The following is a 55,241-nucleotide window of genomic DNA, read 5'->3' as shown; positions in this document are numbered from 1 at the left end:
TGTTTGTCCTTGTCCCGCAGGGTAACGGTTACTTTTATCTGTTTACGTTTCATCGGTATACACCAAAACAAACCGGCCATTCAGGCCGGTGTAAGTCGGGTTATCGTCGCCATTTGTATCTATGAATACAAGATTTCTGGTTATCGGTGTTCCGTTGAGACAGACGCGGTTTTGTACCTGTACGCCGTCTTTGTCGTTTTCTACGCTGGCAAAAAGCTGCCCGAGCCGCGTAAACAACCGGATATGCCAGCGACTGCCGTTAATCACAAAAGATATATTCTGATTAGGATTAGCATCCAGCGGTATGGTTACTGTTGTCATTTAAACCACCCTTTAATAGCGTTTACAGCCTGAGATAACAAAGATTCCCCGGGTTTTTCGGGCTGTTTTTCTCCACCATCGCTTTCTTTTGCATCATCAGGATTTTTTACCTCTTCGGTATCGTATTTCACTACCACTTCGCGCACTTCTTCTAGATGGAGATTTACTTTAATCAGTTGCGCACCATCTGACGCTTCACGCGCGGTGTCGTAACCGACAATACAGGCGTTGGTATAAACATATTCAGGCGTGATGATGTAAAACAGCAGTGTACTGGCCGCCAGTGTTTCAACCTGTCCGAGAAACATACCGCGCATTAAAGTGCCTCCTGAGCCTTTAGTAAGCTGTACAGTGGCTTTATACGGATTGGCGACTTTGTTGTAACAGGCGAATGAGCCTTTTTCAACCGGTGCCTGTGCTATTTTGGCGGAATTACTGTATTTGAGAGAGGTAACGTTATCAGCCAGCAGAATGGGTATTCCATACTCGTTAAATACGCCCCAGTAATTTCCAAATACGGCATTTATCAATGCTGCCCCGCCCAGACTGATCAGGGCATTAGTACCGGCAACATTCAAGCCTTTAAAGTTTGGTATGTTAGGAATACCGCCAATTGGCAGCATAGTTTACTCCAATAAAAAAAGCAGCCCGAAGGCTGCAATAGAAAAGCCAGCTCATGGCTGGCTTGAATCTGTTACACAATCAAATCACTATAAACATTAGATACTAAAACAGGGTGGTGCCCAAATCACTCATATTTACCCCTAACTATTTGATAATTATAACTTTATGGTGGTGCCCAAACCTATGCGTCATAGCAGTTGATTGCGTAACAGAATCAAGATTAAAGTTTATATCCCTCAAGCTCTTTGGTTTTGGTTTTTATCAGCTTTATTCTACAGTTGAACCGGTTAATTTCTGTCTGTATCTCCGTATCAGCCGGCTTTTCTGAATTGCATTCATTATCCGCACTCTTGGTCCAACTTTTAAGGTTTGAGCTTAACTGATCTCTAATTGGTTCTGGTATAGCATCCCATGTTGTTTCTAGTGTTTTTATTGAATCATCTGCTTCTTGCTTTAATTTCTGTAGCTTTGCTTCTTTTACGTTGACATAAACTTGATCCTGCTGTGCTTGAAGTTCAGAAATACGGCTACGCGTCAATTCAGTCTCACAGTTTAAATACTCAATTTGATTCTGCTCTGGCGTAGGGTATTGGTTTGACTGGCACTGCTTTTTCTTTTGTTGATTCCATGCAAGCTGTTGAGGCTTTAAATGGTTGCGCACATCAACGTCCATATTTGTCCATAAGGTATTTATCTCGTCATTTGCTGCTGCATTCTCCTGTTTTGCACTTTGTAATGATGCTTGTATATTTTCCTGAGTATCCTCTTGGCTATCTGTATTGGTAACAGTTTGAGCTGCCGGCTCTATTGCGGGCGTACTTGCTACTGTCTTTTCTTCGCCATAGCATGCTTTCAGAATTACGCTAATTACAACCAAGAAACCAATCGTTGCCAAGATACTTTTTAAACAGCCACCATTTTTAGCTACAGCAGTCGCGCTAGATGATGCAGCCGCAGATGCACTTTGATTAATGATAATCTGCGGCTTTGCCTCAGTTGGCTTTGTTTGAACTGGATCACCATACCCATTATGGGAAGATGTATTACGGGCTTGGTTTAGTAATAAAGCTTTGTGTTCTTCATACTCTTCCTGAGTTATTGCCCCTTTTTCCAGTAATTCATACAAGCGTGTAAGTTCATTTGTTAATGATGGTTTAGACATAAAAAATCCTTATGCAGTATCAAAGTTTTTACCTAAGTTACTACAAAAAAATCAAGATGAACAAAACCAATTAGCAACTAGTGAAAACATTGTATCTGCCTTAATTTTCTTATACGCGTTTTCTTTTGTCTCATTATCTGTTTCGATAACTTTGTTATTTTTTAAATAAGCAGTATCAGCCATCTTCATTAAATTTTTTTCACAATTTATGTGAATTTTCAGCATTGTAGAATCAGCAGAATTTCCTTCTGGTGTTTTAAAAGGTTTAGGCTCCTTTACTATAATCCATGCAAAATCTTGCCCGTCATAAAAATTATTATCTGCATACAAAATCAAGCCATCAGGAGTATGGGCAATTTGTTCCCAATCAAACTCCTTTGCTGCTAAAGGCGTTGCAGTAATTAAACATGCTATACCAGATAAAACAAATTTCTTCATGTCATCGATACCCCTAGCTGGTTAAATAAATAGTTATGTGTTTCTTTCATCGCTGCCACGGTATTTCCACTAACAGTATTTGATGAAGTTTTAACATTCATATTTGGTATATTAACATTAACATATTTCCTATTGTCTGTATGTGTTGTTGTATTACCTCCAGCTAACTGATTGCTTTGGCTTACTCCTTTTGATATTCGATTTGCGTTATACGCCATTTCCATATTAGCGGTCTGTTTAAAAAAAGCATCCCGTCTGTCATGCCCGCTCTTGTATTTTGGGTCATCCTGCCGCCAGATAATATAATTATCACCTAATATTTTGTGTCCTTTATCGTATGCGACATTCGGATTATCCAAAAATTCTTTTTTGGTCTTGGAGTACGCGGGATTGTTGGATATTTCAGACAGCATATATTTAACCATTTCATCAAGCGAAGCTTTTGATCTGGTTATTTTTCCGTTTTTATATAAACCCTTTGCTGTTAATTCCGCAATTAGCTTTTTAGCCCGAATTCCCTGCCAAGAAATCAGTCCAACATTTGTTGCGCCATTTTTCGGGTCTGTATGCGAACCAAAAAGAAAATCCGGATTAAATGAATTTTCCCGACCAATCTCAGCAGTCATTATTCTCGCTTGCTGTGCGGATAAACCATGTTCACGAAGAGATGCATAAATTTGCTGAGCATAATTCATATTTCCTTTTACAGATACACTGGTTGCCGTTTTCTTCTGGTTTGGCGTTTCTGATGATTTCATACGTGCAATAACCGGCGTAATCTTTCCCGACCTGATATCGTTAAAATAAGCATCTGAAGGAGCGGCAGTATTCCCTCTTTTATTAGTCTGAATAAAATCTGAAACCCAATATTTACCGTTAAAGATAGCAGCATGACCATAGTTATGTTTCGATTTACTTGAGGACGGCATAGACATAACATCCCCTTTCTGAGGAGTGTAATTTTCATTGTAGGCAATACTTTGAAATTTCCCTGTTTTAAGTAAATTGTCTGCTACATCTCGTCCATGTCCCCAGATTTTAATACCTTGCGCTCTTAATGCATTATTAACATATTCAGCACACTTTTCCGCGCTAGCCTTTAAAGCATGGCTGGTGGCGTAATCCGCTGCTGCCTGCGCTGTTTCTGCTGTCTTTTTTGCTTTGGCAGGCGCATTAGCCTCTACAGGTTTCTGAATCCCGTTCTGCTCAAAGTAATCCTTACCGCCATGAAACAGCCGGTACATACTTTCACCGATGAAGCCCGCTACATCTTCTTTCTTTTCACCCATTGCATCAGCAATTATGCCTGTTGCAATATCAGAATAATTGTCAATCATCTGTTTGGCTTGCTTAGCCGCACCGGTAAAATCGCCGCGCACCAGTTTACCCAGAATTTCAGCATAACCTTTCAGGGTAGGAATGGTGTTATTTTTTACGGCATCAACCAGATTGCCAAATGCAGTACACAGAGTATCAACGGACATTTTGCTGTCTTTAATACCGGCACTGAATGAACTCCAGTCAAACAGAGATTTACCGCCCTTAGCCCAAGTGTCGTAATCGTCGTACAGGAGTACAAAAGCACCCGCCAGAGCGGTTACCGCAGCAATTACCGGATTAATCGCGATTCCAAGGGCGCCCATAAGGCGGATTAACGGCGTAAACGGAGCAATAAACGCCAGTAGTGCACGTCCGGCACTTAGTAAGGTAGGAATCAGCAGCATACCGATTACGATGGCCGCGGCCTGGAATACTGCCTTAATAACTTTTTCATGCCGTTGTAGAAACTCAAAGAAGCTGTTTACTACCTTAATCAGAGTAAGCAGTATTGGCGTTAATGCATCACCCACCAACTGCTTCATGCTTTGCCAGTGTGCGCTCAATATCGCTTGCTGTTTGGTTAATTCGCGACTGCGGGCAATGGCTTCCCCGTCTGAGTGATACATTCTTTTCTGAATATCCAGAATTTCCTGTAACTCTTTGCGACCAGAAATTAAGGCGTTGATTGTGCCGTCATCAAAGCCCATTTTTTTACCGATTGTATAAGCCTGTTCCTTTGGCATTTTCTGGAATGAATCAGCCAGATCAAGCATTACATCATCCAGTTTGCGAACCTTACCGGCATCATCAACAACACTGACGCCCAAAGCATTGAAATAAGGCAGCATGCTAGCGTCACCAAACATTACCAGCCCGTTCATAGCCTGTTTAATGCCGGTTAAAGAGGCTGTCATACCCTGCGCACTGCCACCGAAAGCACCTGCCGCATTCTGCCAGTCTGTAATACTCGCAGTAGCCATGCCTAACTGACCGAAAAGCTTTGACACTTCCATATTGGCATGCGCAGCATCATTAGCCAGTTTAAACAGCCCTGTAGAGCCAATGATTACAGCAAAAAATCCGGTTAGCTCCTTAGTTACTTTTGCAATGGCCTGACCGAATTTTGCTGTCTGTTCGATAGAGGAATGATATTTCTTCGCTAGTTCCTCGTTAGCCTTTCCTGCCTGCTTTGAGGCTTTTTCGGTCTTATCCAGAGACTTTTCGAGTGCCTGATTTTTCTTTTCCGCCTTATCTGCCTGCGCAGTGTATTTAGATGTATCGAGCATTAGCTCGACAAGCATTTGTTCAACTATATTCGTTGTCATACTTATTCACCAGCATTTTGTTATGTTCAGAAACCTGATAAACCTCAAGAATATTCAGCACATCCTCAAGCCCCAGCACACTATCAAGCTCAACGTAAGAAGCCAGTCCGGCTGTAATAACCTGACTGGCTAAAGAAGAGACATTCACTGTTTGTGCAAGTACGCCTTCACGGAAAGGCAATCCCGCCGTTAGTTCGTATCTGGGGAATTGCCGTCCGTTAAAAAATCGATGTGCACCAGTAAAGCCTCTTTGCGTAACTCAAACAGTGTTTTTAAATCCTCAATGTCACTTTCTATGTCCAGAATACGCGCCCGTCCGCCAGAGGGTATTATCTGCACGCAGGTAAGCAGTTCATCCAGCAATTCACCGCCTATCTGCGGGTCTATCTTGCTGATAACACTAATGGCGAGTTTTGCCATTTCCAGCATGCCGCCGTTCGGATTGATACCCGCTGTATCAATGCCGCTTCCGGCAAGGGCAAACAGGGCACGTTGTGCCCATTTATCTGCCTGTATAATCGGCATTTCGGTGATCAGAAAAGTTTTACCTTTATCGCGACCGGTATCTATTTGAATTGTTTTTGTTTTACGTGCCATCAGTTAGTCTCCTCTGCGCCATTCAGAACTAATCTGAATGTGTACTGGCTGCCTGCCAGTAATTTCTGACCGGAAGCCCCGCCGGTTAATTTAACTAATGCACCCTTGGCACTATAGCGTTTTTGTATAGACGGAATTTCAACCACAATATCAATCGGGCGTGTTTCCATATTGGCATTAAAGTCTTTGCGGATATTCTCCATGTGCTCGATTGACTCGCTGTTTGCTTCTAAATGCAGCATCCATTCCACTTCGTGCGGCGTATAGCCCATTGACTGTTTACCATCTACACCCATGCGGGTTTCTGAGATATTGGCATCACCAAAGCCCCAGGCGTTATCCGCCTGAAAGCCTTTTATCCTAATATAATTGTCGTATACACCTGTGCAGCGCAACATAAGTACGGAATTGGCTGATGTAATCGTTAGCGGGTTATGTCCCATTGGCATGATTTAATCCTTTTATAAAATTAAATCCGCGCAAACAGCGCGGAATCTCGATATAGATCAGGTTAAGTTATTGCACAGCGATAGAAGCCAGATTCACAGTATGAACACTGCCGCCGTCTGCATACCAGAGCTTTAACGGCAATGATTCGCGCTGACCGCGTACCTGTGCTGAAGCTTTATTTATCAGCAGGCAGTAACCGGCTGTTTCAATCTGTCGCGCCGCGTCAAAACCGGCCTCATAATTAATCTGGGTTTTCTGCGCTTCAGACAGGTTTACCCCGCGCTGAATGCCACCAAAATTCAGCATTTCATTAATCGGGTCTTGTGCGGCTGCGCGGTGAATAGCAATGCCTTCCTCGTTATACGGGATAGCTTTATAGCTGATAAGCATATTCATAAACGCCAGTTGCAGTTGAGCGTTGAAATACACCTGATTCAGGTAAGTATCCACCCAGACAAAATCACCGCTTACTCTGGTATTTCTGAAAAAGATAAACCGCTCATTAGCTGTTGCCCACGCGCCATAATAGGCGTAGCCGTTGCTTTCCAGTGCCGTGGCATCTTTAAGGGCGGTGACAGAGGCAGCAATACCGCTTTGCCGCTTGAATTCCATAGTCGAGCGACCATTTCTTTCACTAAAGTTGATGGAGGCAGCATAACCGCAAGCCAGTCCAGCCTGTTCGAGTGTGCCGTAAATCGCTGTTGTTCCGGATATGGCATTTTCTTTCAGCCATGAGGCAAAGCAGTTGGTATTGTTGGCAATCAGGGCGGTTGGCTCCTGCGCATAATAAACAAACCAGTAACGGCTGTTCTGTTTACTGTTCCACTTAGCCAGTGCTTTCAGAACATCCTGAGTAAATGCATCGCCGATAGTAGTAATAACAGCATAATTCAGGGTATAGCCTGATACACGCTCCATTACAGAATCCGGACTGTCTGCCTTAGTGGCATTATCGGCAATCGCTCCGGTATTTTCAGTTAAGCAGAGGGCTTCTGCTGCTGTTCCGCCAGCAAAGGAAATAGCCGAACCTGCACCGGCAGATGGCGAGCTGATAATAAATGCCTGTAACTGCGTATCAAAGACAACATCGTTAGTTAAAGCCTCTTTGATTTTTATCGCAGCATCACTAAAGCTTTTGGCTTTGCTTAAATCGATTGTTGCAGTGGTTACCGTGCCGTCTATGGTTAGGGTTATTTCCCCTTTGATGGCTTGCAGTTCATTCAACTGCAATGATTTAACACTGGCACCAATCAGCCGTGCATTAATATCTGTCTGATTGTATCGGGCGATAAACAGGGTTGCGGGCTTGATGGTTGAACCGACATAACCATCAAAATAACACTGAGCAAACTGATACTCTTTACTGTTATAACCGTATACAGCACCCACATCGGCGGCACTGGCATACTGATTTATCGGATACACACTGCTGTCTGACAGTACGACGGTATTTAAGTCCAGCGCATCACCGCCTGTACCGATTACCGCCGGATTGACGGTAACAATATTACTTGCAGGAATTGAAGGTAACATAATATTTCCTATGGGTTTTTCAAAGTTATAACCGGCATGTCCAGATAAGTCTGTTCATGCGAAAATTCAGGGTTGTATTGCAAAAGCAGTTCAACCATCCAGCGTTGCTCATAGCGTGACTGCTCATTGATAAACGCCATCTGTACAGGGTCTTTGCAGTAAAGCGGCTGGCAGGATATAAGCCGCGCCGTGGTGTAGTGGCTTTTCCAGAGATTGCACAGCTTGCGCGCTTTATCGCCTGAATCAGCCCCGTAAAAATCAATCTGCATGGTTATCTCAACTGACTGCTGTACAAAGGTCTGATTGTCTGCCGGCTCGTAATAATGCGCGGAAACATCCAGTGCCTGCTCAAACAGAATTGACATAACAATCGCCTGATCAGGTAAAGGTGCATCATTCTGGTAACCCTGTATGACTGATTCAGGCGGGCATAAAAAAAGCCCGAGCAGATATGCGCGGACTTCTGTGTAAATCTGTTTATGCGTTACTGTCGCCATAGCAGCACCTTGCACCAAGCCGGAAAGGATTCCAGCACCTGTTTAACCATCCATTCTGATGTTTCATTTTCGCCGTATGCGGTAAAAATTACCCGTTCCGCACCTTTGCCCTGTGAGCGACGGATTGCAGCTATCTGACCGGTTAGATAGGCGTAGATAAACTGCCCTTGCTGGTTAATCAGGTTAAGGTGCTCAAGGTCGGCAGAGGAGATGCTTTGTAACTGAATAGTTATAGGCTTTTCCTCAAAGCATGGCACAACGGCACCGGATTCATCTACTGCTGAGCCGGAATTGATTTTTAATACTGCCTCCTGATTGGGATTAACCCCAGCAATAATGCTGTTAGCCATTCCTCTAAGATTCATCATTATCTGATACCTCTACACCGATCGATCTGGACATCTGCATAGTGTCACGCAATGGAGCGTCTTTGCCTTTTCTGGCGATAGTCGCTTTTGAGTTAGGCGGGTCTGTCCATGTCATGATTGATTCAACCAGATCGCCTTTCATTGCCTTGCCAACCAGTTCCAGTCCTTTAACCGCGCCATGCTGGTTAACCAGACCCGGTAAAGCCCTAATCCATTTGCCCTTATTCACCCGTACTGTTTTACGAAAGAATGAGCGCGCCGGAATGTTGATTGTGTGCGCCGGTACGGTATGAGTAGTGGCTAAATTGGCTTTAGACTGTTTGACAAAACGGCCGTTAAGCCGGAAATCTCCGGTTTTTTCACTAACCAGCCGGTAAACGGTTATCTGATGTTCCGGAACCTGAATCTGTGCGCCGTATTCATTCCAGAACGCCACCTGTGCAACAGGCAACGGCTCGCCATCGGCTTGTGCATAGGTAGCTTTTTCAAAAATACCTGCCCGCACCTTTTTGTTTTTGCCGGCTGCATATTTTTTCAATGCATCCGATAAATCACCGATTTTTTTCATACTAACGCCTAACCGGCATAGGAAACTTGCCGAGCACATAAAAGAATGAGCGGTATTGTTTGATCAATGCCCAGTAACGCGCTCCGTATGGTGTCTGCTGGTACCATTTTTCTGAATGGGTAGTCTGTCCGTTATCCAGTGATACAGACACACTACCCTCAGAAGCACTGGCAACACGACCGACTGCCTCGTTACCGCTGTCTATACGCTGCTGTAAGGTAGCAATATGCGCCACCAGCAGAAACAGCATCAATTCACGCTCATCAAGATTTTTAATAATGCTTTTATCGGTGTTATTGCACTGCATGCAGGCCTCAACAAAAAACATGCTAAGCTGATCATCAGTTACAATGATTTTCGGGTACAGTTTCCTGAATCTGGAAGCATCAAACCTGACTACGCCGCTCATGGCTGCTCCTTATTTTTCTGCCGGTTGAACGCTGGTTTCTTTTGACGGATCTACCGGCTCCATGTTTGACTGGTTATCTTTTTTTTCAGCGGCTTCGTCTTTCGCGGACGACACATTGGCATTAGCAAAAATCAGCCCGTTTTTAACCAGATCACGATCCTTGTTTTCTTCCAGCCATTTTGCCCAGAAAGCGGCGGGAACATTATAGGTAAGTCCGTAACCACAAATAATTTTCGAGGAATTACATCCGTTTATTCTTTGTACCTGTTCACCCACCTGTAATAACAGCCCGTTAGGTAGTTTGCACCCTACTACTACAGTATCTTTTGCCATATAAACTCCGGAAATAAAAAACCGCCCATCAGGGCGGTTGTCTTAAATAAACACATCAGGAAGCCAGCATGCTGGCAATAAACATCGGGCGGTAAATCAGGGCACCCACAGTTCCCTGTGTCCGTTTCTGCTCATAACCAGACTGTTTCTGGATTAGTGCATGTACACGCATTTTTTCGGTAAATCCCAGCTCCACTGTTGGTATTGCCTCATATTCATCAACAACCAACTGTACCATTTCGCCGGCTTTTGTCTTGTATTCAGGAATAGTGACGATTTTCAGATTCGGGAAATTTTTCTTAATCATGTCACTAACATTTAAGCCATACATATTAGTAGCTGTTATTGCTGCATTCATGGTTGGAGATAACAGCATGGTCATACTGGCATCCACATCAATTAAGCCGCCTGTCTGACTTACCAGTTGCGTATACAGACGCTGAATTGAATCATAAATACCCTGAACATCCATTTTTGCCCAAGGTTTACCGGCTATAGACGGCAAAAGGGACGGATCATTGAGCATGCCGAAAATCTCTAACCCTTCAATACCGAATAAATAACTTTTGTTCTGGAACTTATTCAGTGCCAATGCTGCAGATGTCTGCTTCTGTGTCGCCCAGTCCAGCCGTGCACGGCCTGCTTTTTCCATCTCTCGCTCACCTATACGGATAATGGTCTGATAATGGTAGGTCTGCCGGTATGGGTAGTTTACGTTGGCATCACTTAATGCATTATCGTTAAAGTCTCCGTATGTAGTTACACTGCCGACATTTTCAACAACCGGTACAGAAACCGTCTCATCTGTCCATGTGCCCAGCTTACGCTCATTAAACGCCTTGGCTGCGTTCATCGGCGTAACCAGAACCTCAATAACCCGTGGATCTACATATGTAGTAAAAAGTGAGGGAATCCCAGCATTAGGCATTGTTTGCAGTTCAGAATCCTGTGCAATCCGCATGCTGCTGCGTTCATCAAGTTCTACCGGTGCTTGTCCGGCAGCATATACAATACCTGCCCGTTCTCTCAGTGCAGAAAAATTTAATCTTGGCATATTTTCATCCTTAATATTTAGTAATTTTTGCCAGCGCACCAGCCTCAGCTTTCGACGCGACGATAAAGCCGGTATCTTCTGTATCAGCGGGTGCTTCTGTTGCTGCAATAACACTGCCGTCCGCAATGCTAGCAAATACTTTTTGTCCGATCTGCGCACCGGCAGCAAAGCGCGCCCAGAAATCCCCGCCATCGTAAAGCGTTACGCCGAATCCTTTCGGTATCAGCATATTTGCTTCCTGATTAAACTGGATAATCATAGCTGTGTTATCGCGCCGGATAAAACCAATCAGGCCATTTGCGCATTTAACATTACTGGCTGTCCCAGTTTCTGGATCAAACCACGCAAACCGGCCGACAGTTACGCCGTTTTCGCCAGCTTTGGCTTCGCCCTCTCCGACTAGCATAGTGTGATAGGGATTAGTCGAAGCAAAATCACCCTCGACACCCACCGGTAAATCATTATTTAAATTCTTCTGAAAACTCATGTGTTTATCCTTTATTTGAATCGGTCTGTGTACTTATCAGTACCGGTAAAAACGGCGCTATCCATCGCCACGCCAGTTTTAGGTGCCGTTGTAATCAGCATTTCAACCATTGCCTTGTATGCGCTAGGGTGCACATTGGTATTTATGCCTTTTTGCTGTAAGGCATATTTATAAACCGCCTCAGCACTATCCATAGCCACGACACCAACCAGCGGCTTAACCTGTTCGCGTGCTTCAAAAAGCTCAGTAACATCCTTTACCGCTGCCGCACGGATTGAATCGGCATCCATAGCCGGCTTGGATTTTTCTGTATCGTCCGGCTCTTCGTCTTCTGCCTTTTGTTCCTTGTTATCAGATTCCTCATCTTCGACGGTTTTTTCTGTTTTATCTTCGTCTTCCGCTTCTTTTGCCGACTCTTCTGCGTCACCGGCAGCGGGTACCAGCATATTGTCTGCAACCGTTTTAATCACTCCCTCGACAACATCCGGCGTAATATCGCCATCCATGCCCATAAGAGGCTTTAGCACTTCTGCTACAGCCTCAATTGCACCTTGTTTCAGCTTCATTGAATTCTCCATAAGTCCGATTGGTAAACCATCTGCAATAACTGCATCTCTTCCTATCCGTCCGCGTTCAACCATAGCCACATGATTGCCGTGGATATTCCTCATAATTCCGTCATATTTCTGTCCCTCAAATTCGCCCGAAGTCATATCTGCGGTGTAGGCATATCCGGCAGACAGTTCGTTCAGCTTTTCGTTTTCAATCAATGCAATGGCTTCTTTGTCAAAAATACGCAAGCTGGCATAAACATCGTTACCCTCTAGCTGCGGGTTAATTACTGTTCCTACCGTAATATCGTTATGCGGCTCTTCTGCGCTGACCGGCGTATGCCTGAGCAGCAATTGCACCCCGTTAAAAGAAAGGAGAGCTTTTTCAAGCTCTCCCTTGTCGCGTAGCAGGTAATAGATTTTGTCCGGTTGCAGTTGCAGCCTTTCGTAATCCGGTATTTCCCGCCCGAAATACGGATTAACGGCAGCCTTACTGATAATTGTTCGTTCAACCAGTAAATGTCCGTTACCATCATAAGAACGCATGGATTTATCCATGGCCAGAGTTTTTTCGGTCATTGTCCTATCCCGTCTATAATGCTTTTACTGCCGCAGCGGCAATTAATCAGCATGCCCGGCTGTACCCATTCGCCGTCCAGATACATTCCTTTGCTCACATCAAATACTTTACCGTTTGCCTGTAAATGTGATTGCCGTGGCTTTTTGCTGCGGTGTGAATGCAACCAGATTGCCTTGGTGATACCCAGCTCCTGCCGCTTGGCGCATTCAATGACCGCATGCGCCTTTGCTCCCTGATCTCTTGCGATAAGTTCAGCACGGCGTTTACTGATGTCGTAATTTTTTTCAAGTTCTGTCGCCAGTCCTGAAAGGTCATAACCGCTGGTAACACACTGCCATACCTGCTTCTGTACCCGCTCCAGATACTGTGAAGCAATGGATTTAATCTCCCCGACATTAGTTTCAATTGTCGCCTGTAATGCTTCACGCTGATATGGTGTTATCTGAAACCGGACAGTAAAACCGGCTTTACGCATGTGTGTTTTTAACAGGCTTTCGTAGTTAGTTACGGTTTTACTGACGAATGCCTCAGCAATTTCCGGCGCCAGCCTGTCCAGATTGTCTGACCATTTAGACGCCAGATAATCAACCACGTGGGCAACCCAGTCGACTATGCCGTCCATAGCCATCTGAGCTTTTTCCTGAGCGGCACGTTTACGAAATTCTGTCACCAGCACCTGATTCACTTCATCGGAAATCTGATTAAGCAGTTTAATAAGTGCTTTGCGGTAGCTGTTTTCTATACCGGCATTAGGCCATAGTGCCGGCAGTGTTGTAGGCTTCTTCCTGATTATTGCCATGATTAAAATCCCACTGCGGCTGTTCCGGTACGTCTTCCACATCAATGCCTGAGTAATCGCCGCTTTCATCTTTAGCCAGACGCGCGCGTACTTCTTCCTGAGAAAGCACACCGGCGCTAATCAGTGCATTGTCTCTTTCCGCCTTAACTTTATCGGTGTTGGCTTCCTGCTCTTTATTCAACTGCTCCAGCGGTTTAAACACAAACACAATCTGCGGGTCTATTTCCCCGAACAGATCAAGCTGAATCAGTTTGATAATGGCAGTAAGCTGTGGCAGCAAATGCGCTTCCTGCATGCCGGAGATGTACTCGTGATAAACCTGAATCTCCCCGTCACTGCTGGCATTTAATCCGCTTGGTGTAATCCCGAGTAATTTAACCAGTGGCGTACGGCTTGGTGCGGCCATTTGTTCCTGTGATTTCTGCAGCAGGTTGTCCAGTGTGGATAGCGGTGTATTGAATTGGAAAAACTCTTCATTATCGTTATCCAGCAGCATCAGATTCTGATTGCCGCGTAACTGCGAAAACAGTTTGGAGCGTCGCAGTAACTGAGTAACCCCATCATCACCGCCGGCCAGAATGTTGCTCATATCGGTTTTAATGCCGGTGAGTGAAAACGAATGAATCAGCTCAGACACGCTGTCGACTGTGCGCTGCCACCTTTCCACATACGGCTGCATAAGCTGCAGCATGGATATACCACTGAAGTTATATGCAGGCTTAAGCATATCCGTCACCGGACGCATAACCAGTGTTAGCAAACGGTCTGCATGCACCTCTTCGCCCATAACAAACCATTTTGACGGCTTAAAGAAATCCGCAGCAGTTGCATCACTGGCGTTGTAAAAACTTGGTGTAGTCCAGATCGGCTCAATCAGTTTAAGCCCTTTAAGGCAGCCTTTACCCAGTACCGCCTTATCAATCAGCAGCGGTATGTCTTTTTGGTTTTCATGCCCTTTGATATTAATGAATATTTGCGAACGCCCGAAAATCATTTCATTTTCAATATGGTGGCGCATCAGCTCACGAATATTCAGCGCATCCATACGCGCTTCAATGCTTTTGATTTTGTCGCGGCAGTCTTTATCATTGCTGTCATTGGCAACTTTGACTTCGCCCCATGTGCGGGTCATTTCCTGCGCTGTGGCTTCATAAACGCAGCGGTAATCCGTAGACTGTGACATGCTGGCCAGTGCCTGATACCCGATAAAGCATGGGTAAAAGTGAGGCGCGTTAATATCAAAAGCATATGAAGATGTGAGGCTGTCCTGAGCAATAGCCGGCTTTCTGCCCTTCGGTACCACACCGGCAGGAATATCAGGCATTTGGTAGCCTTGTGGTGGAGTATTCGCTGATTGCATTTCTTGCATAAAGGCAATTGCCCGCTCATTGGCCATACTTTGCTTATGCCTGGCTTCCAGCTCAAGCTTTTTAAGCCGGTTAGCCTCTTCCTGCGCAGCCAGCTCACGCTCTCTCAGTTTGTTGCGTTTCCAGAATTTCATCATAAACCACTCAGAACATTAGGATTGATATTTAAACCAGCAGATACCGGAACAAAAGCCATGATTAAGGCATCAGCACGGTTAGGTGACGGAATGCCGCGTTTTTTCATATCCTTTTTACTTTCCACCCGTACCCGCCCGTTATCGTCATACGCTACCTGCGGCCGGCTTAATTCAGCCTTGAGATATTCAATATCCCTGATACTTCCATCCAGACTGATCAGCTCATCCGCAGGGTAGTTATCGCCTTTCTCAACTGCACGCCACGTCTTGTAAAACCGGTCGCGCACATGCCACCATGCCTGTGCTTTGATATTGGCAAACATATCTTTGTTCTTTTTAGCCGGCATATACGGCGATTCAGGCTTATAAACCTTGCCGCCGGCATTAAATCCTACGGTCTGAATGCGGCCTTTTTTACGCGCAAACTGAGCCTTGACGCCGGCACCTACACCAATACTGTCATATATAACCTTATCAATATCAGCCTCCAGTGCGTCCTGATAGACTTTATCAGCGGAATAGATGACATCCTGCCCGCGCCATTCATCCATACAGAACACAATCGAGCCATGCCGCCCGACTGTTGCGTTAGCATCTTCGCCCTCGTCTGCCACATCAAATCCTAAAATGCGTTTACCTGCTGCGGTTAAATCCAGACGGGTATGCGCATTTGTTGCCGCCTCAATCCATGCCGGTTTAATAATAGCCAGCTCACTGTCTGCCACCGGCTCACCCAACCAGATATGCCGGTACAGCTCATAATCCCGCTCCTTACATGCTTCCATTTCTATTCGCAGCACTTCGGGGAAGTTCGGGTTATCGTAATAGTTGGCTTTAATAACAATTGCGTTATCCGGGGGACGGATTACAAATCGCTGGTGTGTATCGTCCAGCATGTTCTTAGGATTGTAAGAAACCCATATCTCACTGCCCGGTGTGCGGATTGTAGGAATCAGGGTATCCCACATCTCCTGAGTGATACTCTCCGCCTCTTCTATCCAGCATACGCCGGCACCCTCAAGTGATTTAATCTTCCCCGGATCATTCTTAATCCCGAAAAAGATAAAGTTTGTGCCTGTCCCTCTATGGATAATGGTTGATTTCTGTACTTCAAATTCATCATCATAGCCAAGGCGGGAAATCGTGTTTGAGAGTAGCTTGTGTACTGAATCAGCAATTGATAGCTGCAATTCACGTACACACGGGATAGTTGTCTTTGTACGTCTGGCTATTTCAATTGCCAGTTCAGCAAACATCCACGACTTACCCGATCCGCGACCACCATAAGCAACCTTGTAACGTGCTGGTCTGGCAAATTTGGCAAAGTGTTTACTAATCATCTGCCTGCTCAAATATCGCACTAATCGGGCGCGTTTCTATTTTTAACTCACCTGATACAGAAGTCTTTTCATTAAACGCCTGTACAGTTACATGCTTGCCCAGTAATTCAAGATTCTTCACCTTGTCCGGCCATTTAATCTTTTTGAGAATACTCTGACCATCTTCTTTATCCATCATGGTAAGTACATCAAAGCCGCTTAATGTCTTTCTCCATACTTCCGGCCATTCTTTAACCGGTAATACTGAGCCATCAGCATTGAGAATGTCCGCTACATCCATCTGATCAATCTCAACCAGACGCTGCAGAACATAATCAGCATTAATCTGTGTACGCATACAGCGTTTTTGTTTTGCTTCGTTCAGTGCCTTTACAATGTCAGGTTTTCTGAGGTTTTCATGCCCTACCGCACTAGCCGTTCTGGCACTGTATCCTGCCCTGATTGCAGCCTGTGTGGCATTGAAATCTATTAGGTACTCTTCAACAAAACGCTGCTGTTTTTCTGTTAATCCGCTCATGGCGGAGTTGTTGGTATCCACCATGGCAATCTCCAATAAAAAAGCCCACGCGCAAAACGTGGGCTTATAGCATTCTGATATCTCATTAATTAGCATCATAAAAATCTAGCATAACAATTCCATTATTAATGCTTTATACACACAAATACACATTTTCTTTATCTTTTCTTCTTAGTGTGTAATAATACACACAGATTAGAGAGGAGATTATGCATAGCTCAAAGGTTATTAAAAGGCTGCTTGATGATGGGTGGTATGAGGTAGCCGTTAGAGGCAGCCATCATCAATTCAAACATCCGGAAAAATCAGGTCGTGTTACCGTCCCTCACCCTAAAAAGGATTTACCACTCGGGACAGTAAAAAATATATTTAAACAAGCCGGTCTTAAATAACACCGACTGCTATTAACTCAGAAAGGTGCATATGTTTCTCTACATTGCTATACACAAAGATGAAAACACCGGTTACGGTGTAACAGTGCCCTCTTTACCCGGCTGCTTTTCATATGGTGATACTTTAGAAAAGGCTATTGAAGAATCTAAACAAGCCATCTTATTTCATATCGAGGGTTTACTTGAAGATGGCATAGAACCTGAAACAAATCAGCCCGACCTTGCCACTCTCATTGATACCCCTGAGTATGCAGGAGCACAATGGTTTGGTATCGAGGTGAATATTGATCACCTAACCCTTAAACCAGAACGATTTAATGTTAGCTGGCCTAAATACCTTTTGAACAAGGTTGATACCTACGTATCACTAACCCACGATACCCGTTCTAACTTTCTTGCTAAAGCCGCACTTGAGAGAATTAATAGTGCCAATCAAAACGCCGGCATAGCTAAATGATATCCGGCATAAATCTTCAAAATACTATCCCCAGTGAGGTAGTAAGCCTTATTTTTGATAATGGCTTTACACCAGCCCGTGCATGGCGTGAATACTTACAGCTTACTCAGGAAGAATGCGCCAGAAAGTTAGGAATATCTCAGGCTGCTTACTCCCAGCTAGAAACATCAAACAACCCACGCAAAACCACAAGAAATAAGCTGGCTACTGCACTAGGGATTAATCCTGAACAACTGGATTGCTGAACATAACAAAACCAGCCTTTTCGGGCTGGTTTATCATTTAGATTAAATCTCGCAAACTTACCAATTATTACCGTAAGTGTCTTTTAAAAATATAAACATTTTTGCTTACATAAAGCTTGTAAATGTAAACAAAAATGTTTATATTTCGGATTAGTTACTTCTTGATATAAAGGTGTAACTAATTAGAAAAAAGTTCAAAACAACTGCATTGATTATCCTACATTAATAACTTCAAGGAAAAAATGATGAAAATCTTATATTTCAGGAAAATTCTTTATGAAAATACAAAAATTTTTAAACTTATTAATTTCTCAAGGAGTAAAAACTAAAGATGGCACTAAACACATAAAACTTTACTATAATGGTAAGCAATCGACTTTACCCAGACACCCCAGTAAAGAGATTCCAAAGCGGCTGGTTGAAAAAATCAAAAAGCAGTTGGGATTATAACATTAGCAGCCCTCATTTTAAGTGAGAGCTGCTTAAATTTAAATTTATCAATATATTAAAATTAATTAAAATATAAATAATATAAAATTAGCTTTAATTCAGTTAAGGAAATGGTTCAAATATCAGAAATGTATTCTCAAAATACAAGCTGTAAAACAGATATGTCTTACAGCGCATTAATACAAAAACAAGCAAATTCATATGTAGTCACTTTTCGCGACTTACCAGAAGCATTAACCTGTGGAGATACGCTTGAAGAAGCACGTATTATGGCCGCAGATGCGTTACTTACTGCTTTAGAATTTTATTTTGAAGACCGTCGGCCAGTGCCTATACCTTCGAAAATGCAGAAAGGTGAAGAATTGATTTCTTTACCTCCTAGTGTTACTGCAAAAGTACTTTTACTTAATGAAATGATTAAGCAAAATGTTTCCAATGCAGAGTTAGCCAGACGTTTACTTACACGTCCTCAGGATGTTCAAAGGCTTACTAATCTTCGTCATGCAACTAAAATTGATGCTATTAACGCTGCATTAAATCAACTAGGTAAACAACTACATATTAGTTTAATACCCATTCATCATTCAGCATAATATTAATCAGGTAATATCATGCATAAAAGCAAAGAAAGACTGGTTTTTAGCCAGTCTTTATTCTTGATATTATTAAGACTTAAAATACTCTTAAGTCTTATCCGAAATATAGCATATATTATAAATTTTCACCCTACGCTTTTCTACCCATAAATTAAATTTTTACAAAACATTTACAATTATATCTTGCATGCTAACTTCTAATTTAGCAATGCAATCATAATGCAACTTGTTAATTATTCTCTTCACATGTTTTATTTTTCGTCTAACAGTGCATTTGTGCCAGTCGAATTTATCCTGTAGCTGTATATAGGTTTTATTCCTGGTAAAAAGGTATTCCAGCAAGGTATCACACTCTAACGGCTGGATATATGAATCTCTGGCTAATACGTAGTTTGTTAAATCAATAATACCGGACAGGTTATAGCCGTATTCTGCATTAATCAGCGTCCATTCAATATCATTTAAAATACGCTCTACACGGGTTAATAGCATGGAACTGTTTGCATGATAATCATGCTGGCTTAATCCTGATTTACTTCTGTCGTCTACGCCTCTGGATTTAATCCATTCCTCAATGCGCGCTGAATTACTTTTGCCCATGATTAGCGTGTTTTTTATGAAAAACACTTCACACAGCATGTGATCTATTGATTCATACATTATTCAGCCCCTAAGCTATTTGTATCAAATGCTGGCTGTTTAGTAGCAGTTGCGTCCTCAGTACGCCCTCTGCGTGGTACAGGTGCGCGGTTTCTGCATCCAGTATCGTTGTTCTTCTGTCCGCTTCATCATGGCAGGCACTGCATGCGTATGCGCCTAATAGATCACTGGGTTTAATTCCGGTACCGCAACTACCTGCCAGCCTGTAGTGAGCGAAAACCACTGTTTCAGGATTGCCGTTACAAATACCGGGCATGCGTACCTGACATTGCTGTCCTCGTGCTGATCGGGTGATTTTGCTCATGATTAATTCCCTAAAGATAAAAGCTGATCAATAGCCTGCTGTGCCTCATCTTCACTGGAGAAGCGGTTGCATAAAATCATGTTCCAGCAAACAGTGAAGCAGGCTTTATAGAAGGCGTTAAACTCGTCCTGATCCATCCTGGCAAAACTGATTGATTTAGGCTCTTTCACTACGCCAGCCGGTGTTACGCAAATATTAAAATATCCGGCTTCAATAGTTAGCCAGCGACGAAATGAATTAATGTCTTTGTCTATAACGGGTAGTTTTTCGGCGCGCTTTTTAGCCAGTAAGTTAAGTGCTTCCTCTGCGGCTTTAACAATAATGCCTTTATTACCAGCGAACTTATCCAGCCTCTTAGCTACCCACAGCACCACATCCCGTTCTTTAGGACTGATAACTCCGCCTGCCGGTTGCCAGTAATCAAAAGCAAAAGGCAGTAAGCCGCCAAAGAATAAACGGTGATGAGGCAGGCTCCGGTCCTTTTGTCTGGTTACTTGTATCTTTACCGGTTGGCCAACCTTAACTTTTTTGAGACTATCGGCATCAATTGCTGTAACTGGTCGCAAGCTGTTATCAACTGCCTTAACTGCTACTAATTCCATGATTAAAATTCCTCAATGCTCCAGCCTCCGCCGTTCTTCTTGGCCTGGCGTTTCACCGCAATAAATTTAAGCGGGTACATATCAGCGGCTACTTTGATTTTTACCCTTGCATCATCCTGCCAGAAGCCCTTTACTTCGTGCATTTCCATAGTGCCGTCACTGCGCATAACGCAATAATACGGTGTGTAAAAGGTGTTATCTGCCAGCCTGAGTTTTACGCCTTCAAACCGGTACCAGCTTACTGATCCGTCCTGCATGGCCGGCTTTAATACTTCCAGCTCATATGCCTGTTCTGTTTTGTTTTTCTGTCCGGTTTTTAATCTTCCCAGTGCGTAAAAATTTTTTGACATCTTTTCTCCAGTATTTGTTTTTCCAGTTTCTTAAGCCACGCAGCTTTGCTTCAATGTCATCCAGGCTTATATCGATTTCTGCGAGGTCGCAGACTTTTTGAAAACCTCTACTCCTGAAATAGCCCATTTCCAGCCTGACTGCCCTGTCCAGATCTCTGGAATCGCCTATAGCTTCAGTAGCGTCCTGCAATGCCTGAATAATGACCATTCCCCATAAGGCTCTGCATGCGTGATATTGTTCATAAGGGGATTCAACATAATCATCCGGCTGCTTATTTGTCATTTCTGCCCTTTGCTATCAATTCCAGATGTCCCAGCTTATTTGCGGCTGCCTGTAATGCTGATACAGCAACCTCACCCCAGCCAATTAATACTGAACCACAACCCAGGCTTGATTTACCCGGATCACCATCAGCATTAACGAAACGAACTCTGCCTTTTAAATACAGAATTGCATCGGCTTTAACCGCATAATCATGAAACCAGCGGCTGTCTGTACGGGAAAATACAAGGGCAATTCCCTGCCGGTGTTCGTGCATGCGCTGCAACCATTTGCCGGTTTCTTTCCCATACGGCGGATTGAGCCAGACAAGTCCGTGCCATGGTTTTGATAAACCGTCATCTTCTTTGCAATAAAATTGTTGTGCCGGTATCCACGGTAATCCGCCTTTTGGCGCAGCTGGATCTAAGTCAAAATCCAGATTGAGGATTCTGAACATCCATTCTGGCGTGTACCATTCATCTGAATTGTTACTGGCGTTTTTTTCATGAGTAAAACCTTTATTCATGCTGCGCCTCCGATGTCTTTTCTCGGCTTATTATTTCGGGCTTCCCACTCTTCGCGCTTTATTCTCAGATCTTCGGCTATAGGCTCAAATTTATTGTTTGCACATTCTCTGCAACCGGGGAAATAACGCCATTTTTCATCATGAGCACAATAGCCATATCCGAGTGCCGCCATTTCGTGGGGGATATATTCGCCTTTATTATTTTTTTCTCTTAGCGTCCAGAATCGGCATGCTATACAGGTATTTTCAGACACGATGTGATCCCCTGTTAATTCAGCGCGCATTTTTGCGTTATTAAATTAAGCAGATTTCCTAACCGGGCTTTGCCCTCTTCTTTTTGTTTATCGGTTAGAAGATTTCCGGCTTCAATATTCATGCGCTCTTCGCCTGCTGGCAATAAAGCTAAGGCATAATCGTTTGTAATTTTCCCTGTTGCCGCCGCTTCTGTGATTAGTTGCGCTAACTGTTCTTTATCAAGCCCTGCGCTAACGTACCAATCTGGCTGTATACCTTTTGCCTTCTTCTCGCTAACGATGCGCTCATATGCAGTTTTAAACGCAAGCCCTGCACGGTATTTGTCTCCTGCATTGAATAGTGCTGATGCACTTTCTGCTGCATGCATAGCTGTGTGAGTTGTAAGGAATGAATTAATGACATATCCTTTCTGTCGTAAATCGTAGATACGCACACCCAGTCTCAGGCAATTAAATTTGCGCAAGGCTTCTAAGGGCGTTAAAGCGTTACCCGCCTGTAGGTATTTCAGAATTTGTTCTGATTGGGAATTTATTACTAACCCCCTTAAATTACCTAAACTCGTGCTTGGTTTTAATTGCAGTCATAACTAACCACATTCTTTTAGTGCCGAAATAAAAAATAAACACTATTAATTAAAAGGTTATTAATAAAATTTTTAATTTTTACTTATAAAAATATTTATATATTCTTTTTTTCTCAGTGTCTTTAAATAATTTAGTTGAGCTTTTGGAATACCTCATTTTTCCCATTGCGAAACAGCACCGCGTGTTATACCGCATAATTTTGCTACAGCCGTATCGCCACCTAATATCTCTATGAATCTATTATCCTTTTCATACATTTTGTTAGCTTTCTATTCTTAAACTATCAAAAGTATAGTTTACTAAACATTATAAAGTAAACTATACTTTTTATAGTTTAAGAATACTAAACAAATGAAAGGACATTTATACTATGACAAATAAGCTAAAAGAACGTCTTCATGAATTAATGCGGGAGTATGGATTAAAAACCCAAACACAGCTTGCAGATTTTGCTAAGGTTAGCAAAGGATTAGTTCATCAGTGGTTTAATGGTGATACAGGTCTTGGGAAAAAGCCGTTACTAGAATTAGAGAAGAAAACACGATTTTCAGCACAATGGCTAGCAAATGGAACAGGAAATAAATATAAAGATAATGCTATTAATTTATTTGATTCATATAAAATGTATAGTCCATTGGAAGCAGCCGATAGTAATACCACAACCCTGAAATTATATGATATGAGTGCTTCTTGCGGTCAAGGAATCATAATTCCTGAATTTCCAGAACTTCTTAGAACTATTGAAATTCCTAATGACGCTCTTTTAGAGTTACTAGGAACGACTAATTTACAAGGAGTACAACTAATGCCTCCTGATGGCGATTCAATGGAACCAACAATACCAAGGCGATCTATTACATTAATTAAAACAGATATAGATAAATTTCAAGATAGTGGTGTTTATTTAATTACATTTGATGGATATACATACATCAAAAGATTAGCAAGGGGGAAATCAGGTGTAATTAAAGTAATATCTGATAATAAATTATATTCAGATACAGATTTTGACATTAAACCTAATGAAATAGACCAGTTAGTTATCCATGGTAAATTTTGGAAAGCTTTGCCCTTGGATTTTCTAGATATATAAATTTTAAAATGAATAATGAATATTGCATAAAAGCCGCTTTTAGCGGCTTTATATATTTAATTTAAATACTTTGAACTACAGACCACCAAAAGGCTACACCGATGATCTCTATTTTATCAATTTTTACTAGCTCATCAGCATATGCTTTATCTTCTTGATTGTAACAACTAATTTTTAAGACATCGCTTGCGATTCTATATAATTTTCTGATTCTAACAAGGCTGCCCTGTTTAATCGCATAAATCCTTCCATCCTTAATAATTTTACTTGATGTATCTATAGCTACAATAGAGCCATCTTTTAAAACAGGCTCCATACTGCTGCCGGCAACTGTTATGCAAACTACGTTCTCTTTTTGGACGCCAAATTTTTTTAATAATTCTTTGGAACATGGCAATTTGAAATCAGATTGATTAAATTGATAACGGTAAATACCTGTTTTTGCGTCAAGTGCATAAGTGTCATGATACAAAGGTATCAGTACATAATGCCCAGAAAAGAGGGAATTTTCATCATACAAAAAGAAATCACCATATAATTCGATATTTGATTGATTATTAATTCCGTCGTTTGAATTATCGATAATTAATTCATTCCCAACTCCAGATACTAACCAATCTGGATTGATTTTTAATTTTTTCTGAATCAGCAGCAATCCTTGTTTTGAGATTCCTCTTTTTTCCCAGTTTACAATTGATTGCTGAACGACACCAAGAACATGAGCTAATTCACTTTGCTTGTGTATATTGTTATTTTTCGCCACGACTTTATACAATCTTGCTGCTGTTTCATGCATTTTCTTATTCATGTAGCTCTGTCAATAAATTAATTTAATATCTAATTGTTACATATTTTTACATATCACTACCATTTTTATTTTTAAATTTAGTTTTCTAAACTTTTTATTGTTTAAAATCAGAATATAACGTCAATAATAGATAATTTGTTTATTTTTCTATACTCCAACCATTAAAACGATTTAATCAACTCAGTTGATTATTTTTATTCGTAGCATTATCCGCATCGGCTCAAGGCAGCGGAATATAAAAGCCTGAGGCAAGTAGGAGCTTGCTGGCAAGCCGTTAAGCCTTCGCGGGCGGCCGAAACAAAATTGGTAAGTTCATGTAGGACTTACAAACAGAAAAGTCTAAAAATCCAAAGAACTTTATGAAAGGAGAACGACTTTAAATATTAGCTTTGTAGTTTATATCTGGATGACAAATTCCCAGATATAACAGTTATCAATCAGTTTTATTTGAGTAGTTGAATACAGTTTAAAAATCGTAGCGCATTTATCAATGATAAGTGCGCTTTAATTTTTAAACTTGTAGCAGTCAATTTAAATACTGCTGCTATCACTTAGATATATTTGAAAGGAGTTAGTTATGATGGAAGTTACTGAGCTGCCTAAGGAACAAATTAAATATCCAGTTGCTCGCAAAAATATCAAAAATGGATTTATTGTTATTTTCTTTTCTGAAAATTCTGGGGTATTTATTGATTCTACTAAAATTAGAATAGAACTCGGAGAATGATACTTTAGTTATAATTCTATTCACGATAGAAAATATTGGGAACCTGTAAATATTACAATTACAGGATAAAATAAAGCCAGCTTATTAAGGCTGGCTTATTGGGTAAAATTTCAATTACATGTTTTTTAGATATTCAAGAAACATTTCACTTGCAATTTTAACATTTGAAAATCCAAAATCTATACACTTAGTTATAAAATACTCCCCACCATTTTCTTTTAATTTCATTAAAAGTGTTTTCTTATTTTCTTCTGTAAGATTTGAAGCATTAATAATAGATTCAAGCTGTTGGAGAGTATTGGAGTGTAATTTAACTGTAATTGAGTTGATTTCATTGCCTATAGGATCATTTGTAGCATAATTAAAACCAGTAGAAGTAAGTCGAAGATTTGGTGAAATTAGAAATGGTCCACTACAATCGCTATCACGAGCATTTGATGGAATCATTCCTTCTCCAATGAAATATGTAACAGCACTGATTAAGTTATCATCACCGTACTTTTCTCTAAGCCTTTTGTATTCATCAGGTGGCAAAGGGTCCAAACGATATTTAGCTAATGTAGATAATAGATCTTTTCTTACCTCTACGAATTCTTCTGTAACTATCCCCTAAAATAGTACAAGAAAGTAGAAAATTCTCTATGATATTTTTAAGGAGAATTTCAATATGAAAAAATTTTCAGAGCATCAAATTGTATCTATTTTAAATGAAGCTGAAGTTGGCATCTCTGTCAAAGAGCTTTGCCGTAAATATGGTATGGCCGTTTCTACTTTTTATAAATGGCGGGATAAATATGGCGGTATGCAATCTTCGGATATTAAGCGCTTAAAACAGCTGGAAGCTGAAAATCGTAAACTCAAACAAATGTATGCCGAATTAAGCTTAACCTCTCAGCTTCAGCAAGAAATAATAAAAAAGCTATAGTGCCAACGGCAGTTCGTAAGTGTTGGGCACAAACACTTCAGTCACAATACTGTGTAACAATTAAAATGAGTTGCACTATTGTGAATTTAAGTCGCTGTGCTTACTACTACCAACCTAAATCGGCAGATGACTCTATGATTATTTCGTTACTTAAGTCAATAACAGACAAGCATTTACGTTGGGGATTTCCTAAGTGTTTTCATCGAATCAGGAAACTAGGATATAAGTGGAATCATAAACGGGTTTATCGGGTTCATTGTCAATTAAAACTCAACATTCGTTCGAAACGAAATAAACGATTACCCCAGCGTTATCCACAACCATTATCAGTACCAAGTCGTCTGGGAGAATGTTGGTCAATGGATTTTATGAGTGATCGTTCTGAAAATCATCGTAGATTTAGAACCTTTAATGTTATTGATGACTTTAATCGTGAGGCATTAGGCATTGATATTGCGGTCAGTTTATCGGCAGGTAGAATTACCCGGTATTTAGATAGACTGGCTCAATATTACGGTTATCCATTAAAAATACGAGTTGATAATGGCACAGAATTTACCTCAAACAGATTCACAAGCTGGGCAAAATCACATGGAATAAGCATAGATTACATTAAACCTGGTAGTCCTTATCAAAACGGCTACATAGAACGATTTAACCGCACATATCGAACGGAGGTATTAGATTTGTATATATTTAAAAATCTGGAACAAGCAAGAAAAATAACCGAAGAATGGTTAGAAATATATAACACAGAAAGACCGCATGAAGCATTAAATAATATGACACCAATTGAATATAGAAACATGAAACAAATAGCATGATTTTCTACTTGGTTTGTGTGCTAACAATGGGGTATTTACATCGGGATATGACTCTGACAAGCTTATCTATTTTTATTATAAATTTTCACCATAATCTTTTTAAGTATATTTTATAGAATAAAGGTATATCTAATAATCATTTCGAATACCTTGTCATCTATGTTAAATACAATGAATTTTAAGATTTTCCAATAATATTGTCTTTGTTTTCAGCAATAAAATTTTTTAATTCATTGTTATATTTCTCATAATAATCTTTAAATTTATTTCTATTATATATGCGTTTATACAGATATTTTCGACCATAAAGTACACTATGTATATCCTGATAGGGAAACGCCTGTTTCTCCCACTCTTTAAGTATAAATAACTGCTTTGTCTCTTCAGCTGATAATAAATTTAAATTTCTAATTAATATAACCTCCTGAAAACGGGAATTCCTATAGTAATACCATATGTATACACCTACATCGTTGACCTCTTTAAAATAAGCTAAATTATTATGAAAAATACTATCAGCAAACACTTGTCTGGCATAGCGGGCTAAACAGAATCGATGTGGTTTTTTCCAGTCTTCAGGTTTTTCTAACTGAGCAATAAATTTTTCCGCAGTCTCAAACCATTGCTTCTGCCCTAAATCAGAGAACATACTTTGAATATTAAAAGATTTATAAAATTCCCATGTATCTTTTCTATTCACCATTACATATAAATTAACATAACCTTCTACTTCTTCCAAACGGCAAATAGTGGCTGCAAAATAATTGTTTTTTGCCAGACATAATCCTATAAATTTGTTTTGTATTTTATTCATAAAATATCAGCTTATTTTAAATAATATTTATCTAAATAATTCATATTCTTTTCTGAATCGCTCGAATTCTACTTCATATCGCTTGTAATCTTTTTCAAAAATTTCTTTATCATTCAAAAATTCATACATACATCTTCGACAAAAGACTCCATAAAATACGTCCTCATAACGATACGCTTTCTTTTCCCAATCCTTTAGTATAAACAACTGTTTTTTTTCTTCATACGTTAATAAATTTAATTTTTTGATTAATGCAGTTTCCTTTAAACGTGAAATCATTGTGTAGCGATATATATATTTATCATTTATATCTTTGTTATAATTTAGATTTTCACTAAAAATATCATCCTTTAAAATCTGTTTGGCATATCGAGCCACGCAATAACGATACGGTCGTTTCCAGTCTTCAGGCTTATCTAACTGCATCACCATTTTTTCAGCTTTCTTACACCATTCTTTTTGATCAGCACCAGATGCTAATCCAAAAAATGAGAAAGACTCATAAGATTCCCATGTATCTTTTCTATAAATAACTACGTATAAATCGATATCTGTTCCAAAAACATCAGTGTAAGCAATTTTAGCAGCAAAATAATCATTTGTAGCAAGACATAAGTCTCTATAAATATCTTGTTCTTTCATAGGCTAAAATAATATTTAGTTGTGTATTTAAAGCAGAGTTATCTTTTTTCTCTAAATTTGCAAATAGAATTTCTGTACAATATGTATATGATTCCCATGTATCTAGTCTGTATATAAATCCTGTAAGAGTAACAATGAAATAATCATTTCTTGCCAAATAACCTCTTCTTAATCCGCTTTCCATATTATTTTAATGTAAAATTAATGCGTAAATTTATTTACTCATGCATTAGTATCATATTTTTTTAGAATCTTCAACGTATTTTTAGTTTATAAATTGGCATTTAATAATGCTTGAAATTATAAGTCAAAATTATTTCATTAATCTTATAAAAAATAATTTCTGCTTATTTCTATCCGACATTTTTATTTAGAAGTATAATGAAATTACCGAATATTCAAAATGAATAATTTATCTACTTTTTAACAGCTAATGCTTTTATATAATCATCAATTGTTGAAATATTCTGTAAATTAATTGGTTTATTCAACGCTTGCATTCTTGCTATTGCAATATTTGTTATATCTTCTAGCTTAGGGTGATCTACTGTATAATTTATCAATTCATTGTTTTTATTTTGTGCATTAACCTATCTTATCTAATTTCAAAAATCTATAGTTTTGACTTTAAATGTTCCAACACTTTAATTGAAGTGTTTAATTCTTTGAATGTACCAAATTTATCTTTTACTTGATAAAGAGTTGGTAATAAAGAAACATCTCCCAGATATGCTGTAACCTCAACCATTTCATCATATATTCTTTCCTGACTTAATTCATGAATTAGTATCTGAGTAACACGCTTATCTTGCCTCTTTGCTAAACCAATTATTGCTTCAAATCGAGCTTCAAAGTTTTTTTCATCTAATAATAATACAAAGCAATTACGAATCTCCGGTGTGTCATAGTTATTTACATTCACCGCGAATGCCGCCCAATTTTTTACTTCACTATGAGTATCTTTTAAAAGTTTAATCAGTAATGGTATTGATGCTCTATTTTTAAATACGGATAAAGCAAAAGCTGTACTTACTCTCACCATGACAGATTTATCCAGTACGGTACTTTGAGCAAGGGATAATAAAGTGTCTGCGTATTTCTTTTTAGCTTTTTCGCAGCGATGACCAAAACAGCGATGACCAAAAGATGATACCACATAAGAGCGTACGATAGCAGATTGATCATTTAAAGCTAAATCATACAATATTTTCAAAGATATTTTTTCTTCTTTAGTGTTTAACTTGATTTGTCCTAAAATAAAAGCAGCCAGGGCTCTGCGTTTATAACGATTACTAAAACTATCCATTTGAGCAAGCCGGATAATTTTACTTCCACCCCTTAACTGCAATGATGCTGCAGCTTCTAAGCTTAATTTAAAATTATCATGATCAAGCAAAGCTATTAATTTATCTTCAGGTAAATACCTGCATCGTTGCCAATACTCAAAGTGAATATCATCCTTTTTTTTATCATATGCTGATCTTACCATCATCATACCTCCACTTTTTTTCTGTCATTATCAGTTCTCACTTTACTACTCGCCTGCATTTTTCAGAGAATTTACTCTCCGCTATTGCTCTTCAAGCCATAAAAAACTTCTATTGGGTAAATTTTGTTTTGACTTTTAATTTCTCTAAATTTTCTATACACATATTTAATTTTTTGGATGAGCCAAATTTATCTTTTATCTGATAAAGCACAGGTAATAACGAATCATCTCTTAAGTAGCTTATTAGTTCTATCATTCTATCATCTATCTTATCTTCACTTAATTCTTGAATTATAAGCTGAGCAACACTTTTATTAAGCCTCTTTGCTAAACCAGTTATTGCCTCATATCGAACATCAAAATTATTTTCTTTCAATAATAAGACAAAACAATTTCGGATTTCCGGTGTATCATAGCCATTTACATTCACTGCAAATGCCGCCCAGTTTTTTACCTCACTGTGAGTATCTTTTAAAAGCTTAATCAGTAATGGAATTGATACTTCATAATCAAACATGGATAAAGCAATGGCAGTATTCGCTCTCACCTTGAAAGATTTATCCAGAATGGTCTTTTGAGCAAGGGCTAATAAAGAATCTAAGTTTTTATTTTTAATCCCCTTATATCGTTGGCCAAAAGATAATACCGCGTAAGAACGCACGATAGCAGACTGATCATTTAAAGCTAAATCATATAGTATTTTCAAAGAATTTTTTTCTTCTTTAGTGTTTAGCCTGATTTGTCCTAAAATAAAAGCAGCCAGCGCTCTGCGTTTATAGCTATTATTATAACTATCTGCTTGAGCAAGTTTAATAACTTTACTTCCTCCTATTAACAGTAATGCTTTTGCAGCCTCTAAACTTAAGTTGAAATTATCATGGCTAAGTAAAGCAACTAATTCTTTTTCAGACAAATGACGACATTGCTCCCAATACTGAAATTCAAAATCTTCTTGGTTTTTAACATATTTCGATATTTCATTGCTTTTTATAGCCTCAGCATTTTGTTTCTTTTTGGCTGTTGTTTCCATTTCAGGATCTGATATCACCATTACATTACTCCTGTTTTTTCATCTTTATTTTTGGACTCTTAAATTTCTAATTTTCCGTATTTTTTATAAAATCTAGCCTGTAATTCATAATTATACCTGGATTAATTAACATTACTGATACATTTTATCAATCTGAAATTCGATCACCTTACAATTCCGTCAAATGGTCTTTTATCGGTTTTCTCCATCTAAGTATCAAAAATTTGTTCTAGTACAGTTTAATAGATGTTATATAAATATCCCGATTAATTTTCTTTCTGATTAGTATAAATTTTTTCAGCAAATTAGCAGCAAAAAAAATCTCTGTTTTCACAGAGATTTTTTTTCTTAATTCCCATTAAAAAATATGCCAATCTACAGGTTTACATTCAAGATTGTCATGACCCACTTCTTTTACAAGCGAGTCAAATTTCATTATTACATTATTTAGTGTTTCCTCTAGGCTGGTTCCGTTACCTAAATTGTTTTCAAATTTACCTGTGTCTGTAAATTTAAAAGCCAGACTTGTGCACCCCCTGAATTCACCTTCTGCATTTTCATATATCCTAATCGTCATCCTATTGAAAGGATAATTAATATCCACCCAAAAACCAAATTCGCCGACCAGTTTTTCTATTTTTACATTTTTAAAATTTATTTGGCGCCACATACAATATCTCCTATCTTTATAATATAATAATTTATCTCATTTGAATATTACATATTTATACAGTAGTCATCATATTCTATATCTTCATCAGTTAAGCTTTCCAGATTGCACTCTTTCATTCTCTCAAAAAAACCTCGAATAGTATTTTCCAATGCTTCTTCAATAGTATCCCCATCTTCAACTGGACCTAAAGCCGCTCCATCCAGAATTTCCCCGTTAGAAACATATTTTTTTATAATCAGTATATTAGTACTACCCAAATATCTTTTTAATGATTTATCAAACTGTTCCTCAAAGTCAATAATTCTAATTTTCAATTTTCCATTTGGTAATATTGGCATTGAAATCATAAATTCTGCAACTACCTTTTCTACATCATATTGTTTAAAGCATTCTTTGTTGCTTATATTTTTCCACATATATTTACACCATTATGGTTGCATTGATTAATGTAATACTATTTTTTCCCAATCTCATTATTTCTGGTATTCTGCCTATAACAGAATATATTTTATAGCTATAAAATCTCTTATATATTAAACATTTTGGTATTTGGATTTCTTATCCTGAGAGATTCACACTCACTTAGCCTTAGGTATTTATACACTTTGGTAATCATATTAGATCAATCTATACCGCTCTGTTTGTCCATTTTAATTTTAGCAGTCATTTACAAAAATTAAGTTTATATCATTTTATTGTCTCTGAAACTACAGATTTCTGGTATTTCGATTATGGAATTCAGTTTACTGTTTTCAAATACAACACGTTTCATAATTTTCGAGCTTTGTATTTTGTTACTGTTTAGCTTTGATGATATAGCATTTAAATTTCGATTATCGGATGTTGATAACATCCTTCTGTCTATACTCATCACCTAGCTTATAGAGCATACCTGTTCATTACAGAATCATTGCTAATCCTATTCAGATAATTACTAATGTTGTAGCTACAGCTAAGGTGTTTTAAAAGGTATTTTTAGATAAACGAGTCTTTTGCAGGATAAATCAGATGGTTTTATTTTTACTTCCCTGATGGAAAATCTGATTTATAAAGGTTGTTATATTGCAATTTCCTAACATACGACACTTTCGATTACCTTCACCAGTGTCAATATATAATACTTTTTATAAACCGCTTTTAGTCTGAAAGGAAAATTTGAAATTCTGTATTGTATTTTTCATAATAATCTGAAAATTTTTCCTTATCATGCAGATTATTGTAAAGATACTCGCGACCAAACAGTGCATAATGTATATCCTCATAAGCCCATATATTTTTTTCCCATTCGCGCAGTATAAATAACTGTTTTTTTTCTTCTTCCGATAACAGGTTTAATTTTTTGATTAACACAGTTTCCTTTAAACGCGAAGTCATAGTATAATTGTATATATATTTACTATTTATTTCTTTGTCGAAGTATAAATTTTCTCTAAAAAAATCATCTTCTAATACCTGTTTAGCATAAAGTGCTAAACAATAACGATGTGGTCTTTTCCAGTCTTCAGGCTTATCTAACTGCATCACCATTTTTTCAGCTTTTTTAAACCATTCTTTTTGATCAGCACCAGAAGCTAAGCCTTTAAAGTAAAAAGATTTATAAGATTCCCACGTATCTTTTCTATAAATAACTATGCTTAAATCAATATTTATTCCAAATACACGAGAATAGGAAATTTTTGCAGCAAAATAATCATTTTTAGCAAGACATAAGCCTCTATATAATATATTTTCTTTTTCTATCATAGGATGAAATAATATTTAGTAGTTTATCTAAATTAGCTTATTTTATTAATTTTTTCAACTTTATGGTATCTGTATTTTAATATTTTCCAGACTATATCTACTTTATCAAATTTTTATTAACGATTTTTTACTTAGTTTTAGTATTTTACAAATTTGGAAGTCAGAACTAAATTAACAAAATCAACTAGTGCACACAATAATAACTATATCTGATATTCTGAATATGGTGATTATCCTTCCCATCTAACTCAATATTTATATGTAGTTATGTACAATTTCACTGATATATAATAACAGTCATTATCATATCGGTTTTTAAATAACTCCTAAACAACTTCAGTCAATTTTTCAGATAGGATTTTAGTGAATTTATTTTTTAGATTTTGATTTTTTCTCATTTATATATTTTTCTATATATTGTTCTATAGGATAAGCAGATACTGTATTAATGACTGCTCCAGTATCTTTATCAACTATAATAGGAGCATTACCTGCTAATATATCAGAAAAATTGCCTGTATCTAAATAGTTTCTAGATTGATAACAAAAATACCAGCCTTCAGAAAATCTTTCTATATGAACAATTTCACAATAAATATTCATTTTAGATATATGGTTTCTTGCCAATTTTAAAGCTTCGGTAAACTTAATCATTATTTAGTCCTCTTTTCAGTTTATATATAAATCTTCAATAACTACCTCAAATTATCCTTAAGATATCTCACTCAGTAATTATTACAGTTTTTATACCACTAACCTTTTTTCTTCTGAACCATTTTACCCCTTTCTTAACCTGAAGAAATCGATAAAATAAATCTTTTCTATAGGAAAATCAATTTTTAATCAATTGACTTACAAAATCAACCGCAATACATACTCTTTGCTGATAAACCTTTTCTACATAATGCAGTATTAATTCAAGTCAATATTGCCATTTAAAGTTATACCGATATAATAAGTGCTTTTATCGACACACTAACACAAAGCTTAAACAGCAAACCTTTGCAGAGTCAAACTAAGTGGATCAAATTGGATTATTATAACATCCATTTTTTGACGTGCTATTGAATAACAATAACGTATATTTTAAATTATTGATTGAGTAATTATGTTTAGATTAACTATTAAGTCATGATTTAAAACCAAAAAATTTTAGTCCATAAAAGTTAAAGCTTACACTTCAATAAGTATATTTTTATATTTATCTTTAATATCCAATATGATTTCTAAACAAATAATTCTTCCTTCAAAATCCCCAGTCTCCAAATTAATTTCATAAGCGGCTATTTTTTCTTCAGCAATATCAGTATAAATTACAGAACGTCCTGTTTTATAAGGCTCTTCTAACCAAATATTGTCTAATTTTTTAATAAACATTGATGGAATATAACGACACCCAAATCCCTCATCCTTTTCTAAATCAAAATTCGAAAAAGAAATAAACTTAACATCCTTACATATAACTTTTCCCATTTCTGCGCCTTCATGGTAGACACTTGTTAATTGTAATAATAAATCACAACCATAGTTTACAAACTCTATTGTTCCCAACCCAAAATCATCAATTTGTTGCATATCTTTTAACCCTGTATTTTCTATGAAAAATGTTTATTAAATATCACTAACTTAATATTTTATCAATTCAATTAACTTAATTTTAGAATTTTTTTAAATCATTTTCCGGCAAATTTTTTTCAATTTTTACCCACTTTACTGATGGGTTTGATACTGGTTTTGCACCATGAATTCAGAACAAATAGATAATCCGGTTTTTAATTCTGACTGTTCGCATCACTTATTTCAATTTCTAGGTTACTTACATATTCAAATTATTAATTATCTGATAATTTAAATATAGATTCAGCTATTTTTCAGGTTTAGGTTTTAATTAACTCTGTTTTATTTACCTTAAAATCCAATGACTCTTGATAACGGAGTATCTGAATATATTTTGAGGAGATTTGAAGATATTATATTAGTAATATTCAATACTAATTTTTTAGTTAATTTTTCAACTAAAAAAACTCAATTAATCGATTTTTTAATCATTAAGAAACTATTTCACGATCAATATCACCTGTTAAATAAAATTCAGTAAAAGCTCTCCTAACCAGACTAAAATCGTCGACTATCATTGCATTACTCCAATTATCACCAAGCATATCTACCATGATATTGGGGCGAGTCGAATCATCAAAAGTTCTGATTTCATCATCAGGCCCTACACTAACATATGCAAACATCACCATATATTTCTGATTTTGAGAGTAAAGAGTTAATTGATAAGGTTCGAAACTTTTCTGCTTATATTGTTCCAAATAAAGGCATCCTGTGACATATGCAAATAAATTTAAAGTATCATTAATTTCTGTTAATGAAGGATTATTAATACTAATACCAACCGTTTCATTAGCTTGAATTTTTCTTCTTGTGACTCGGTTAAATAAACCCTTAAAGATGTCTGCTAATGTAGGTTGACTCATATCTATTTCTTCACCGTACAACCTACCTTTAAATTCGAATGAGTTTTTCATTTTTACTATCTCCATCGTTTTGTATATTTCATATATACTTCCTAATATGTTCATATTATCGCATTGATTTTCAGTTTTTATTAGATTAATTTGATACTAAATTTTGAATGTCAATTTATATTAAAATATTTTACTTTTAATGTTATTATAAATGTGCCCAATCCTATTAATTTCCCTCTTTTATAAATCAGAATACTCATTTGCTTTAGTTAATCACTTAAAAAAATCCCGGCTTGAAAACCAGGATTTTTTGATTTTTAATTCACTTTTTATAATAGTTTATTGAAAAATATTAATATATCTATTTACCAAAATTCGATATCTATCGTTAATTTACTACCTAAATCAGATATGAAATCTAACGTATTTTTTTTCAAATATATGTCTGATCGCTGTTCATTCTTATATACATGACCATAAATTGTAAATATAAAATCTATATCATTCTCTTCTTTAAATTTTAATAATATATTTAATTTGTTTTCAATCCTATCAATTATCTGACGTACTTGATGATCCAGATCATTTAGTGAATTTATACAATGCTGTAAACACCAGGTGGTTTCTATAGCCGGGCTATATTTGCAATTTTTCATACTTCCCCTGATAGTATATTTTGTAGGCGAAATTTCAAGTAATTTGGTTATACTATCTGGATTAAAATCTGGTCCGCATATGATAAATTCAATAATCACTTCAGTTTGTAACATTTTATAATCCTATCATTAATACCCATTTAGAATACCATTTTCAGTTCCACCATGCCTGAATATTCATAATTTATGTATATTTATTTACTATTTCAACTATTTCTTTCTAACTACGAATTTATGTACATAATCCTTTTATTTAAATAATTATCTTTTGCATTTTTAGATTTTCCCTAACTTTTATTTTAAACTGGTTCAAGTGATTCAGATATTGCTTTTCTGCAATAAGCATTATTTATTTTAACATTTTCTATTCCGACTATTATCAATAAGCTTTGGCACATCAAAAGTAGCTATATTTCTTTTATTTAAATTTTATTTTTTTCCATATACCAGTAATATGCTTTAGCTTATTCCTACTACATAGCTTCTTATTTGCAATTCAAAATACTAAAATAGGCACAGTAATAAAATTTATATCCAAGTTTCTATAAGGAGAAAATTTCGTATGTTAGTCATATTGGTTTATATAACCATTTTTGTAATTAGCTGAATTTGTTTATCTTATTTCGTGTAAACATCATAATTTTAGAAGATAGATTTATAAAATTATGAGTAATATATATATAAAATATTGCTTTGCTTTGAAAAGAAAAGTCTAGCAGAATAATTTTTTAGCAAAACTGGGATTTAAATGAACTTTTTGTATATTACTTATGGTAAAAAAGTCTCTGTTTGAGAACAGGGACTTTATATTAGCTTTATTTAATGCTTAATTTTTTTTAAGAATTAAGGACGACTCCATTCAAGTATTCCTTTTAATTCATCGGGAACTAATTTAAATAATTTTTTAATACATTCAATATGTATATTATAGTTTGGTGATATTCTATTATTACAATTTTCAAAATAATATTTAGCCTGATAATTCAAAAAATGCACATCAGATTCATTAAAATCTGAATTCAAAAGTTTTAATGGCAAATTATGTACCAGTTGAGCTTCTAAACAGCAGGATTTATCCAAAGTTTTTTAAAGCATACCATGAGTTTGAAGATTTCTAATATGAGTAATGCCCAATAAAGTATCTCTATATAAATTTCTCTTTTATCCATTATTTTTTCCCTTTTTGGGAATCGTCCAGACATACTTAGTGGGTATTCCTGCCTTGTTAAGTTACTTTTTTAATAGTCTATAAATATTTAAAGAATCAATGTTTTTACTGACTACCTTAGCACATGTTCTTTCACGATAATATTTTCCTTCTTAAAAATTTTCAGTTCCATTAAATAATAATAATTTTCCAGATTCTTTAAATTATAAAAGCCCAGCATAAGCTGAGCTTTTAATTAAACTATATTTTAGCTAAACATTCTGGGAAAATACTCACTAATTTTATCATTATCGAATATTCTATCTTTTGTAAAATCCACCGTATCAGATACGACGATTACCGGCCACAACTCTTTCGGTAAATCTTCGATTGAAGCATAGATTGTTGGAAGATAAGATCTATAATAATCCCCGGTTTTAATTTTTCCTATATAATCAACTAAAAAATAATTTTCCTCATAATCAAGAAATCCATAATATACAAACACCCCCTTTTTTGCAGATAGTCCCTCATCTAAAAGTACCTTCTGCTTAGATAACTTTGCTACTGACTTTTCAACATCTTTCCTTTTTTTTAAATCCGTATAATTATTAGTATATAAATCCAATATTGTTTGTCCATGTTTGTTGTATGAATATTGACTATATTCATCCAGACCTTCATAGATGTGTTCAAAAAAAGGATTTAGTAATGATTTTGCATTATCATTGGATAATAGAGCTTTAGGTAAATCTCCCCAAGATTCATTCACCATTATTGCAATTTTTCCATTTTTATCCATTGCAGGCCAATCATATGTTGATAAACCATCTGCTTTCCAGTTTATATTTAAATCTTCAATAATCATCTGAATTTATCCTTAGGAAATGTCACTCAACAACTATTACGATTTTCATACTACTAGTTTCTTTTCTTCAGAACTATCTCATCCATTTCTTAATCTGAAGAAATCGATCAAATGAATCTTTTCTATAGCAATATCAATCTTTAAACAATTAATTTACTAAATCACTTGAGTAAATTCTTTTTGCGATCATTCCTTATCGTTATAATGCTGTATTAATCCAATTCTATATCGTTTCTTAACAAGACATATTAAGAAAAATGATATTGTTAACTGATTTACTTTTAATTATAAAGTCCCGGTTAACCGGGGCTTTTTAGTTATTAAGAAACTATTTCACGATCAATATCACCTGTTAAATAAAATTCAGTAAAAGCTCTCCTAACCAGACTAAAATCGTCGACAATCATTCTATTATCCCAATTATCACCAAGCATATCTACCATGATTTTGGGGCGTGTCGGATCATAAAAAGTTCTGATTTCATCATCAGTTCCTACACTAACATATGCAAACATCACCATATATTTCCGATTTTGTGAGTAAAGAATTAATTGATAAGGTTCGAAACCTATCTGCTTATATTGGCTTAAATAAAGGGAGCCGGTCGAAGATACAAATAAATTTAAAGTATCATTAATGTCTGCTAATGTAGTGTTATCAATATGAATTCCTTTATCAGATAGAATTTTTCTTCTGATGCACCCGAATAACACTCCTTTAAATTCAAATAAATTTCTCATTTTACTATCTCATCATTTTATATTTTCACAGATGCTTCCCAATATGTTCATATTATCTCATTGATTTTCTGTTTTTATTAGATTAATTTGATATTAAATTTTAATGTCAATTTCAATTAAGATATTTTATTCTTAATATTTTTATAAAGGTGTCAATCCTATTAATTTACCTCTTTTATAATTCAGAATACTCACTTGTTTAAGTTAATCACTTATAAAAAACCCGGCTTAAAAACCAGGATTTCTTGATTGCGTCATTATTTAAACCAAGTTAAAACAGTTTTATTAGCTGCTAATAAATGGGGATAGCTATCTAAAATGCCAGATATTGAAATGCTCAAGGAGCCGGAACCAAGAGCCACTTTGGAAAAAGAAAGATTGTTCAAGGAGCTGCCAGAGCATTTAAAACCAATTGTAACTTTTGCACTGGCGACAAGTTTAAAAAGGGCGAATGTTGCAGGCTTGAAATGGTCGCAAATTGATTTATCGCGAAGGATCGCATGGATTTTTGCTACTCAGGCAAAATCATCAAAGCCCATAGGAATTCAGCTAAATGATGAAGCCATGAGCGCAATTTTAAGCCAGCGAGGTAAGCATAAAACGAATGTCTTTACTTACAACGGTAAGCCAATTAAAAACCCTGCTGGCACCGCATGGAAAAAAGCTTTAAAGCGGGCTAAGATTGAAAATTATACATTTCATGATAACCGGCATACGTGGGCGACTAATCACGCAGTACAAGGGACACCCACCCGGCAACTAACTGAGTTAGGCGGCTGGTCCAGTGAAAAGATGGTAAAAAGATATGCGCACATGAATGTTGATCACTTAAAACAGTACGCGGCAAACTCGGCGCAATTTGACACCAAATTGACACCAAATTGACACCAGCCAAGCTTCAATAAAAAAAGCCACAGTGCTAATGTGGCCTAAATCATTGAATCTTTAATGTAAATTGGTGGAGGTAAGCGGGATCGAACCGCTGACCTCTTGCATGCCATGCAAGCGCTCTACCAACTGAGCTATACCCCCACTGTGTGCAGCGAGTTACTGCTGAATAGGTTGCGCATTTTACCTGAACTACCGAATTTTGCAAGCCCTGATTCAATCTTTGCTGAGAATGAGAGAAAATATGGTTTTCAACCGGTATGATTTTTGAATATAACACTTATCCCGTATAAACATGAATTGATAAAGTAGTCGCATTTGATAATTAAATTTATACTTACATGCTAACCCAGATTTTTTGTTCTCAAACAGGAAAGCGTTTATGCAGCGCAAAAAAAGACAGACTATACTTTTAATATTAACAGGCTTACTGGTATTTGCGCTGGTGTGGGTAACACTTTTATTCCTGCCTAAAAGCAATACAGGCTATCGGTTAAAAATACCGGCTGGCTACGGCATTAGCGGAGTAAGTCGTAATTTATCTGCTAATGATGTGATTTATAGCCGCTGGGTTTTTGTCGGTACTGCTTATATGCTGGGTATGGGAGATAAAATCAATCGGGGTAATTATCGCATTCCCCATTCAGCTTCCAGCTGGCAGATTTTACAAAGGCTGCGCAACGGTAAACCAGACAGTATTACGGTGCAGATTATTGAAGGCAGTACATTTGCGCAAATGCGCAGGTTAATTGATAACACACCGGATATTGAGCATATTACGAAAGACTGGCCTGACAACAAATTGCTACAGCAGCTAAATGCTGAAAGTAATTACACTCAGGCGGAGGGGCTGTTTTTTCCGGCTACTTATGATATTAGTTCAGACAGTAGTGATTTATCTCTTTATCAGCAGGCATTTAATACGATGCAGCGACATTTACAGGCTGCATGGGAAGAGCGTCGCAGTGATTTACCCTATCAGTCTGCCTATGATTTACTAATTATGGCCAGCCTGATCGAAAAAGAAACCGGCCATGCTGAAGACAGAAACAATGTGGCAGCTGTATTTGTTAACCGGCTGAATCAGCACATGAGATTACAAACAGATCCTACTGTCATTTATGGTATGGGTTCCCGTTATAAAGGCAAGATTGGAAAAGCGGATTTGCGCCGTGATACACCATACAATACTTATACTCGTTCCGGTCTGCCGCCTACTCCTATTGCGTTGCCGGGTAAAGCAGCACTCGAAGCAGCGGCACATCCGGCCAGTAACAATTATCTTTACTTTGTAGCGCGAAATGATGGTACAGGACGCAGCCAGTTCAGCCACAATCTGAATGAACACAATGCTGCTGTCCGCCAATATATTCTGAAAAAGCATTAACCGGGTTAACTATAGATGAAAGCAAAATTTATTACTCTGGATGGAATTGACGGTGCCGGTAAATCAACCAACCTCAATACCATACGTAACTGGTTTGAAAAACATCAGCTGCCGGTACTCTTTACCCGTGAACCCGGCGGTACGCCCATTGGTGAGGCATTACGCGAATTATTATTAAACCCGGCTACTCATGCTAATGCCCGTACTGAAACTCTGATGATATTTGCTGCACGCCAGCAGCATCTGGATGAGGTTATTAAACCGGCACTGGAAAAAGGCATACATGTAGTCAGTGATCGTTTTACCGATGCTACATTCGCCTATCAGGGAGGTGGTCGTGGTTTACCGCTGACAGATATCACTATTCTGGAAAACTGGGTGCAGCAAGGTTTTCAGCCCGATTTAACTTTATTACTGGATGTACCTCTTACAGTTGCACAGCAACGTCTCAGCCAAAATAGCCATCCTGACCGCTTTGAACAACTGGATACTGCGTTTTTTGAGCACACTCGCGCTGTCTATCTGGAACGAGCTGCGGCCACACCCCAACGCTATTCTATTATTGATAGCAGTTTGAATCTTCAGGATGTGGCACAGCAAATTAACCAAGGATTAGCACAGTTGTTTGGATTAGATTCATGATTTATCCATGGCTTGAACCAGTCTGGCAACAGATAGCCCGACACTGGCAGCAACAACCGCATGCATGGCTGCTTTATGGTCATCCGGGAATTGGTAAACGGGAATTTGCTGAATATCTGGCACAAGCATTATTGTGCGAGTCGCTGGGTACTAACCATCAGCCGTGTGGTGAATGTACATCCTGTCATTTATACAGTCAGCACAGCCATCCCGATTTTCTGTTGGTTACCCCCGATGAAACAGATGGCGAAGGCGGAGAACGTAAACAGCCACTGATTAAGGTAGAAACTATACGGGACGTTCTGGATTTTGCTCATCTGAGTGCTCATCGTGGCGGCAAGCGTGTAGCTCTGATTTATCCGGCAGAAAATATGAATCTGCAGGCAGCCAACGCCCTGCTGAAAATTCTGGAAGAACCGCCGCAAGGTATGGTATTTATTCTGGTAAGCCATCAGAAAGACCGTCTGTTACCAACAATTAAAAGCCGCTGCCGGCAAGTGGTGTTGACCATACCGGCGCCTGCACAGGCACTGGCTTATGCACAGCAGCAACACGGAGATAATGCAGCTGAACTGCTAGCCTTTCACGGCGGAGCCCCCTTGTTTAATGAAAACGACAGCCATACCCGGCTGCGTAACGAATTAATTACCTTGCTGGTTAAGCCGCGTCTGATTGCTTTATTGGATTATGCCGCTACTTTTGATAAACACAAACTGGCACTGGCTACTTTTCTCGACTGGCTGGCTAAATGGTTACTTGATCTGTCACTAGCCCAGCAAAATATGCAACCCATGTATTACCCTGCATGGAGTAAAGCGTTAAATGAGATTAGCCGGCAAGCAGATACATTATCGTTGTTTGCCTTAATTGATAAAGTAAACAAACTTACCCCTTACGGTAAACATACACTCAATGTTAAAATGCAGCTGGAAGATTTATTAATTGAATATCTGAATATTTGGCAGCAAAAAAACACAAAATCTTAAAGGAAATCTATGGCTGAAGCTCCTGTTAATCTGCCGGGCAAAATGCTCAATTTAACGATACCCGACAAACCGGAACTGTATCGCAGTTACATGGCTTTTCTGCAGCATGGCGGTCTGTTTGCCCCTACCACTGATACATTTAATATGGGTGAAGAAGTATTACTGGTCGTTAACTTGCCAGAATTCAACGAAGCCAAATATTTGCGTACCACAGTAGTATGGATCAACACTGCTACCACTTCCACCGGGCAGCCACAGGGAATCGGGCTGGCATTTGGTAAAGATGAAGATAGCATTGCAGTAAAGCAGTCAATTGAAGATATTTTGCCCGGAATACTGTTAAGCGAACGCCCTACCTATACTTTGTAATCATGCTTATCGATTCACACTGCCATTTAAATATGCCTGATCTGGCAGCCAGATTGCCGCAAATACTGGACAATATGGTTCAGGCAGACATAGGTCAGGCTATTGCTATTAGTGTAGACCGTACCAGCGCTGCTGAAGTACTGGCGCTGGCAGAACAGCATACCAATCTGTTTGCCAGTGTTGGTGTTCATCCTGAAGATCAGAATTCAGTAGAAATGAGCGTGGATGAATTGGTTGCTGCTGCCCAACATCCAAAAGTAGTAGGTATTGGAGAAACCGGACTCGATTATCATTGGTGTAGCGGAGATCTGGCATGGCAGCATCAGCGCTTCAGTACGCATATTCAGGCATCTAATCAGACCGGCTTGCCTCTGATTATCCATACCCGGGAAGCTGCCAGCGATACATTGCGCCTATTGCATGAAAATCAAGCACAACAAGGTGTGATTCACTGTTTTACAGAAGATACTGCATTTGCCAAAGCTGTACTGGATTTGGGTTTTTATATTTCCTTTTCCGGAATTGTAACCTTTAAAAATGCCAGACAGATACAGGAAGCCTGTCGCTATGTTCCGTTAGACCGGATACTGGTTGAAACTGATGCTCCCTATCTGGCACCTGTGCCTAAACGCGGTAAACAAAATGAACCAGCTTATGTGCGTTATACTGCCGAATTTGTAGCACATCTGCGCGGAGACACCATCACCAGAATTGAAGAAGCTACAACGGCTAATACCTATCGGCTTTTTAATAAAATTCCGCCAATCAGCAATTAGTCATGACACAGATTACCGTTACTGTACTTGGCTGCGGCAGCTCATCCGGTACACCGGTTATCGGGTGTGACTGTCCTGCATGTACCAGCACAGATCCCAAAAACCGGCGTACCCGTTGCAGTGCACATGTACAGATTGGTAAACAATACTGGCAAATTGATACTGGAACTGATTTTTACCATCAGGCCTTACAACATAAACTGCAGCGTATCGATGGGGTGCTTTATACTCATCCGCATGCAGACCACCTTAATGGCATTGATGATTTGCGTGCATTCTGCTACAGACAACGCGCAGCTATTCCTATTTACGGACACCATGACACCTTGTCCAATATTCAGAACCGTTTCGATTATGCCTTTCTGGAGCAGAATAACCATTGGAACCGGCCGGTATTACGTGCATATGAACTGCCATTGAATCAAGGTAAAAATAGCGTTCTGACTATTGAAGGTGTACCTGTATGGCACTTCGGTGTGCCGCATGGTAGTTGGACAACCAGTGCCTTTCGTATTGGCAACATCGCCTGGTTTACCGATCTTAACCATATAGATGAATCTATATTTCCGTACTTAAACGGGCTGGATTATCTCTTTCTTGATTGCCTGATGGATACCCCATATCCAAGTCATCTGAGTACTGAACAAGCTTTTACTTATGCTAAGCGTATCAATGCCAGACAAACTTACTTTATTCATATGACTCATAATCAGGAATATCACGCACTCAAGCATCGCTGCCCCAAAAACTGCGCACCGGCTTATGATGGTTTAATTGTAAGTAGCTATTATTAATATACTTTTATCATAAATATCTTAACATTACTAATAATAAATTTTTACTATATTTTAATTATAAAAATCATCAATTTAAATCTTGAAAAATAAATCAAAATTATAATTCTGCTTGCTCATCATAATCATCCAATACCCCATCATTCATTCTATCTAAGTGTTTTTGTTTACTCAGTTCTTTTAACTTACTATAAGAAATATAGCTACAACTTTCAGATAAAGGACCTTTTTCCAATAGAGAAAACACCGGTCTGAGTATTTCCTGAAAAACTTTTTCCTGCCGGTAATCGGGTGCAACAATATGTAATTTAATATTCATATTTGGTTGCAGTGCAAGTAAATCGGCCATTCTCAATAAACCAGAATATACTGAGGTCGTTTGCTCTATTTCGAACGCCCGAATAATTGAACGCCCTTTTAACCAAATAACATCTATTTGTTCAATCGTACTTAATGTCGTCTCATCATAATTAAGCGGTAATCTGTCCAATAAAGCTTCGGTATCTTTTTTCCATTCTTTTAAGACTCTGCTGCGATCTGCTTTAGGTAACCAAATTCGATGTCCCATACAAGCTCCTATCTGAGCCAGTAATGCCTGCATTTTAATTGATTCACGGACATCATTATTTATGCATATTTCATTATTTTCTAAAGATTCTTCATTTTCAGGTACAGAAACTTCAACAACTTTTTCAACACGATTTACGGTATGTTTTTTTAAATTTTTCAGCTCTTTTTCATCTAAAGGATATGGAAAAGGATTATTAGCCTGCATCGATAGCATCTCTGCCAATAACTCTCCGTCTTTATCATTAAGTTTATTTAAACTGTTTCGCAGAATACCAGTCCAGATACCACTGTTTTTAGGATATGACTGAGTAAAAGAAAGATGCTGCCAAATTTTATCGTCATGAATAGGGATTGAATCAGGCAAGGATAACCATACTTTTGTTCGCACATGAAAACGCAAAATAAACGGATCATTATTTTCTACAAAAATAGGAGTATTATCCTGAAATGGACAATTATCAATCACTTCAAGCAAACCACACCAGCGAGATAATCGAGTAATATAACAAACTAGGATATCTCCGGTTTTAAGCTTTGCTGCTAAACCGTGATGCTTGATACGAAAACCACTAACAGTTCTATCAGAATGAGTAAAAGCTTCATAGGTTTCAGGGGAAAAAAGATTTATGTAATAAGTCATAAGTTATATCTTTTACAATTTTAAACATCATAACTATTTTATTTATATCTCACTTACTGGAATTACCATAGCAATTATCAAAATTAGTGCTAATAATTACTTTAAAGTTATTAGTGAAGTTGAGAATTATGCATATCAGATAAAATTTTGTTTATTTATATTACCTAAAAACAAAAGATATTGACATAAAAATATTAAATAACTAACAATAGTATCAACTCATTCTAATCATTTTCCGGATCAGTATAAGATTGTATTAACTTAAATAACGTGCTGTTTGTTTTAATATCTGCTGTAACGTTTCTGCGCTCAACCCTAATGCACGCATACATAAAGCACAATCGGCCGCCTGAGTAATCCCCCACAGATATTGATTATTTTCTAACGGCCAGTCTGGCTGTAGTGCAGAATAGATTTCGTTAACCAGTTGCCGGATTTCGTTTTTGCTGGCAGCGGTATTGACATAGTAAAGACAAGCCTGATGGGTATATTGCTCCATCTGTCCCAGTACATTTAACGGCTGCTGGTGCGGATGCCAGTATATATTGTCATTAAGCAATGCCTGCTGCCGGTAATCAATATTAATGCGTGAAGACAGATAGCGAAAATCCCAGCTTTCCTGATTAAGCACGCGACCGCAGGCTATGATTTCACCTAGAATGAGCTGACAGTTATCTGCCAGAGTAATGTGCATGGTTTGTGTTAAAGCTGCATCACGATGCAATACCAATGGATGAGGCAGATAGCATAACCGGCTGTGTTCATGCAAGCAGATACGGGTATGCTGCTGTGCTTCCGTAGCAGCCGGCATGGATTGCACCCGGGTAAATGCCTGGGTAAACAAATACAATTGGGTTTGTTCCGCCAGCTCTATATCAATTCCAATACTATCCCCTGCCAGTAATCCCGGTGATGAACTCATTTGTATCGCCGGCAAAGCCTGCGACCATACCGGTGATATCATTTGCGGTAAAGGCAAAATTTTCAGCGGTGGTGTATAAAAGCAACTGGCAAAGGTAGTCTGTCCGTGCCGGTTTAGCTGAGTAGATAGATGTAAGCGGCTGTGCATTAACGTATCAGACCGGCTGGTTCGTCTGTGTTCTCAAGTAAGGCGTATTTTTTAATCCATTTGATTACAGTGTTAATACCTTCCTCTGCCATCAGATTGGTAAATACAAATGGCTGCCCTTTTCGCATACGCTGTGCATCATGCTGCATCACTTCAAGGCTGGCACCTACATACGGCGCTAAATCAGTTTTATTGATAACCAGCAAATCAGAACGGGTAATACCCGGTCCGCCTTTGCGCGGAATTTTTTCTCCCTGCGCCACATCAATAACAAACAGCGTAACATCAGCCAGATCAGGGCTGAAAGTAGCTGAAAGATTATCACCGCCACTTTCGATAAATACTATCTGAATATCTGGAAAGCGTGCTGTCATTTCATCTACTGCTTCCAGATTCATACTGGCATCTTCACGAATGGCAGTATGCGGACAGCCACCGGTTTCTACGCCCATAATTCGTTCTGGTGGCAACAGGCTGTTTTTGGTCAGAAATTCAGCATCTTCCTGCGTATAGATATCATTGGTAATCACCGCAATACTATATTCCTGAACCATATGACGGGTAAGTTTTTCAATCAGTGCAGTTTTACCGGAACCTACCGGACCGGCAACGCCGATTTTAATGTATTCACGCATGGTGTTCCTTCTGCACCATTCCGTTTACTCGGTCTGATACAGTATTTCACGACTAACTCAGCTGCTTCTATTCAGACAGAACAGCTTGTTTATTAAACAATCAGTTCAGAAGCCATTTCTGTCTGAACTGATTTTATCCGGGTATTGTTATCAGCCTGCAAACAGCATACCGAAACCAATCAGACCAATCACGCTGCCGGTAAAACGTAATACCCACTGATGTTTACTCATTACTGTACCCAGTGCAAATCCGATGGCATGCAAAGCCGCCGTTGCAATAATAAAGCCACAGGCATAACTGAATGCACCATGTGAGCCCATTTCGGCACCATGTGCAATACCATGAAACAAAGCAAACAGGCCAACCAGCAGCATAGCGGCACCAGCCGGTACTTTTTTCAGCCAGGCCGCAGCTAGCCCCAATACCAGTACGGAAACGGCAATCCCCTGCTCCAGCATTGGTATTCGGATATCCTGTGCTCCCATCACAAATCCGGCAGTCATCACACTGACAAAAGTAACAGGAATCAGCCAGCGTGCTTTACCCTGAAAAGTTGCCGCCCATAAACCCACTGCTACCATAGCCAGCAGATGATCCCAGCCACTGAGCGGATGCTGAATACCTGCCATCCAGCCTTCCGTAAGGTGTCCGGGATGGGCAAAGGCAAATACCGGGGTTAATAATAATAAAGCAAATATTTTTTTCATATTTTCCTCCAGTGTTGAGACATTAACTCATATACAAACGGCTATACAAACGTTCGTGCTGCATTGCCCGAATGTCCGTTGCCAGTGTTGTAGCGCCAAGTTGCTGTTGTTGCGGTTGCATACTTGCAATAACGATATGAGCTATTACTGCATGCAATTCAATTAACATTTCCTGTCCGGCCATCTGGCTCAGCGGTATCAGCTTAACCCCGTTGGTAATTAAACCTATTACGGCATTGTAATAAAATGCCTGCAATGCTGCCGCTTTATCCAGTTGCAGGGACGCAGCAAGTAATCCAAATACCAGCGGGTAAAACCCGCGTACCTGTTGTGCTGCTAAAGCAGCCTGATAGGAAGCCACTATTGCTGAGCTGGTATGTGGTACAAAAATTTTCAGCAGGCGTGTGCCAAGCTTATAACTGCTTTCCCGTAATTCACGTGCGATTTTTGTCGCCCCTATCTGCCTGTCCAGAGATATCAGGACATTCAGATTATGTTCAGTAGCGGCAGTATAAGCCAGAGACATGTAAGCACCATCATTATGTAACCAGTTTTGCTTTAGCTGTGTTTCAGCAAATGCTTTCAGTGTAACAGCATCATAAATAATGCCCTGCTGAACAAAAGTCTCCAGCCCTCCGGAATGGTTAAAACCACCGATTGGTAGCGTCGGGTCGGCCAGTTGCAGCAATAATCCTGCACGTGTCAGTGTTTCAATATCAATTTTTCGGTCTGAGCCGGACATATAGTGCAATTCATTAATGATGGTGATGACCGGTTATATCATGGCTATGGCTGTGTCCTGCGCCGATACCCGGCGCTGAATTAGCCCGCAACTGTTCACTTAATCTTCGTTGCTGACGTGTCGGTGCAAATCCGGCAGCCTGCAGCCACTCAAATAAAGGTTTATCAAACGGCAACAGTAATTCATTACCATCCAGAAACAATGGTGTGTGTTTATTGCCGATTTCATAGCAGGCACGTGCCATTTCCGGCAAAGTTTGCGGAGCAAGTACCATGACGTCACTTGGTTCGATTTGCACTGCAATGACCAGCTGTTTATCCAGATAAACCACATCATCATGATGCAGTCGCTGCCCCTCTTTCAGCAGGCGAAAAGCAATTTCGCGCCCACCGGCAGTTGTAGTTCGGATAATGCGCCGGTCTGCTTCAAACCATTGCAGACAGACAGTATCCAGCATCTGAGTAGTAATCTGCTTCTCCTGTGTAAGTGTTTGCAGATTGCCGATAATGGTTTGGATAATTAGATTCATTTTAAGCTTAATTCGTTATTTTGCTCAGAACGAGCTTCAAATTGATTAATTAAAAAATCAATTGCATTAAAAGAAATAGCACCAATTACCCCAATAATAAAAATTTTGACACTTATAATTAAAAAATTATCAATTTCAGAAAAATTTTTCAATGACCATATAAACGTATTATTTAAAGTGGCAAAAAAAACAATATATAAATTGAATACACTTTTTTTCAGGAGTTTTATTAAATCCGGATTAATGACATGTGATTTATTTGTATTTAAATTAAACAAAAAATTAAATATTATCGAAAACAAAAATAAAATTATTGATACAAAATAAATACTGTTTAGTCTCAGCTTATCACTTAACATAATAATTATTTGAGTCCAAACTGGATCACTGTACAATATCAAAGTCACTGTTGATAATTTAATACTTTTAAAAAATATTTTTTTCCATTCAGAATTAATTTCTAAACATGATTTCATAAATATATAGAAAATTTCCATAAATTTCGATTCCTATAAAATCAAAACAGAAAATATCGCTGCGCCAAAGCCACTCTATTTACTGGTTTACAGGTAATATGTTCGCCATTCACCTGCACTTCATAAGTTTCCGGATTTACGTTGATTTCCGGCATAGCATTATTGTGAATCAGGTCTTTTTTACCGATTGCACGGCAATTATGTACAGGCAGAGTCTGTTTAGATAAACCGTATTTTTTGCGAATATCATTATCCACGCCTGCCTGAGAGACAAATAACACGGCAGTATCCTGAACAGCACGTCCGAGCGCGCCAAACATCGGCCGGTAAATAACTGGCTGCGGTGTCGGAATGGAGGCATTCGGATCACCCATACGTGCATAACTGATGCTGCCGCCCTTGATAATAATTTCCGGCTTAACTCCAAAAAATGCCGGTTTCCACAGAACCAAATCGGCAATTTTACCTGCTTCAATTGAGCCGACATAATCACTAATACCCTGAGCAATAGCCGGATTAATGGTGTATTTCGCCAGATACCGCTTAATACGGAAATTGTCATTCGCACCTGTTTCTTCGGCCAGACGTCCGCGCTGCTGTTTCATTTTATCGGCAGTTTGCCATGTTCGCAGAATGACTTCTGCCACTCTGCCCATAGCCTGCGAATCTGAACTCATAATCGAAAATACACCCATATCATGCAAAATATCTTCGGCAGCAATGGTTTCGGGACGAATACGTGAATCAGCAAACGCCACATCTTCAGCTACACTTTTATCCAGATGATGACACACCATCAACATATCCAGATGTTCGTCTATAGTATTAACTGTAAACGGACGGGTAGGATTGGTGGAAGCCGGTAATACATTCGGATACATCGCAGCCCTGATAATATCCGGAGCATGTCCGCCGCCTGCGCCTTCGGTATGAAAGGTATGGATTACACGACCATTAATTGCTCGCATGGTATCTTCAAGAAAACCGCCTTCATTCAGCGTATCAGTATGAATTGCCACCTGCACATCCATCTCATCGGCCACCCGTAATGATGCATCGATGACAGCGGCTGTAGCACCCCAGTCTTCATGGATTTTTAACCCCAGTGCTCCGGCATTTATCTGTTCACGCAGCGGCTCCAGAGTGCCACAGTTACCTTTGCCGAAAAAACCAAGGTTAACCGGCGCTTGTTCAGCAGCCTGTAACATTTTCTGAATATGCCATGCGCCCGGTGTGACAGTGGTGGCATTGGTACCATCGGCCGGACCGGTACCACCGCCAATCATAGTAGTAATACCCGATTCGATGGCATGAGTAATCTGTTGCGGAGAAATAAAGTGAATATGGGTATCAATCCCGCCTGCGGTCGCGATCAGGTTGGCGCCATTATGCACTTCGGTAGCAGCACCAATAATCATCCCGGGGTGCACTCCGTCCATTGTATCCGGATTACCTGACTGACCTACAGCAACAATTTTGCCGTCACGAATACCAATATCAGCTTTTACAATGCCCCAATAGTCGATTATCAGTACATTGGTGATAACCATATCAAGCACATTTTCATTACTGCGTGGTGCTGTAGCAGACTGTGCCATTCCGTCCCGGATGGATTTACCACCACCGAATTTTCCTTCGTCACCATATGTAAGTAAATCACGCTCTACTTCTGCAAATAATTCGGTATCACCCAAACGTATTTTATCGCCTACTGTTGGTCCGTAAGTAGCAACATATTGCTGGCGGGAAATTTTCAGGCTCATAGCTGGTTTCTCTGTCTAAATAATTTGTATCGATTTTTCGGTAAGTTATTTTTGCTATTAATCAGAATATATACATCAATCTGTTATTGCTCAGACAGATAAATTATTCACTGTTTACGCTGCCATTTATGGCATTATGAAAACCAAATATTTTTTTGTGCCCGCCAAATTCCGTCAGTTCTACCGTTTTCGATTCTCCGGGTTCAAACCGGACTGCGTTACCGGAAGGAACATTCAGACGCATGCCGCGTGTCTGTTCCCGCTCAAACTCAAGTGCCGGATTGGTTTCATAAAAATGATAGTGGGAACCCACTTGTATCGGACGATCACCACGATTAATGACAACAATGGTCATTGTACGGCGGTTCTGATTGGCCATAATGTCATCTGCGGCCAGAATATATTCTCCCGGAATCATGCTGTTTCTCCTGAATTTGTTTTGAGCAGATATTATTTGCTGTTTAATAATAATTCGCCTGCAGCTAATCTCAGAATAACTGACGTTTATTTTAGCGGATAGGCTGATGTACGGTAACCAGCTTTGTCCCGTCCGGAAAAGTAGCTTCAATCTGGACTTCATCTACCATATCGGCAACACCTTCCATAACATCAGCAGTGGTGAGCAGTGTTGCTCCGTACTGCATAAGTTCGGCCACGCTCATACCGTCCCGTGCAGCTTCTTGTAGCTGGCTGCTGATATAAGCTATCGCTTCCGGATAGTTTAGTTTTACTCCTCGCGCCCGGCGTTTGGCCGCAAGTTCTCCTGCCAGAAACAGCATCAGTTTTTCCTGTTCACGACTGGTTAAGTGCATAGTTTCTCTCTGTAAATTATTGGATTGATGAATTAATTTTATATGACTTTATTATATATCTTAGATAGATTTATCTATCTTTGTAATATTGATAAATTTTATAAATGATCAGACTTAGAAAAATAATTAAAAATATTCTTCCTAAGATGGAGCCAGTTTTATAGGTGGTACTATTTTCATCCACATTCGCAAAAGCATTTGTTATAGGAATAGTAAATATGGCACTTGACCATAAAAAATGTTTTATGTATTTCATAATCTGATTAAATTTGAGTTAAAAAATTAGCTTTCAAAATACTTATTTAAACTTAAATTTATTAAACAAATGTTATAAAAACATAATAAACTTAAATAAAACAGTTTGTACAGTTAAATCGTAAATCCTTATATAAAAATGCCTGTTCTGATTACTTATACCGTAACAGAAGCAGGCATTTTAAAATATTTAATTTTTAAGTCTTTTAACTTGCTTTACACTGATTAAATCACCCCCTGAGCTTTAATCCGCGGCTGACTATCCAGCTTATTCAAAGCAGACAAATAAGCTTTGGCACTGGCGACGAGAATATCGGTATCAGCTCCCTGGCCATTAACTATATAGCCTTCGCGTGATAAACGCACGGTTACTTCACCTTGACTTTCAGGGCCAGCAGTAATCGCATTTACCGAATAAAGCTGTAAATCGGCAGAACTGTTAACTTTAGACTCAATGGCTTTGAATACCGCATCTATCGGTCCTGAACCATGACCGCTGGCCCGTTTTTCGTTTCCGTCCAGATTAAAAACAATTTCTGCCACCGGCTCTTCTCCGGTTTCACTGTGAATACTCAGAGATACATATTTGTAACGATCCGGTGCACGGCTAACCAGCTCATCTGAAACCAGCGCATGCAAGTCTTCATCAAAAATTTCACGTTTTTTATCTGCCAGCTCTTTAAAGCGGGCAAAGGCTGCATTCAGTGCTTCTTCACTATCCAGCTCGATACCCAGCTCCTGTAATTTAGTCCGGAAAGCATTACGACCGGAAAGTTTACCCAGTGTAAGCCGGTTTGTACTCCAGCCAACTGATTCAGCCGACATAATTTCATAAGTTTCGCGGCATTTCAGCACTCCATCTTGATGAATACCGGACTCATGGGCGAAAGCATTAGCGCCTACAATGGCTTTATTTGGCTGGACAGGATACCCGGTAACTGTAGAAACCATTTTTGAGGTAGGAACAATTTGTGTGGTATCAATATTGGTTTCCAGACCAAAAATGTCGTGACGGGTCTTCAGTGCCATGACTACTTCTTCCAGACTGGCATTACCTGCCCGTTCACCCAGACCATTAATAGTACACTCTACCTGTCGTGCACCACCACTTACTGCGGCCAGTGAGTTTCCTACGGCCAGCCCCAGATCATTATGACAGTGTGCCGACCAGATAACCTTATCACTGCCGGGTGTTTTCTGAATCAATTCACGGAAAAATGCTTCAGTCTGAAAAGGAATGGCATAACCCACTGTATCCGGAATATTGATGGTAGTAGCACCTGCTTCAATAACTGCCTGACAAATCTCGGCAAGAAAATTGATATCACTGCGCAATGCATCTTCGCAGGAAAATTCCACATCATCAGTATATTCACGTGCAATTTTTACTGCTTTAACTGCGGTTTCTTTAACCTGTTGCGGTTTCATGCGCAGTTTATGTTCCATATGCAACGGGCTGGTAGCAATAAAAGTATGAATGCGTTTGCGCTTTGCCGGTGCAATGGCTTCGCCGGCCTTACGTACATCTCGTTCATTAGCTCGTGACAGTGAACATACCGTGGCATTCTGAATAATTTCGGCAATACTGTGAATAGCATCGAAATCACCCGGACTGGCAGCAGCAAATCCTGCCTCAATGACATCTACACCTAACTTCTCCAACTGGCGTGCGATGCGGATTTTTTCTTCTTTGGTCATGGCTGCACCCGGCGACTGTTCTCCATCGCGCAGGGTGGTGTCAAATATAATGACTCGATTATTGGTACTGGTCATTCTTGGTCTCTCCAAGGTAGTGTTATTGTGTTGCATAAATGCATTGATATCCAGCGGCTTATTTTGTTTCTCAGCCATCAGAATAATTTTTTGTAACTGATTTAATGGTAATGAACCACGCTTACGCCATTTATAAATAGCAGCTGTAGAAGCAGCATTATCCGGATAATGTTGTTTGAGTGCTTCTGCCAAAGCATTGACGCCACCAAAATAGGCAATTAAGCGGTCTATATTCAATTGCATAACTGACCTTTTGTCCAATTTACTCATTTTATTGTGCTACAATATATTCCGTTAAGCTAATATACGTAAAA

The 55,241-nt window shown here is 38.7% G+C and carries 72 protein-coding genes and 1 tRNA gene (1 of these 73 cut by a window edge); 15 read left to right on the top strand and 58 right to left on the bottom strand.

Translation table 11 applies throughout. The annotated features are described in order from the left end of the window. The 22 genes from SALWKB2_RS02625 to SALWKB2_RS02520 all read right to left on the bottom strand — a co-directional run. On the bottom strand, positions 1-53 hold the 5' portion of the coding sequence (locus SALWKB2_RS02625; RefSeq protein WP_051506381.1) for a baseplate hub protein. Its footprint begins 844 nt before the window's first position; the window shows 53 of its 897 coding nt (coding positions 1-53); the start codon lies at positions 51-53; its stop codon lies beyond the left edge, outside the window. Further along, complete coding sequence (locus tag SALWKB2_RS02620) at positions 43-321, bottom strand: phage baseplate plug family protein (protein ID WP_025330140.1); 279 nt, start codon at positions 319-321, stop codon at positions 43-45. Before SALWKB2_RS02620 ends, SALWKB2_RS02625 begins: the two co-directional genes overlap by 11 nt. Then, positions 318-944: a phage baseplate protein gene (locus tag SALWKB2_RS02615; RefSeq protein ID WP_025330139.1), complete on the bottom strand. Its 627-nt coding sequence runs from the start codon at positions 942-944 to the stop codon at positions 318-320. The genes SALWKB2_RS02620 and SALWKB2_RS02615 overlap by 4 nt, the downstream gene beginning before the upstream one ends. A gap of 221 nt (positions 945-1,165) precedes the next feature. Then, positions 1,166-2,107: a lysozyme inhibitor LprI family protein gene (locus SALWKB2_RS12340; protein WP_025330138.1), complete on the bottom strand. Its 942-nt coding sequence runs from the start codon at positions 2,105-2,107 to the stop codon at positions 1,166-1,168. A 51-nt stretch (positions 2,108-2,158) separates the two neighbouring features. Further along, positions 2,159-2,545, bottom strand: coding sequence for a hypothetical protein (locus SALWKB2_RS02605; protein ID WP_025330137.1), 387 nt, complete (start codon positions 2,543-2,545; stop codon positions 2,159-2,161). After that, positions 2,542-5,190 carry a CHAP domain-containing protein gene (locus SALWKB2_RS11550; RefSeq protein WP_025330136.1) on the bottom strand — a complete coding sequence of 883 codons (2,649 nt, stop codon included), beginning with the start codon at positions 5,188-5,190 and terminating at the stop codon, positions 2,542-2,544. Before SALWKB2_RS11550 ends, SALWKB2_RS02605 begins: the two co-directional genes overlap by 4 nt. Further along, a complete protein-coding gene (locus SALWKB2_RS02595; RefSeq protein WP_025330135.1) occupies positions 5,171-5,371 on the bottom strand; it encodes a hypothetical protein in 201 nt (66 codons plus the stop codon). Before SALWKB2_RS02595 ends, SALWKB2_RS11550 begins: the two co-directional genes overlap by 20 nt. Before the next feature lie 8 nt (positions 5,372-5,379). Then, on the bottom strand, positions 5,380-5,787 hold the full coding sequence (locus SALWKB2_RS02590; RefSeq protein ID WP_025330134.1) for a hypothetical protein: 408 nt from the start codon (positions 5,785-5,787) through the stop codon (positions 5,380-5,382). Then, positions 5,787-6,236 carry a phage tail fiber protein gene (locus tag SALWKB2_RS02585; RefSeq protein ID WP_051506380.1) on the bottom strand — a complete coding sequence of 150 codons (450 nt, stop codon included), beginning with the start codon at positions 6,234-6,236 and terminating at the stop codon, positions 5,787-5,789. The genes SALWKB2_RS02590 and SALWKB2_RS02585 overlap by 1 nt, the downstream gene beginning before the upstream one ends. Before the next feature lie 67 nt (positions 6,237-6,303). After that, positions 6,304-7,770: a DUF3383 domain-containing protein gene (locus tag SALWKB2_RS02580; protein ID WP_025330132.1), complete on the bottom strand. Its 1,467-nt coding sequence runs from the start codon at positions 7,768-7,770 to the stop codon at positions 6,304-6,306. 8 nt (positions 7,771-7,778) lie between these two features. Continuing rightward, complete coding sequence (locus SALWKB2_RS02575) at positions 7,779-8,267, bottom strand: phage neck terminator protein (protein ID WP_038648690.1); 489 nt, start codon at positions 8,265-8,267, stop codon at positions 7,779-7,781. Beyond that, entirely contained in the window at positions 8,255-8,635 is a 381-nt protein-coding gene (locus SALWKB2_RS02570; RefSeq protein WP_232335968.1) for a hypothetical protein, read from the bottom strand. Before SALWKB2_RS02570 ends, SALWKB2_RS02575 begins: the two co-directional genes overlap by 13 nt. Next, the gene (locus SALWKB2_RS02565; protein WP_025330129.1) at positions 8,622-9,203 is read right to left on the bottom strand and encodes a hypothetical protein; all 582 of its coding nucleotides are present in this window, start codon (positions 9,201-9,203) and stop codon (positions 8,622-8,624) included. The genes SALWKB2_RS02570 and SALWKB2_RS02565 overlap by 14 nt, the downstream gene beginning before the upstream one ends. A 1-nt stretch (position 9,204) precedes the next feature. Then, entirely contained in the window at positions 9,205-9,612 is a 408-nt protein-coding gene (locus SALWKB2_RS02560; protein WP_025330128.1) for a DUF4054 domain-containing protein, read from the bottom strand. A 9-nt stretch (positions 9,613-9,621) separates the two neighbouring features. After that, positions 9,622-9,945: a hypothetical protein gene (locus SALWKB2_RS02555; protein WP_025330127.1), complete on the bottom strand. Its 324-nt coding sequence runs from the start codon at positions 9,943-9,945 to the stop codon at positions 9,622-9,624. Between the two features lie 55 nt (positions 9,946-10,000). Continuing rightward, entirely contained in the window at positions 10,001-10,999 is a 999-nt protein-coding gene (locus tag SALWKB2_RS02550; RefSeq protein ID WP_025330126.1) for a major capsid family protein, read from the bottom strand. A gap of 10 nt (positions 11,000-11,009) precedes the next feature. Next, positions 11,010-11,486 carry a structural cement protein Gp24 gene (locus tag SALWKB2_RS02545; protein ID WP_025330125.1) on the bottom strand — a complete coding sequence of 159 codons (477 nt, stop codon included), beginning with the start codon at positions 11,484-11,486 and terminating at the stop codon, positions 11,010-11,012. Positions 11,487-11,497: 11 nt separating this feature from the next. After that, positions 11,498-12,616, bottom strand: coding sequence for a DUF2213 domain-containing protein (locus SALWKB2_RS02540; protein ID WP_025330124.1), 1,119 nt, complete (start codon positions 12,614-12,616; stop codon positions 11,498-11,500). After that, positions 12,613-13,416 carry a phage head morphogenesis protein gene (locus SALWKB2_RS02535; protein WP_025330123.1) on the bottom strand — a complete coding sequence of 268 codons (804 nt, stop codon included), beginning with the start codon at positions 13,414-13,416 and terminating at the stop codon, positions 12,613-12,615. The genes SALWKB2_RS02540 and SALWKB2_RS02535 overlap by 4 nt, the downstream gene beginning before the upstream one ends. After that, positions 13,367-14,920 (bottom strand): DUF1073 domain-containing protein, encoded by a 1,554-nt coding sequence (locus tag SALWKB2_RS02530; RefSeq protein ID WP_025330122.1) that lies wholly within the window; start codon positions 14,918-14,920, stop codon positions 13,367-13,369. Before SALWKB2_RS02530 ends, SALWKB2_RS02535 begins: the two co-directional genes overlap by 50 nt. Continuing rightward, on the bottom strand, positions 14,917-16,260 hold the full coding sequence (locus SALWKB2_RS02525) for a PBSX family phage terminase large subunit (RefSeq protein ID WP_025330121.1): 1,344 nt from the start codon (positions 16,258-16,260) through the stop codon (positions 14,917-14,919). Before SALWKB2_RS02525 ends, SALWKB2_RS02530 begins: the two co-directional genes overlap by 4 nt. Then, positions 16,253-16,801 (bottom strand): terminase small subunit, encoded by a 549-nt coding sequence (locus tag SALWKB2_RS02520; protein ID WP_198209771.1) that lies wholly within the window; start codon positions 16,799-16,801, stop codon positions 16,253-16,255. The genes SALWKB2_RS02525 and SALWKB2_RS02520 overlap by 8 nt, the downstream gene beginning before the upstream one ends. Positions 16,802-16,986: 185 nt before the next feature. Between SALWKB2_RS02520 and SALWKB2_RS02515 the strand changes: the two genes are divergently transcribed. From SALWKB2_RS02515 to SALWKB2_RS02495, 5 genes are all read left to right on the top strand, one after another. Next, on the top strand, positions 16,987-17,169 hold the full coding sequence (locus SALWKB2_RS02515) for a type II toxin-antitoxin system HicA family toxin (protein WP_025330119.1): 183 nt from the start codon (positions 16,987-16,989) through the stop codon (positions 17,167-17,169). Positions 17,170-17,200: 31 nt separating this feature from the next. Then, positions 17,201-17,626, top strand: a complete 426-nt coding sequence (locus tag SALWKB2_RS02510; protein WP_025330118.1) for a type II toxin-antitoxin system HicB family antitoxin — start codon at positions 17,201-17,203, stop codon at positions 17,624-17,626. Next, positions 17,623-17,871: a helix-turn-helix domain-containing protein gene (locus tag SALWKB2_RS02505; RefSeq protein ID WP_025330117.1), complete on the top strand. Its 249-nt coding sequence runs from the start codon at positions 17,623-17,625 to the stop codon at positions 17,869-17,871. The genes SALWKB2_RS02510 and SALWKB2_RS02505 overlap by 4 nt, the downstream gene beginning before the upstream one ends. Before the next feature lie 276 nt (positions 17,872-18,147). After that, entirely contained in the window at positions 18,148-18,321 is a 174-nt protein-coding gene (locus SALWKB2_RS02500; RefSeq protein WP_025330116.1) for a type II toxin-antitoxin system HicA family toxin, read from the top strand. 110 nt (positions 18,322-18,431) lie between these two features. Next, positions 18,432-18,914 (top strand): type II toxin-antitoxin system HicB family antitoxin, encoded by a 483-nt coding sequence (locus tag SALWKB2_RS02495; RefSeq protein ID WP_237749812.1) that lies wholly within the window; start codon positions 18,432-18,434, stop codon positions 18,912-18,914. A gap of 162 nt (positions 18,915-19,076) precedes the next feature. Here SALWKB2_RS02495 and SALWKB2_RS02490 read toward each other — a convergent pair whose 3' ends face one another. The 9 genes from SALWKB2_RS02490 to SALWKB2_RS12685 all read right to left on the bottom strand — a co-directional run bounded on the left by SALWKB2_RS02490 (position 19,077) and on the right by SALWKB2_RS12685 (position 22,717). Then, positions 19,077-19,577, bottom strand: coding sequence for a hypothetical protein (locus tag SALWKB2_RS02490; RefSeq protein ID WP_038648687.1), 501 nt, complete (start codon positions 19,575-19,577; stop codon positions 19,077-19,079). 10 nt (positions 19,578-19,587) lie between these two features. After that, positions 19,588-19,881: a DUF1364 domain-containing protein gene (locus SALWKB2_RS02485; RefSeq protein WP_025330113.1), complete on the bottom strand. Its 294-nt coding sequence runs from the start codon at positions 19,879-19,881 to the stop codon at positions 19,588-19,590. A 2-nt stretch (positions 19,882-19,883) separates the two neighbouring features. After that, entirely contained in the window at positions 19,884-20,483 is a 600-nt protein-coding gene (locus tag SALWKB2_RS02480; protein ID WP_025330112.1) for a DUF1367 family protein, read from the bottom strand. Positions 20,484-20,485: 2 nt separating this feature from the next. Next, positions 20,486-20,833: a hypothetical protein gene (locus tag SALWKB2_RS02475; protein WP_025330111.1), complete on the bottom strand. Its 348-nt coding sequence runs from the start codon at positions 20,831-20,833 to the stop codon at positions 20,486-20,488. Beyond that, positions 20,763-21,116 (bottom strand): hypothetical protein, encoded by a 354-nt coding sequence (locus SALWKB2_RS02470; RefSeq protein WP_025330110.1) that lies wholly within the window; start codon positions 21,114-21,116, stop codon positions 20,763-20,765. Before SALWKB2_RS02470 ends, SALWKB2_RS02475 begins: the two co-directional genes overlap by 71 nt. Continuing rightward, positions 21,106-21,621, bottom strand: a complete 516-nt coding sequence (locus SALWKB2_RS02465) for a DNA N-6-adenine-methyltransferase (protein WP_025330109.1) — start codon at positions 21,619-21,621, stop codon at positions 21,106-21,108. Before SALWKB2_RS02465 ends, SALWKB2_RS02470 begins: the two co-directional genes overlap by 11 nt. Beyond that, complete coding sequence (locus SALWKB2_RS02460) at positions 21,618-21,875, bottom strand: hypothetical protein (protein ID WP_144353315.1); 258 nt, start codon at positions 21,873-21,875, stop codon at positions 21,618-21,620. The genes SALWKB2_RS02465 and SALWKB2_RS02460 overlap by 4 nt, the downstream gene beginning before the upstream one ends. 14 nt (positions 21,876-21,889) lie before the next feature. Then, complete coding sequence (locus tag SALWKB2_RS02455) at positions 21,890-22,408, bottom strand: helix-turn-helix domain-containing protein (protein ID WP_080690428.1); 519 nt, start codon at positions 22,406-22,408, stop codon at positions 21,890-21,892. A gap of 204 nt (positions 22,409-22,612) precedes the next feature. Beyond that, on the bottom strand, positions 22,613-22,717 hold the full coding sequence (locus SALWKB2_RS12685) for a Cro/CI family transcriptional regulator (RefSeq protein ID WP_144353316.1): 105 nt from the start codon (positions 22,715-22,717) through the stop codon (positions 22,613-22,615). A gap of 113 nt (positions 22,718-22,830) precedes the next feature. Here SALWKB2_RS12685 and SALWKB2_RS11545 point away from each other — a divergent pair, with 113 nt between their 5' ends. Continuing rightward, on the top strand, positions 22,831-23,553 hold the full coding sequence (locus SALWKB2_RS11545; protein WP_025330106.1) for a S24 family peptidase: 723 nt from the start codon (positions 22,831-22,833) through the stop codon (positions 23,551-23,553). Between the two features lie 61 nt (positions 23,554-23,614). On the opposite strand, the gene SALWKB2_RS02445 is transcribed toward SALWKB2_RS11545, so the two are convergent. Continuing rightward, positions 23,615-24,361, bottom strand: coding sequence for an XRE family transcriptional regulator (locus SALWKB2_RS02445; RefSeq protein ID WP_051506377.1), 747 nt, complete (start codon positions 24,359-24,361; stop codon positions 23,615-23,617). Between the two features lie 577 nt (positions 24,362-24,938). Here SALWKB2_RS02445 and SALWKB2_RS12240 point away from each other — a divergent pair. Continuing rightward, a complete protein-coding gene (locus SALWKB2_RS12240) occupies positions 24,939-25,088 on the top strand; it encodes a hypothetical protein (RefSeq protein WP_157784988.1) in 150 nt (49 codons plus the stop codon). A 114-nt stretch (positions 25,089-25,202) separates the two neighbouring features. On the opposite strand, the gene SALWKB2_RS02440 is transcribed toward SALWKB2_RS12240, so the two are convergent. Next, a complete protein-coding gene (locus SALWKB2_RS02440; protein WP_148295345.1) occupies positions 25,203-25,622 on the bottom strand; it encodes a hypothetical protein in 420 nt (139 codons plus the stop codon). 133 nt (positions 25,623-25,755) lie between these two features. Here SALWKB2_RS02440 and SALWKB2_RS02430 point away from each other — a divergent pair. After that, positions 25,756-26,837, top strand: a protein-coding gene (locus tag SALWKB2_RS02430) for an IS3 family transposase (RefSeq protein ID WP_370530642.1) whose coding sequence is annotated in 2 segments (ribosomal slippage) — positions 25,756-25,999 and positions 25,999-26,837 — 1,083 coding nt in all. Because the reading frame shifts where the segments join, the coding sequence is not laid out codon by codon here. Between the two features lie 178 nt (positions 26,838-27,015). Here the strand turns inward: SALWKB2_RS02430 and SALWKB2_RS02425 are convergent. From SALWKB2_RS02425 to SALWKB2_RS02365, 13 genes are all read right to left on the bottom strand, one after another. Further along, positions 27,016-27,651, bottom strand: a complete 636-nt coding sequence (locus tag SALWKB2_RS02425) for a hypothetical protein (protein WP_025330101.1) — start codon at positions 27,649-27,651, stop codon at positions 27,016-27,018. A gap of 27 nt (positions 27,652-27,678) precedes the next feature. Beyond that, a complete protein-coding gene (locus SALWKB2_RS02420; RefSeq protein WP_025330100.1) occupies positions 27,679-28,293 on the bottom strand; it encodes a hypothetical protein in 615 nt (204 codons plus the stop codon). Between the two features lie 613 nt (positions 28,294-28,906). Continuing rightward, positions 28,907-29,788: a hypothetical protein gene (locus tag SALWKB2_RS12335; protein WP_025330099.1), complete on the bottom strand. Its 882-nt coding sequence runs from the start codon at positions 29,786-29,788 to the stop codon at positions 28,907-28,909. A 103-nt stretch (positions 29,789-29,891) separates the two neighbouring features. After that, complete coding sequence (locus SALWKB2_RS02410; protein WP_025330098.1) at positions 29,892-30,833, bottom strand: HEAT repeat domain-containing protein; 942 nt, start codon at positions 30,831-30,833, stop codon at positions 29,892-29,894. Positions 30,834-31,170: 337 nt separating this feature from the next. Continuing rightward, entirely contained in the window at positions 31,171-31,482 is a 312-nt protein-coding gene (locus tag SALWKB2_RS02405) for a hypothetical protein (protein ID WP_025330097.1), read from the bottom strand. A gap of 47 nt (positions 31,483-31,529) precedes the next feature. Continuing rightward, a complete protein-coding gene (locus SALWKB2_RS02400) occupies positions 31,530-31,901 on the bottom strand; it encodes a hypothetical protein (protein ID WP_025330096.1) in 372 nt (123 codons plus the stop codon). 721 nt (positions 31,902-32,622) lie between these two features. Next, positions 32,623-33,228 (bottom strand): hypothetical protein, encoded by a 606-nt coding sequence (locus SALWKB2_RS02395; RefSeq protein WP_025330095.1) that lies wholly within the window; start codon positions 33,226-33,228, stop codon positions 32,623-32,625. 369 nt (positions 33,229-33,597) lie between these two features. Next, the gene (locus SALWKB2_RS02390) at positions 33,598-33,882 is read right to left on the bottom strand and encodes a YrhB domain-containing protein (RefSeq protein WP_025330094.1); all 285 of its coding nucleotides are present in this window, start codon (positions 33,880-33,882) and stop codon (positions 33,598-33,600) included. A 519-nt stretch (positions 33,883-34,401) separates the two neighbouring features. After that, entirely contained in the window at positions 34,402-34,803 is a 402-nt protein-coding gene (locus SALWKB2_RS02385; RefSeq protein WP_025330093.1) for a hypothetical protein, read from the bottom strand. Positions 34,804-35,276: 473 nt separating this feature from the next. Continuing rightward, positions 35,277-35,762, bottom strand: coding sequence for a DUF6911 family protein (locus SALWKB2_RS02380; protein ID WP_148295344.1), 486 nt, complete (start codon positions 35,760-35,762; stop codon positions 35,277-35,279). Between the two features lie 305 nt (positions 35,763-36,067). Next, the gene (locus SALWKB2_RS02375) at positions 36,068-36,472 is read right to left on the bottom strand and encodes a DUF4279 domain-containing protein (protein ID WP_025330091.1); all 405 of its coding nucleotides are present in this window, start codon (positions 36,470-36,472) and stop codon (positions 36,068-36,070) included. A gap of 1,301 nt (positions 36,473-37,773) precedes the next feature. Beyond that, positions 37,774-38,373: a hypothetical protein gene (locus SALWKB2_RS02370; protein ID WP_038648669.1), complete on the bottom strand. Its 600-nt coding sequence runs from the start codon at positions 38,371-38,373 to the stop codon at positions 37,774-37,776. A 320-nt stretch (positions 38,374-38,693) separates the two neighbouring features. After that, positions 38,694-39,113 (bottom strand): DUF6911 family protein, encoded by a 420-nt coding sequence (locus SALWKB2_RS02365; RefSeq protein ID WP_025330089.1) that lies wholly within the window; start codon positions 39,111-39,113, stop codon positions 38,694-38,696. A 318-nt stretch (positions 39,114-39,431) separates the two neighbouring features. Here SALWKB2_RS02365 and SALWKB2_RS02360 point away from each other — a divergent pair, with 318 nt between their 5' ends. Beyond that, positions 39,432-39,998: a site-specific integrase gene (locus SALWKB2_RS02360; protein ID WP_051506372.1), complete on the top strand. Its 567-nt coding sequence runs from the start codon at positions 39,432-39,434 to the stop codon at positions 39,996-39,998. A 71-nt stretch (positions 39,999-40,069) separates the two neighbouring features. Here SALWKB2_RS02360 and SALWKB2_RS02355 read toward each other — a convergent pair. Beyond that, positions 40,070-40,145 (bottom strand) — tRNA-Ala (locus tag SALWKB2_RS02355). 238 nt (positions 40,146-40,383) lie between these two features. Between SALWKB2_RS02355 and mltG the strand changes: the two genes are divergently transcribed. From mltG to SALWKB2_RS02325, 6 genes are read left to right on the top strand one after another with little or no spacing between them, the layout of a single operon-like run. Continuing rightward, a complete protein-coding gene (gene mltG, locus SALWKB2_RS02350; protein ID WP_025330088.1) occupies positions 40,384-41,388 on the top strand; it encodes an endolytic transglycosylase MltG in 1,005 nt (334 codons plus the stop codon). 15 nt (positions 41,389-41,403) lie between these two features. Beyond that, the gene (gene tmk, locus SALWKB2_RS02345; RefSeq protein ID WP_025330087.1) at positions 41,404-42,030 is read left to right on the top strand and encodes a dTMP kinase; all 627 of its coding nucleotides are present in this window, start codon (positions 41,404-41,406) and stop codon (positions 42,028-42,030) included. Then, on the top strand, positions 42,027-43,016 hold the full coding sequence (gene holB / locus SALWKB2_RS02340; RefSeq protein WP_025330086.1) for a DNA polymerase III subunit delta': 990 nt from the start codon (positions 42,027-42,029) through the stop codon (positions 43,014-43,016). Before tmk ends, holB begins: the two co-directional genes overlap by 4 nt. Positions 43,017-43,025: 9 nt before the next feature. Then, positions 43,026-43,385 (top strand): PilZ domain-containing protein, encoded by a 360-nt coding sequence (locus SALWKB2_RS02335; protein ID WP_025330085.1) that lies wholly within the window; start codon positions 43,026-43,028, stop codon positions 43,383-43,385. Next, on the top strand, positions 43,385-44,161 hold the full coding sequence (locus tag SALWKB2_RS02330; protein ID WP_025330084.1) for a TatD family hydrolase: 777 nt from the start codon (positions 43,385-43,387) through the stop codon (positions 44,159-44,161). Before SALWKB2_RS02335 ends, SALWKB2_RS02330 begins: the two co-directional genes overlap by 1 nt. Before the next feature lie 2 nt (positions 44,162-44,163). Continuing rightward, entirely contained in the window at positions 44,164-44,955 is a 792-nt protein-coding gene (locus SALWKB2_RS02325) for an MBL fold metallo-hydrolase (RefSeq protein ID WP_038648665.1), read from the top strand. 100 nt (positions 44,956-45,055) lie between these two features. Here SALWKB2_RS02325 and SALWKB2_RS02320 read toward each other — a convergent pair whose 3' ends face one another. The 11 genes from SALWKB2_RS02320 to SALWKB2_RS02270 form a co-directional block, all read right to left on the bottom strand. Then, on the bottom strand, positions 45,056-46,165 hold the full coding sequence (locus SALWKB2_RS02320; RefSeq protein WP_025330082.1) for an EVE domain-containing protein: 1,110 nt from the start codon (positions 46,163-46,165) through the stop codon (positions 45,056-45,058). Between the two features lie 256 nt (positions 46,166-46,421). Continuing rightward, entirely contained in the window at positions 46,422-47,234 is an 813-nt protein-coding gene (locus SALWKB2_RS02315) for an urease accessory protein UreD (protein WP_025330081.1), read from the bottom strand. After that, positions 47,234-47,869: an urease accessory protein UreG gene (ureG, locus tag SALWKB2_RS02310; RefSeq protein ID WP_025330080.1), complete on the bottom strand. Its 636-nt coding sequence runs from the start codon at positions 47,867-47,869 to the stop codon at positions 47,234-47,236. The genes SALWKB2_RS02315 and ureG overlap by 1 nt, the downstream gene beginning before the upstream one ends. 150 nt (positions 47,870-48,019) lie before the next feature. After that, positions 48,020-48,577: a HupE/UreJ family protein gene (locus SALWKB2_RS02305; protein WP_025330079.1), complete on the bottom strand. Its 558-nt coding sequence runs from the start codon at positions 48,575-48,577 to the stop codon at positions 48,020-48,022. Positions 48,578-48,599: 22 nt separating this feature from the next. After that, on the bottom strand, positions 48,600-49,319 hold the full coding sequence (locus SALWKB2_RS02300; protein WP_038648660.1) for an urease accessory protein UreF: 720 nt from the start codon (positions 49,317-49,319) through the stop codon (positions 48,600-48,602). Positions 49,320-49,332: 13 nt separating this feature from the next. Further along, complete coding sequence (gene ureE, locus SALWKB2_RS02295; protein WP_038648657.1) at positions 49,333-49,848, bottom strand: urease accessory protein UreE; 516 nt, start codon at positions 49,846-49,848, stop codon at positions 49,333-49,335. Beyond that, complete coding sequence (locus tag SALWKB2_RS02290; RefSeq protein ID WP_025330076.1) at positions 49,845-50,345, bottom strand: hypothetical protein; 501 nt, start codon at positions 50,343-50,345, stop codon at positions 49,845-49,847. The genes ureE and SALWKB2_RS02290 overlap by 4 nt, the downstream gene beginning before the upstream one ends. Before the next feature lie 20 nt (positions 50,346-50,365). Then, positions 50,366-52,087 (bottom strand): urease subunit alpha, encoded by a 1,722-nt coding sequence (gene ureC / locus SALWKB2_RS02285; RefSeq protein WP_025330075.1) that lies wholly within the window; start codon positions 52,085-52,087, stop codon positions 50,366-50,368. A gap of 103 nt (positions 52,088-52,190) precedes the next feature. Then, on the bottom strand, positions 52,191-52,505 hold the full coding sequence (locus tag SALWKB2_RS02280; RefSeq protein WP_025330074.1) for an urease subunit beta: 315 nt from the start codon (positions 52,503-52,505) through the stop codon (positions 52,191-52,193). A 91-nt stretch (positions 52,506-52,596) separates the two neighbouring features. Further along, on the bottom strand, positions 52,597-52,899 hold the full coding sequence (gene ureA / locus SALWKB2_RS02275) for an urease subunit gamma (RefSeq protein WP_025330073.1): 303 nt from the start codon (positions 52,897-52,899) through the stop codon (positions 52,597-52,599). A gap of 480 nt (positions 52,900-53,379) precedes the next feature. After that, on the bottom strand, positions 53,380-55,170 hold the full coding sequence (locus tag SALWKB2_RS02270) for a 2-isopropylmalate synthase (RefSeq protein ID WP_025330072.1): 1,791 nt from the start codon (positions 55,168-55,170) through the stop codon (positions 53,380-53,382). Positions 55,171-55,241 lie beyond the last annotated feature (71 nt).

The organism is Snodgrassella alvi wkB2 (assembly GCF_000600005.1).
GTDB classification, from domain to species: Bacteria; Pseudomonadota; Gammaproteobacteria; order Burkholderiales; family Neisseriaceae; genus Snodgrassella; species Snodgrassella alvi.
Note: the sequence above shows the minus strand (reverse complement) of the source record. Positions and strands in the feature narration are given on the sequence as shown.

Coding starts and splice junctions, on each gene's coding strand:
- SALWKB2_RS02480 (WP_025330112.1), bottom strand. CDS start 20,483: ATGGAATTAGTAGCAGTTAAGGCAGTTGATAACAGCTTGCGACCAGTT.
- SALWKB2_RS02515 (WP_025330119.1), top strand. CDS start 16,987: ATGCATAGCTCAAAGGTTATTAAAAGGCTGCTTGATGATGGGTGGTAT.
- SALWKB2_RS02510 (WP_025330118.1), top strand. CDS start 17,201: ATGTTTCTCTACATTGCTATACACAAAGATGAAAACACCGGTTACGGT.
- ureC (WP_025330075.1), bottom strand. CDS start 52,087: ATGAGCCTGAAAATTTCCCGCCAGCAATATGTTGCTACTTACGGACCA.
- SALWKB2_RS02550 (WP_025330126.1), bottom strand. CDS start 10,999: ATGCCAAGATTAAATTTTTCTGCACTGAGAGAACGGGCAGGTATTGTA.
- SALWKB2_RS02405 (WP_025330097.1), bottom strand. CDS start 31,482: ATGTGGCGCCAAATAAATTTTAAAAATGTAAAAATAGAAAAACTGGTC.
- SALWKB2_RS02380 (WP_148295344.1), bottom strand. CDS start 35,762: ATGAAAAACTCATTCGAATTTAAAGGTAGGTTGTACGGTGAAGAAATA.
- SALWKB2_RS02325 (WP_038648665.1), top strand. CDS start 44,164: ATGACACAGATTACCGTTACTGTACTTGGCTGCGGCAGCTCATCCGGT.
- SALWKB2_RS02615 (WP_025330139.1), bottom strand. CDS start 944: ATGCTGCCAATTGGCGGTATTCCTAACATACCAAACTTTAAAGGCTTG.
- SALWKB2_RS02490 (WP_038648687.1), bottom strand. CDS start 19,577: ATGTATGAATCAATAGATCACATGCTGTGTGAAGTGTTTTTCATAAAA.
- SALWKB2_RS02300 (WP_038648660.1), bottom strand. CDS start 49,319: ATGTCCGGCTCAGACCGAAAAATTGATATTGAAACACTGACACGTGCA.
- SALWKB2_RS02500 (WP_025330116.1), top strand. CDS start 18,148: ATGAAAATACAAAAATTTTTAAACTTATTAATTTCTCAAGGAGTAAAA.
- SALWKB2_RS02370 (WP_038648669.1), bottom strand. CDS start 38,373: ATGATTATTGAAGATTTAAATATAAACTGGAAAGCAGATGGTTTATCA.
- SALWKB2_RS02540 (WP_025330124.1), bottom strand. CDS start 12,616: ATGACCGAAAAAACTCTGGCCATGGATAAATCCATGCGTTCTTATGAT.
- SALWKB2_RS02620 (WP_025330140.1), bottom strand. CDS start 321: ATGACAACAGTAACCATACCGCTGGATGCTAATCCTAATCAGAATATA.
- SALWKB2_RS02290 (WP_025330076.1), bottom strand. CDS start 50,345: ATGGAAATTTTCTATATATTTATGAAATCATGTTTAGAAATTAATTCT.
- SALWKB2_RS12340 (WP_025330138.1), bottom strand. CDS start 2,107: ATGTCTAAACCATCATTAACAAATGAACTTACACGCTTGTATGAATTA.
- SALWKB2_RS02360 (WP_051506372.1), top strand. CDS start 39,432: ATGCCAGATATTGAAATGCTCAAGGAGCCGGAACCAAGAGCCACTTTG.
- SALWKB2_RS02530 (WP_025330122.1), bottom strand. CDS start 14,920: ATGATGAAATTCTGGAAACGCAACAAACTGAGAGAGCGTGAGCTGGCT.
- SALWKB2_RS02385 (WP_025330093.1), bottom strand. CDS start 34,803: ATGCAACAAATTGATGATTTTGGGTTGGGAACAATAGAGTTTGTAAAC.
- SALWKB2_RS02575 (WP_038648690.1), bottom strand. CDS start 8,267: ATGGCGACAGTAACGCATAAACAGATTTACACAGAAGTCCGCGCATAT.
- tmk (WP_025330087.1), top strand. CDS start 41,404: ATGAAAGCAAAATTTATTACTCTGGATGGAATTGACGGTGCCGGTAAA.
- SALWKB2_RS02410 (WP_025330098.1), bottom strand. CDS start 30,833: ATGGTGATATCAGATCCTGAAATGGAAACAACAGCCAAAAAGAAACAA.
- SALWKB2_RS02605 (WP_025330137.1), bottom strand. CDS start 2,545: ATGAAGAAATTTGTTTTATCTGGTATAGCATGTTTAATTACTGCAACG.
- SALWKB2_RS02505 (WP_025330117.1), top strand. CDS start 17,623: ATGATATCCGGCATAAATCTTCAAAATACTATCCCCAGTGAGGTAGTA.
- SALWKB2_RS12240 (WP_157784988.1), top strand. CDS start 24,939: ATGATGGAAGTTACTGAGCTGCCTAAGGAACAAATTAAATATCCAGTT.
- ureE (WP_038648657.1), bottom strand. CDS start 49,848: ATGAATCTAATTATCCAAACCATTATCGGCAATCTGCAAACACTTACA.
- SALWKB2_RS02565 (WP_025330129.1), bottom strand. CDS start 9,203: ATGAAAAAAATCGGTGATTTATCGGATGCATTGAAAAAATATGCAGCC.
- SALWKB2_RS02270 (WP_025330072.1), bottom strand. CDS start 55,170: ATGCAATTGAATATAGACCGCTTAATTGCCTATTTTGGTGGCGTCAAT.
- SALWKB2_RS02280 (WP_025330074.1), bottom strand. CDS start 52,505: ATGATTCCGGGAGAATATATTCTGGCCGCAGATGACATTATGGCCAAT.
- SALWKB2_RS02470 (WP_025330110.1), bottom strand. CDS start 21,116: ATGACAAATAAGCAGCCGGATGATTATGTTGAATCCCCTTATGAACAA.
- SALWKB2_RS02425 (WP_025330101.1), bottom strand. CDS start 27,651: ATGAATAAAATACAAAACAAATTTATAGGATTATGTCTGGCAAAAAAC.
- SALWKB2_RS02375 (WP_025330091.1), bottom strand. CDS start 36,472: ATGTTACAAACTGAAGTGATTATTGAATTTATCATATGCGGACCAGAT.
- ureA (WP_025330073.1), bottom strand. CDS start 52,899: ATGCACTTAACCAGTCGTGAACAGGAAAAACTGATGCTGTTTCTGGCA.
- SALWKB2_RS02395 (WP_025330095.1), bottom strand. CDS start 33,228: ATGATAGAAAAAGAAAATATATTATATAGAGGCTTATGTCTTGCTAAA.
- SALWKB2_RS02525 (WP_025330121.1), bottom strand. CDS start 16,260: ATGATTAGTAAACACTTTGCCAAATTTGCCAGACCAGCACGTTACAAG.
- SALWKB2_RS02570 (WP_232335968.1), bottom strand. CDS start 8,635: ATGATGAATCTTAGAGGAATGGCTAACAGCATTATTGCTGGGGTTAAT.
- SALWKB2_RS02485 (WP_025330113.1), bottom strand. CDS start 19,881: ATGAGCAAAATCACCCGATCAGCACGAGGACAGCAATGTCAGGTACGC.
- SALWKB2_RS12335 (WP_025330099.1), bottom strand. CDS start 29,788: ATGATGATGGTAAGATCAGCATATGATAAAAAAAAGGATGATATTCAC.
- SALWKB2_RS02535 (WP_025330123.1), bottom strand. CDS start 13,416: ATGGCAATAATCAGGAAGAAGCCTACAACACTGCCGGCACTATGGCCT.
- SALWKB2_RS02390 (WP_025330094.1), bottom strand. CDS start 33,882: ATGATTAAGTTTACCGAAGCTTTAAAATTGGCAAGAAACCATATATCT.
- holB (WP_025330086.1), top strand. CDS start 42,027: ATGATTTATCCATGGCTTGAACCAGTCTGGCAACAGATAGCCCGACAC.
- SALWKB2_RS02590 (WP_025330134.1), bottom strand. CDS start 5,787: ATGGCACGTAAAACAAAAACAATTCAAATAGATACCGGTCGCGATAAA.
- SALWKB2_RS02580 (WP_025330132.1), bottom strand. CDS start 7,770: ATGTTACCTTCAATTCCTGCAAGTAATATTGTTACCGTCAATCCGGCG.
- SALWKB2_RS02465 (WP_025330109.1), bottom strand. CDS start 21,621: ATGAATAAAGGTTTTACTCATGAAAAAAACGCCAGTAACAATTCAGAT.
- mltG (WP_025330088.1), top strand. CDS start 40,384: ATGCAGCGCAAAAAAAGACAGACTATACTTTTAATATTAACAGGCTTA.
- SALWKB2_RS02320 (WP_025330082.1), bottom strand. CDS start 46,165: ATGACTTATTACATAAATCTTTTTTCCCCTGAAACCTATGAAGCTTTT.
- SALWKB2_RS02520 (WP_198209771.1), bottom strand. CDS start 16,801: ATGGTGGATACCAACAACTCCGCCATGAGCGGATTAACAGAAAAACAG.
- SALWKB2_RS02315 (WP_025330081.1), bottom strand. CDS start 47,234: ATGCACAGCCGCTTACATCTATCTACTCAGCTAAACCGGCACGGACAG.
- SALWKB2_RS02305 (WP_025330079.1), bottom strand. CDS start 48,577: ATGAAAAAAATATTTGCTTTATTATTATTAACCCCGGTATTTGCCTTT.
- SALWKB2_RS02545 (WP_025330125.1), bottom strand. CDS start 11,486: ATGAGTTTTCAGAAGAATTTAAATAATGATTTACCGGTGGGTGTCGAG.
- SALWKB2_RS11550 (WP_025330136.1), bottom strand. CDS start 5,190: ATGACAACGAATATAGTTGAACAAATGCTTGTCGAGCTAATGCTCGAT.
- SALWKB2_RS02420 (WP_025330100.1), bottom strand. CDS start 28,293: ATGAAAGAACAAGATATTTATAGAGACTTATGTCTTGCTACAAATGAT.
- SALWKB2_RS02555 (WP_025330127.1), bottom strand. CDS start 9,945: ATGGCAAAAGATACTGTAGTAGTAGGGTGCAAACTACCTAACGGGCTG.
- SALWKB2_RS02335 (WP_025330085.1), top strand. CDS start 43,026: ATGGCTGAAGCTCCTGTTAATCTGCCGGGCAAAATGCTCAATTTAACG.
- SALWKB2_RS02560 (WP_025330128.1), bottom strand. CDS start 9,612: ATGAGCGGCGTAGTCAGGTTTGATGCTTCCAGATTCAGGAAACTGTAC.
- SALWKB2_RS02585 (WP_051506380.1), bottom strand. CDS start 6,236: ATGCCAATGGGACATAACCCGCTAACGATTACATCAGCCAATTCCGTA.
- SALWKB2_RS02445 (WP_051506377.1), bottom strand. CDS start 24,361: ATGAATAAGAAAATGCATGAAACAGCAGCAAGATTGTATAAAGTCGTG.
- ureG (WP_025330080.1), bottom strand. CDS start 47,869: ATGCGTGAATACATTAAAATCGGCGTTGCCGGTCCGGTAGGTTCCGGT.
- SALWKB2_RS12685 (WP_144353316.1), bottom strand. CDS start 22,717: ATGTATGAAAAGGATAATAGATTCATAGAGATATTAGGTGGCGATACG.
- SALWKB2_RS11545 (WP_025330106.1), top strand. CDS start 22,831: ATGACAAATAAGCTAAAAGAACGTCTTCATGAATTAATGCGGGAGTAT.
- SALWKB2_RS02400 (WP_025330096.1), bottom strand. CDS start 31,901: ATGTGGAAAAATATAAGCAACAAAGAATGCTTTAAACAATATGATGTA.
- SALWKB2_RS02365 (WP_025330089.1), bottom strand. CDS start 39,113: ATGAGAAATTTATTTGAATTTAAAGGAGTGTTATTCGGGTGCATCAGA.
- SALWKB2_RS02475 (WP_025330111.1), bottom strand. CDS start 20,833: ATGTCAAAAAATTTTTACGCACTGGGAAGATTAAAAACCGGACAGAAA.
- SALWKB2_RS02495 (WP_237749812.1), top strand. CDS start 18,432: ATGGTTCAAATATCAGAAATGTATTCTCAAAATACAAGCTGTAAAACA.